Annotated in this window: 37 protein-coding genes, 2 tRNA genes and 1 pseudogene; 19 read left to right on the forward strand and 21 right to left on the reverse strand. The window is 61.8% G+C overall.

The annotated features are described in order from the left end of the window. Positions 1 to 137: 137 nt before the first annotated feature. The 3 genes from AC07FD_RS22195 to AC07FD_RS22205 all read right to left on the reverse strand — a co-directional run bounded on the left by AC07FD_RS22195 (position 138) and on the right by AC07FD_RS22205 (position 3935). Positions 138 to 1055, reverse strand: coding sequence for a carbohydrate ABC transporter permease (locus AC07FD_RS22195; protein ID WP_478351554.1), 918 nt, complete (start codon positions 1053 to 1055; stop codon positions 138 to 140). A gap of 5 nt (positions 1056 to 1060) precedes the next feature. Beyond that, on the reverse strand, positions 1061 to 2182 hold the full coding sequence (locus tag AC07FD_RS22200; RefSeq protein WP_478351555.1) for a carbohydrate ABC transporter permease: 1122 nt from the start codon (positions 2180 to 2182) through the stop codon (positions 1061 to 1063). Between the two features lie 88 nt (positions 2183 to 2270). Continuing rightward, positions 2271 to 3935, reverse strand: coding sequence for a type 2 periplasmic-binding domain-containing protein (locus AC07FD_RS22205; RefSeq protein WP_478351556.1), 1665 nt, complete (start codon positions 3933 to 3935; stop codon positions 2271 to 2273). Positions 3936 to 4222: 287 nt separating this feature from the next. Here AC07FD_RS22205 and AC07FD_RS22210 point away from each other — a divergent pair, with 287 nt between their 5' ends. From AC07FD_RS22210 to rbsK, 3 genes are read left to right on the forward strand one after another with little or no spacing between them, the layout of a single operon-like run. After that, positions 4223 to 5281, forward strand: coding sequence for an ABC transporter ATP-binding protein (locus tag AC07FD_RS22210; RefSeq protein WP_478351557.1), 1059 nt, complete (start codon positions 4223 to 4225; stop codon positions 5279 to 5281). Between the two features lie 27 nt (positions 5282 to 5308). After that, complete coding sequence (locus tag AC07FD_RS22215) at positions 5309 to 5761, forward strand: RbsD/FucU family protein (RefSeq protein WP_457154674.1); 453 nt, start codon at positions 5309 to 5311, stop codon at positions 5759 to 5761. A gap of 4 nt (positions 5762 to 5765) precedes the next feature. After that, positions 5766 to 6698, forward strand: a complete 933-nt coding sequence (gene rbsK / locus AC07FD_RS22220; RefSeq protein WP_478351558.1) for a ribokinase — start codon at positions 5766 to 5768, stop codon at positions 6696 to 6698. Between the two features lie 98 nt (positions 6699 to 6796). Here rbsK and AC07FD_RS22225 read toward each other — a convergent pair whose 3' ends face one another. Beyond that, complete coding sequence (locus AC07FD_RS22225) at positions 6797 to 9895, reverse strand: beta strand repeat-containing protein (protein WP_478351559.1); 3099 nt, start codon at positions 9893 to 9895, stop codon at positions 6797 to 6799. A gap of 358 nt (positions 9896 to 10253) precedes the next feature. Here AC07FD_RS22225 and AC07FD_RS22230 point away from each other — a divergent pair, with 358 nt between their 5' ends. Beyond that, complete coding sequence (locus tag AC07FD_RS22230) at positions 10254 to 11414, forward strand: helix-turn-helix transcriptional regulator (RefSeq protein WP_478351560.1); 1161 nt, start codon at positions 10254 to 10256, stop codon at positions 11412 to 11414. A gap of 139 nt (positions 11415 to 11553) precedes the next feature. Here AC07FD_RS22230 and AC07FD_RS22235 read toward each other — a convergent pair whose 3' ends face one another. The 3 genes from AC07FD_RS22235 to AC07FD_RS22245 all read right to left on the reverse strand — a co-directional run bounded on the left by AC07FD_RS22235 (position 11554) and on the right by AC07FD_RS22245 (position 13850). Then, positions 11554 to 12780: a glycosyltransferase gene (locus AC07FD_RS22235; RefSeq protein WP_478351561.1), complete on the reverse strand. Its 1227-nt coding sequence runs from the start codon at positions 12778 to 12780 to the stop codon at positions 11554 to 11556. After that, positions 12774 to 13340, reverse strand: coding sequence for a polysaccharide biosynthesis C-terminal domain-containing protein (locus tag AC07FD_RS22240; protein WP_095081292.1), 567 nt, complete (start codon positions 13338 to 13340; stop codon positions 12774 to 12776). The genes AC07FD_RS22235 and AC07FD_RS22240 overlap by 7 nt, the downstream gene beginning before the upstream one ends. Before the next feature lie 433 nt (positions 13341 to 13773). Beyond that, positions 13774 to 13850, reverse strand: a tRNA-Asp gene (locus tag AC07FD_RS22245). 217 nt (positions 13851 to 14067) lie between these two features. Here AC07FD_RS22245 and AC07FD_RS22250 point away from each other — a divergent pair. Then, positions 14068 to 14143 (forward strand) — tRNA-Val (locus AC07FD_RS22250). 127 nt (positions 14144 to 14270) lie between these two features. On the opposite strand, the gene AC07FD_RS22255 is transcribed toward AC07FD_RS22250, so the two are convergent. From AC07FD_RS22255 to AC07FD_RS22295, 9 genes are all read right to left on the reverse strand, one after another. Next, entirely contained in the window at positions 14271 to 16532 is a 2262-nt protein-coding gene (locus tag AC07FD_RS22255; protein WP_478351562.1) for a calcium-binding protein, read from the reverse strand. A 710-nt stretch (positions 16533 to 17242) separates the two neighbouring features. Next, a complete protein-coding gene (locus tag AC07FD_RS22260) occupies positions 17243 to 20260 on the reverse strand; it encodes a beta strand repeat-containing protein (RefSeq protein ID WP_478351563.1) in 3018 nt (1005 codons plus the stop codon). Positions 20261 to 20457: 197 nt separating this feature from the next. After that, the gene (locus tag AC07FD_RS22265; protein ID WP_478351564.1) at positions 20458 to 21228 is read right to left on the reverse strand and encodes an SDR family oxidoreductase; all 771 of its coding nucleotides are present in this window, start codon (positions 21226 to 21228) and stop codon (positions 20458 to 20460) included. A 13-nt stretch (positions 21229 to 21241) separates the two neighbouring features. Continuing rightward, on the reverse strand, positions 21242 to 22237 hold the full coding sequence (locus AC07FD_RS22270) for an ABC transporter permease (protein ID WP_477287909.1): 996 nt from the start codon (positions 22235 to 22237) through the stop codon (positions 21242 to 21244). A 121-nt stretch (positions 22238 to 22358) separates the two neighbouring features. Beyond that, entirely contained in the window at positions 22359 to 23399 is a 1041-nt protein-coding gene (locus AC07FD_RS22275; protein WP_478351565.1) for a sugar ABC transporter substrate-binding protein, read from the reverse strand. Between the two features lie 38 nt (positions 23400 to 23437). Then, positions 23438 to 24202, reverse strand: coding sequence for an ATP-binding cassette domain-containing protein (locus tag AC07FD_RS22280; RefSeq protein WP_478351566.1), 765 nt, complete (start codon positions 24200 to 24202; stop codon positions 23438 to 23440). Further along, positions 24199 to 25365: an ROK family transcriptional regulator gene (locus AC07FD_RS22285; RefSeq protein WP_478351567.1), complete on the reverse strand. Its 1167-nt coding sequence runs from the start codon at positions 25363 to 25365 to the stop codon at positions 24199 to 24201. The genes AC07FD_RS22280 and AC07FD_RS22285 overlap by 4 nt, the downstream gene beginning before the upstream one ends. A 247-nt stretch (positions 25366 to 25612) precedes the next feature. Next, positions 25613 to 26917 carry a peptidoglycan DD-metalloendopeptidase family protein gene (locus AC07FD_RS22290; RefSeq protein WP_478351568.1) on the reverse strand — a complete coding sequence of 435 codons (1305 nt, stop codon included), beginning with the start codon at positions 26915 to 26917 and terminating at the stop codon, positions 25613 to 25615. Positions 26918 to 27061: 144 nt separating this feature from the next. Further along, positions 27062 to 27529 carry a peroxiredoxin gene (locus AC07FD_RS22295; protein WP_095085361.1) on the reverse strand — a complete coding sequence of 156 codons (468 nt, stop codon included), beginning with the start codon at positions 27527 to 27529 and terminating at the stop codon, positions 27062 to 27064. Between the two features lie 95 nt (positions 27530 to 27624). On the opposite strand from AC07FD_RS22295, the gene AC07FD_RS22300 reads away from it, so the two are divergent. Next, complete coding sequence (locus tag AC07FD_RS22300; protein ID WP_478351569.1) at positions 27625 to 31020, forward strand: hypothetical protein; 3396 nt, start codon at positions 27625 to 27627, stop codon at positions 31018 to 31020. 6 nt (positions 31021 to 31026) lie between these two features. Here the strand turns inward: AC07FD_RS22300 and tyrS are convergent, their stop codons facing one another. Beyond that, positions 31027 to 32280 (reverse strand): tyrosine--tRNA ligase, encoded by a 1254-nt coding sequence (tyrS, locus tag AC07FD_RS22305; RefSeq protein WP_478351570.1) that lies wholly within the window; start codon positions 32278 to 32280, stop codon positions 31027 to 31029. A 325-nt stretch (positions 32281 to 32605) separates the two neighbouring features. On the opposite strand from tyrS, the gene AC07FD_RS22310 reads away from it, so the two are divergent. The 4 genes from AC07FD_RS22310 (at position 32606) to AC07FD_RS22325 (ending at position 36234) form a co-directional block, all read left to right on the forward strand. Beyond that, a complete protein-coding gene (locus AC07FD_RS22310) occupies positions 32606 to 33340 on the forward strand; it encodes a glycosyltransferase family 2 protein (protein WP_478351571.1) in 735 nt (244 codons plus the stop codon). Further along, complete coding sequence (locus AC07FD_RS22315) at positions 33333 to 33665, forward strand: lipid-A-disaccharide synthase N-terminal domain-containing protein (protein WP_095085369.1); 333 nt, start codon at positions 33333 to 33335, stop codon at positions 33663 to 33665. Before AC07FD_RS22310 ends, AC07FD_RS22315 begins: the two co-directional genes overlap by 8 nt. Before the next feature lie 58 nt (positions 33666 to 33723). Continuing rightward, complete coding sequence (locus tag AC07FD_RS22320) at positions 33724 to 35373, forward strand: ArnT family glycosyltransferase (protein ID WP_478351572.1); 1650 nt, start codon at positions 33724 to 33726, stop codon at positions 35371 to 35373. Positions 35374 to 35484: 111 nt separating this feature from the next. Then, complete coding sequence (locus AC07FD_RS22325; protein ID WP_478351573.1) at positions 35485 to 36234, forward strand: phosphatase PAP2 family protein; 750 nt, start codon at positions 35485 to 35487, stop codon at positions 36232 to 36234. A gap of 27 nt (positions 36235 to 36261) precedes the next feature. Here AC07FD_RS22325 and AC07FD_RS22330 read toward each other — a convergent pair whose 3' ends face one another. Both AC07FD_RS22330 and AC07FD_RS22335 read right to left on the reverse strand, forming a co-directional pair. Further along, the gene (locus AC07FD_RS22330) at positions 36262 to 36912 is read right to left on the reverse strand and encodes an FMN-binding negative transcriptional regulator (RefSeq protein WP_478351574.1); all 651 of its coding nucleotides are present in this window, start codon (positions 36910 to 36912) and stop codon (positions 36262 to 36264) included. A 34-nt stretch (positions 36913 to 36946) separates the two neighbouring features. Then, positions 36947 to 37621 carry an alpha/beta hydrolase gene (locus AC07FD_RS22335; protein WP_013532163.1) on the reverse strand — a complete coding sequence of 225 codons (675 nt, stop codon included), beginning with the start codon at positions 37619 to 37621 and terminating at the stop codon, positions 36947 to 36949. 239 nt (positions 37622 to 37860) lie between these two features. Between AC07FD_RS22335 and AC07FD_RS22340 the strand changes: the two genes are divergently transcribed. From AC07FD_RS22340 to sufA, 7 genes are all read left to right on the forward strand, one after another. Continuing rightward, a complete protein-coding gene (locus tag AC07FD_RS22340; protein ID WP_478351575.1) occupies positions 37861 to 39024 on the forward strand; it encodes a cysteine desulfurase family protein in 1164 nt (387 codons plus the stop codon). Positions 39025 to 39212: 188 nt separating this feature from the next. Continuing rightward, complete coding sequence (gene sufB, locus AC07FD_RS22345) at positions 39213 to 40730, forward strand: Fe-S cluster assembly protein SufB (RefSeq protein WP_478351576.1); 1518 nt, start codon at positions 39213 to 39215, stop codon at positions 40728 to 40730. 27 nt (positions 40731 to 40757) lie between these two features. Further along, complete coding sequence (gene sufC, locus AC07FD_RS22350) at positions 40758 to 41513, forward strand: Fe-S cluster assembly ATPase SufC (RefSeq protein WP_478351577.1); 756 nt, start codon at positions 40758 to 40760, stop codon at positions 41511 to 41513. A 19-nt stretch (positions 41514 to 41532) separates the two neighbouring features. Beyond that, entirely contained in the window at positions 41533 to 42801 is a 1269-nt protein-coding gene (gene sufD, locus AC07FD_RS22355) for a Fe-S cluster assembly protein SufD (RefSeq protein ID WP_478351578.1), read from the forward strand. A gap of 105 nt (positions 42802 to 42906) precedes the next feature. Beyond that, the gene (locus AC07FD_RS22360) at positions 42907 to 44148 is read left to right on the forward strand and encodes a cysteine desulfurase (protein WP_478351584.1); all 1242 of its coding nucleotides are present in this window, start codon (positions 42907 to 42909) and stop codon (positions 44146 to 44148) included. 21 nt (positions 44149 to 44169) lie between these two features. Further along, positions 44170 to 44562 carry an SUF system Fe-S cluster assembly protein gene (locus AC07FD_RS22365; protein WP_478351579.1) on the forward strand — a complete coding sequence of 131 codons (393 nt, stop codon included), beginning with the start codon at positions 44170 to 44172 and terminating at the stop codon, positions 44560 to 44562. 110 nt (positions 44563 to 44672) lie between these two features. Next, complete coding sequence (gene sufA, locus AC07FD_RS22370) at positions 44673 to 45053, forward strand: Fe-S cluster assembly scaffold SufA (RefSeq protein ID WP_478351580.1); 381 nt, start codon at positions 44673 to 44675, stop codon at positions 45051 to 45053. A 133-nt stretch (positions 45054 to 45186) separates the two neighbouring features. Here sufA and AC07FD_RS22375 read toward each other — a convergent pair whose 3' ends face one another. Then, on the reverse strand, positions 45187 to 45684 hold the full coding sequence (locus AC07FD_RS22375) for a GFA family protein (protein ID WP_478351581.1): 498 nt from the start codon (positions 45682 to 45684) through the stop codon (positions 45187 to 45189). Positions 45685 to 45772: 88 nt separating this feature from the next. Here AC07FD_RS22375 and AC07FD_RS22380 point away from each other — a divergent pair, with 88 nt between their 5' ends. Beyond that, a complete protein-coding gene (locus AC07FD_RS22380) occupies positions 45773 to 46096 on the forward strand; it encodes a TfoX/Sxy family protein (RefSeq protein WP_478351582.1) in 324 nt (107 codons plus the stop codon). Positions 46097 to 46370: 274 nt separating this feature from the next. Continuing rightward, positions 46371 to 47951, forward strand: a complete 1581-nt coding sequence (locus tag AC07FD_RS22385; protein WP_478351583.1) for an EAL domain-containing protein — start codon at positions 46371 to 46373, stop codon at positions 47949 to 47951. Positions 47952 to 48290: 339 nt separating this feature from the next. On the opposite strand, the pseudogene AC07FD_RS22390 reads toward AC07FD_RS22385, so the two are convergent. Further along, positions 48291 to 48501, reverse strand: a pseudogene (locus AC07FD_RS22390) (hypothetical protein); the annotation flags it as partial.

A 48501-nucleotide genomic window follows, 5' to 3' on the forward strand; every position in this document is an offset into this window, starting at 1 on the left:
CTTTCGCAGATTCGATACACACAAGGGGTGTTCCAGCTTGGCGAGAATAGTGCTCCGTCCAGCACCCCTCATCCGTCTTGACGTTACGCGCCAATCCACCTTCTCCCACAAGGGGAGAAGGAAAGACGGGAGCTGCCTTATTTTACCGCTCCCGCGGTCATGCCCATGATCAGATAGCGCTCGAGCGCTATGCCGATGACGGCCAATGGCGCAATTGCCGCAGTGGCAAGCGCGGCCATGGACCACCAGTTGATGCCTTGCGAGCCCGTCTGGCTCGCCACCATGACCGGAATTGTCTTGGCGTCGGTCGAGGTCAAAAGTGCAGCGAAGAAGTACTCGTTCCAGCACAGCACCATCGCCAGGATGAAGGCAGCGACCATGCCCGGCAGCGCGATCGGCATGACGATGCGGAAGAAGGCGCCCCAGATCGACAGCCCATCGACGAGCGCTGCTTCCTCGAGCTCGACCGGTATGGAATTGAACTGGTCGCGCATGATCCAGATGACGATCGGCAGCACCATCAGCGTGTAGAGCAGGATCAGTCCGACGCGCGTGTCGAGCAGGCCGACCTCCCGGTAGAGCACCAGGAAGGGCAAGGCCAGCACCACCGGTGGCAGGATCAGCTGCGACAGGAAGAAGAACGAGATGTCCTCGTTCTTGAACCAGGCGAAGTGGTAGCGATAGCGGGTAAGGCCGTAGGCAGCGAGGCTGCCGATGATGATGGCGAGGCTCGACGCGCCGACCGAGGTGATCACCGAGTTCATGAAGCGCTTGAAGAACTCATCGCGCACCGTCGAGGTCTGGAAGATCGAATCCGGTGAAAGGCCGAGCGAGCGCCAGCCCTTCCAGTCCGGCTGGAAGTCGACGAACGGGATGAGATGGCCCTGGGTGACGTCGACGGCTGTCTTGAACGAGGTCGTGATGGTCCAATAGATCGGGAACAGGCAGATGAACGCCCAAAAGACGAGCGCCCCATAGATGAAAACGCGGCTGGCGACGAAGCTCGCCGGCGAGCGGATCTCTGATGCAACGTATTCGGTGGTCTGGACGCTCATCTGGCTCAATTCACATTGCGGACGAAACGACTGGCAAACTTCAGCAGCCACGTGACGAATACGACGATGATGATCAGGTACACCATCGCCAGCATGGTTCCGTAGCCGACATTCGAGCGGTCGCGATATTCGCGATAGATGAAGCTGGACACGGAATCAGTGGCGCCGCCCGGGCCGCCTGACGTCACCGTGATGATGATGTCGGCGAGCTTCAGCTTGAAGATGATGCGCAGGATCACTGCCGTCACCGACACCGGCAGCATCAGCGGGAAGGTGACCTGCCAGAAGGTCTGCCACGCATTCGCGCCGTCGACCCGCGCGGCTTCCAGCACCTCGCGCGACATGGCCTGCAGGCCGGCCAGCAGCATGATCATCATGAACGGGATGAAGGTCCAGGCATCCAGCACCATGATCGAGATACGCGCCGTGATCGGATCGGAGAAGAAGGCGGGATTTTCCCAGCCGAGATGGCGTGCCAGCGTCGCGGCCGGTCCGAAGCGGTACTCCATCAGCGATTTGCCAATCATCCACGACACCGCAACCGGCGACAGCATCAGCGGCATCAGGAAGACGACGCGGAAGAATTTGCGGGCGCGGATCTGCGCGTTGAGCAGCAGTGCCAGGCCAAAGGCAATGACATATTCGACAGACACCGCCAGCACATAGAGGACCATGTTGAGCAGCGCGTTGCGGTAGTAGGGATCGCCCAGCATCTGCCAGAAATTGGCGAGCCCGTTGAACTTGCGGCCGCTGAACGAACTGAGGTTCCAGTCGGTGAGCGCGATGTAGAAACCGAACAGCGTCGGGAAGATCACCATGGCAATGGTGAACAACAGCGCCGGCAGCAGGAAAAGGGCACGCTGGCCGTCCTCGCCGCGTGTCATCACCTGGCCGATGCCGAGCGCCACGCCCCACAGCACATAGGCGTAGACGACCGGACGCCAGGTGTCGAAGCCGACAGTGTCGGCGTCGGTCTTGTACAGGATCTCCAGCGCGATCACCGCCAGCAGGCCAAGCGTCGCAACAGCCATCAGTGCCCAGCCGAGGCGTTTTCGGCCAGGCGAAATCAGATCGGAAGGGGCGGCATCTGCCGGCCACTGGTTCGCGGTCGAAGTCGGATCAGCCACAAATCTCGCCCGTTTGAAGGCTCATCAACGAGCCGGAGCCGGTCTGCTGTGGTCCGGCGGTGCCGCCGGACCACGGTTTCATAATAGCCTACATGCCGAGAGAGGCCTTGTAGAGCTTGACCTGCTTTTCGCGGCCGATCTGGTCGGTCAACTTTTCCCAGGCTGCAGCAATGGCATCTGCGCCTTCCTGCGCCTTCATCTTGCCGGCGAAGGTGTTGGCCAGAATGTCCTCGGCGGCGCTGTAGTACTGGAATATGCCGGGGATGCGTGGCTCGATGGCCGCGTTCGGATGGTTGTAGCTGTCGGCTTCCGACTTGAGATACGAGGTGATGAACGCCTCGTCGTAACCCGCCGCTACCCATTCCGGAATGTTGAAATGGCTATTGCGGTAAGGCTGGAAGCCCGACGGATACGCCGCGCACCAGAGTGACAGGTCCTTGCCGCCGAGATGGGCGGCAGCGGACCAGGCCGCCCTTTTCTTCTTTTCGTCGCTGTCGACGCGGGCCATGACATAAACGCCCCAGCCAAGATAGGCGCAGTTCGGCGAAAAGTTCGGGCCGCTGGCAAGTTTGTCCCACTTACCGGTCTTTGAATTGTAGACGTCGTCCGAGCCGGGCAGGATCGAGAAGCCGACCGTATCGCCGATGACCGAGGAATCGTTGGTCTTGGCGTTGGAGCCGATGTCGCCCCACCACGGGATCATCGAGCCGGTGCCAGCGAGGAATTGGCTGAAACCAGTCGTGTTGGGATCGGCGTTGATCTGGTCGGCGGGTTCGAACGGCAGCGCGTCGATCACATCCTGGATAGCGCGCACCCAGGCTGGATTGTTAATGCGCGGCTTCATTGTGTCGGCGTCGAACAGCCAGGCCTTGTCATCGGGATGCTTGGCATAGGCGGTGGCGCGGCTGCCGAGGAAATAGAAGCCGAAGCCTCCCCACGGCTTGGGCGCGTCGAGATAGCCAAAGACGTCCTGGCCCTTGAATTTCTGGCCCTTGAGGAACTTGGTCACCGCCTGCACCTGCTGCCAGGTGGTCGGCACGCCCCACGGTGTTGAATTGCCCGCAGCTTTCCAGGCATCGGCGAGGTCCTTGTCGGAGAAGACGTCGGTGCGGTAGTTGAAGTTGTGCGCGTCGCCGTCGACGGTCACGCGGTACTGCTTGCCATCCCAGGTGCCGACAGGTGGCTTCAGATAGTTGACGAGATCGTCCATATCGATCTGCTTCTTGACCCAGTCCGGCATCTCGGAGGCCAAACCCTTGCCGCAGACGTCGCCTTCGAACGGCGCGCCCATCTCGATGACATCAAAGTCGACGGTACCGGTGGCGATCGATTGCTGCAGGCGGGCGCCATAGTCGGCCTGTGCCAGGTCGATCCAGGTGAACTTGGCTCCTGTATAGTCTTCCCACGCTTTCAGGAAACCGCGGTACAGCACATTGTGCAGGTTCTGGTTGTTGAGACCCATGAAGGTGAGCTGGACACCGGCAAACTCGCCTTGCTTGACGCTGGCCTTGGTGGCGCCAAGGCACATCTCGCCGACCTTCTGGAAATCGGCGTCGGTTGGCTGACCCTTGCCGACGCCCGGGACCTGCAGGATTTGCGCGCGCAGATCATCGGCGGCGGATGCTGGACGCGTCAATGCGCCGAGGCCGGCGCCGGATGCCGCCGAGAGGGCGGCCATACCGGCCGCGCCCTTCAAGATGTCGCGCCTTGTGGCACCGGCACGGACCAGTTTTTCGTAAAGACCTGTTCTCATCGACTATTCCTCCCATAAATCAGTGTGAATGGATGTGGCCATTCTGTCGGACGCTGGAGCGCCAGCGATACGCCCGGCTCGGAAACGAATTAGCAGGACCCCACCCTGCGTCGATTGAAGCTCCGATTGCGGATCTGGTTCCGACTTTGGACCAGCACTCGTCACTATTCTCACAACCAAACGCCGTGTCAACGAGGGCAGGTTTTTATCTATAAGAGACTGACTTGCCCTGACCGATTGCGTTGGTTAGCTTCTGCGCCTACGGCAGTGGAGCCGATGGGGGAGATATGGCGCAAGTCGCAATCAGCAAGGTGGCCAAGGCGTTTGGAACCGTCAAGGTTTTGCACGAAGTCAGCGTCGATATCGCCGACGGACAGTTCGTGGTGCTGGTCGGTCCTTCGGGTTGCGGCAAGTCCACGCTGCTCAGGATGGTGGCCGGGCTGGAGACCGTCTCCGGGGGCACGATCGCCATCGGCGACCGCATCGTCAATCATTTGCCGCCGGCCAAGCGCGACATCGCCATGGTGTTCCAGAACTACGCGCTCTATCCGCACAAGACGGTCGAGCAGAACATGGCCTTTGCCCTCAAGCTGCGGAAAACCGATCCAGCCGTGGTCGCCGAGCGGGTCAAGCGCGCCGCCGACATCCTCGACCTCAACCCCTACCTGAAGCGCTATCCCCGGCAGCTCTCCGGCGGCCAGCGCCAGCGCGTGGCGATGGGCCGCGCCATCGTGCGCAATCCGCAGGTGTTCCTGTTTGACGAGCCGCTGTCCAACCTCGACGCCAAGCTGCGCGTTCAGATGCGCACCGAGATCAAGGAATTGCACCAGCGGCTGAAGACCACCACCATCTACGTCACCCACGACCAGATCGAGGCCATGACTATGGCCGACAAGATCGTCGTCATGCGCGACGGCCGCATCGAGCAGGTCGGCGCACCGCTGGAACTGTTTGACCGGCCGGCCAATCTTTTCGTCGCCGGCTTTATCGGCTCGCCTTCGATGAACCTTCTCAAGGGCACCATGCGCAAGGGCGGCAAGGCCGGCGTCGAGATATCAGGCTCGCTGTTCCCGATCGCATCGGACAATGCCGCGCGGGACGGGCAGGCTGTCGTCTACGGCGTGCGGCCGGAGCATCTCGAGATCCATCCCGATGGCGTGCCGGCGAGGATTTCGGTGGTCGAGCCGACCGGCTCGGAAACGCTGGTGTTCCTGCGCTTCGGCGAGGGTGAGATGGTGGCACTGTTTCGCGAACGCCACGACTTCAAGCCCGGCGACACGCTTACCTTGAAGCCGCGGCTCGACCAGATCCATCTCTTCGACGCCGAGACCGGCAGGCGTCTCTGATCTCCAACCGACTTCACGAGGAATATTATGCTCAAAGGGATCAATCCGTTGCTCAATGCCGACGTGCTGCAGGCATTGCGGGCGATGGGGCATGGCGATGATTTGATCATCGCCGACACCAATTTTCCGGCCGATTCGGTGGCGCGCCAGACGGCGCTCGGCCGCCTGCTGCGCATCGATGCGCCGGCCGCCGACGTGGCCAAGGCCGTGCTGTCGCTCTACCCGCTGGATACGTTCGTCGACGATGCCGCGGCGCGCATGGAGATCGTCGGCAAACCGGACGAGATCCCGCCCGTGCAGAAGGAAGTGCAGAAGGAAATCGACAAGGCCGAAGGCAAATCGTGGCCGATGATCGCGGTCGAGCGCTACGCTTTCTACGAGCGCGCCAAGCAGGCCTATTGCGTCATCCAGACCGGTGAGCGCCGCTTCTATGGCTGCTTCGCCTTCCGCAAGGGCGTTGTGCCGCCGGATGCGGAGTAGCGGCATGGTCTCGGGCAAGCCTGTCGTCGTCCTTGGCGTGTTCGTCGCCGATACCGCCTACCGCGCCGATCGCCAGCCACGCATGGGCGAGACGATCCTCGGCAACTCGTTCAAGCTGGGGCCGGGCGGCAAGGGCTCGAACCAGGCGGTCGCCGCTGGCAAGCTCGGCGCCGACGTCACCTTCCTCACCCGCCTCGGCGTCGACCCGTTCGCCGACATGGCGAGGCGGACCTGGGCCGGCGCGGGCGTCAAGGATGCCGTCATCGACACGCCGGAAAGCTATACCGGCGCCGCCTACATCTTCGTCGAGGAGACGACCGGCAACAACGCCATCATCGTCAGTCCCGGCGCGGCGATGCTGATTTCGCCGGCCGATATCGAAGCCAACGCCACGCTGATCAGCAGCGCCGGCGTCTTCGTCACCCAGCTCGAACAACCGATCGATGCCGCGCTGCGGGCGCTGGAGATCGCTCGCGGGGCAGGGGTGACGACCATCCTCAACCCGGCCCCGGCGGCAAGACTTCCCGACCGCATCTACACGCTGTGCGACTATCTCACGCCCAACGAGACGGAGACGGAGGAATTGACCGGGATGAAGGTCTCCTCGCTCGATGAGGCGCGCGCCGCCGCCGCAAGTCTGATTGAAAAGGGCGTCGGCACCGTCATCGTCACGCTTGGTGACAAGGGCGCGCTCTTGCACTCGAAGAGCCGCTCCGAGCATGTTCCCGCCGTCAGTGCGGGGGCGGTTGTCGAGACCACGGGGGCGGGCGACGCCTTCAACGGTGGCCTCGCCGCCGCGCTGTCGCGAGGTGTCGAGCCGCTGCAGGCGGTGCGTTTTGCCTGCGCCGTTGCCGGTATTTCCGTGACGCGACCGGGCACCGCGCCGTCCATGCCGACGCTGCAGGAGGTCGAGGCGCTGCTGGCGCAGGCGACCTGACAGCCTTGTGTAGGCGACCGTCTGTGTTCGATCCTTATCGGTGCACGATCATTCACAGCCGAGATCAGGTGGCTGTGCGAGCGGTAGAATCTATCTGGCTAAATCACCACGAAATCGGCGTTGGTCAGCGCGAGGTTTGCGGCCAGCGTGGCGAAATGGGTTGAGCCGCCAGCGGCACTGCCGTTGCTGTCATAATAGAGCCAGCCGGTGTCCGTCTCGTAGATGATGTGGTCGTTGCCGTCGCCGGCAAGGCCGGTTGTGTTCTTGACGAACTGGTCGGCGGTCAGCGTGCCGTTGCCGCCAAGCGCTACAAAGATCGCATTGTCGACGTGGATGGTGTCTTCGACCACTGAGAAGTCGGTGATGTGGTCGACATTGGTCGAGGCGTTCAGCGCCGTGGTGAAGACGAAACTGTCGTTGCCGGTGCTGCCGGAGAGCGTGTCATTGCCGAGGAGGCCGTTGATGACGTTGTTGCCGGAATTGCCGGTGATGATGTTGGCGGTCGAGTTGCCGGTGCCGTTGATGCTCGCCGAGCTACGCAGCGCCAGGTTCTCGAGTTCCTGTCCCGACAGGTTGAACGAGACGAAGGCCTGGACATTGTCAGTGCCCTGGCCGTTGAGCTCGACGACATGGTCGCCGGCATTGTCGACATAGTAGGTGTCGTTGCCGATACCGCCTTGCATGGTGTCGGCGCCCGCCTTGCCATCCAGTGTGTCGTTGCCGCCCAGGCCGGTGAGCGTGTTGACGCCCGAATTGCCGTTCATCGCGTTGGCCAGGCTGTTGCCGGTGGCGTTGATCGAGGCAGCACCGAGCAGTGCGACGTTCTCGATATTGCCGGTGAAGTGATTGCCGTCGCTAAGGCTGATCGAGATGTAGCTGTTGACGGTGTCGGTGCCGTTGGCGCCGGCGGTGCTTTCACTGACGATATCGCCGGCATTGTCGACATAATAGGTATCGTCGCCCTGCGCTCCGCTCATCGTGTCGGCGCCGCCTTTGCCGTCCAGCAAATTGTCGCCGGAATTGCCGGTCAGCACGTTGGCCAGGCTGTTGCCGGTGGCGTCGATGGAGGCCGCGCTGCGCAGTGCGACGTTCTCGATGTTGCCCGTGAAGTGGTTGCCATCGCCGAGGTTGATCGAGATATAGCCGTTGACGGTGTCGGTGCCGTCGGCACCGGCGGTGCTCTCACTGACGATGTCGCTGGCATTATCGACGTAGTATGAGTCGCTGCCCTGTGCGCCGGTCATGGTATCGGCACCGATGCCGCCATCCAGAATATTGGCAACATCGTTGCCGTAGAGCTGGTCCGCATGGCTCGATCCGGTCAGGTTTTCGATGAGGGTATAGCTGTCGCCGTTGGCGTCGCCGGTATTGACCTTGTGATTTGAGAGGTTCGCAATGACGCCTGCGGCAGCGCTTGCATAAGAGGCCGTATCCGAACCGTCGCCACCATTCAGATTGTCCTCGCCGCCTCCGCCGATCAGCACGTCGTTGCCGAGGTCGCCACTAATGGTATCGGCGTGGGACGACCCGGTAATCGTATTGGCAAGGCCATTGCCAACGATGGCGATTTGGTCAGTAAAATCTGCCCAGTTGGTGAAAGTTGCGGTCGAAAGGCTGAAATTCGACGCTGTCGCATCGAGGTCTATGTGAAGACCATCGGTGAAGCCCGACCCTATATATGTGCCTCCCAGGGCGGCTGACTGATCGAGCAGATGCAACGTCGTTCCGCCGAAGCTGACGGTGCCGGCATTCGCCAATGCCTGTACCGACGCGCTGTTTCCCGACAGCCCGCCGAGAGCGAAAGTGGCCCCTGCGGAAATGGCCAGTCCGGATGAATCGGCAATCGAACCCGACCCGGACAGCACCAATGTTCCCGCCGCTATTGTAGTCTGGCCCGTGTAGGTGTTCAGGCCCGACAGAACCTGCGTTCCGGCGCCGCTTTTTATCAGGTTGAGCTCGCCAAATACCGCCGAGCCGTTCGAGATCACGCCTGCAAACTCCCTCACGTCGTCAAGGCTTATACTCGTCGTCAAGGTGGCCGTGGTAACAGTATCGGCCCGGACTTGGCCGCTGCCGGTCAGTCCGGCGATGGTTTGGTCGAAAGTGCTAATATTGAGCGTCGCGCCAGCTTTTACGTCGACGACACTAGTGGCGCTGAAGGCGTGGTCGGCTCCCGCCCGTAATGTTCCGATCGCGACAGTGGTCGTGCCGGAGTAAGTATTGGCGCCTGACAATGTCAGGGTCCCGGTGCCGCTCTTGTTGAACCCTGTATGGCTCAAGCTATTCGCGAAAACGCCCGAGAAGATGGAGCTGCCGACCTCATAGACGTTAGCGACAACATCGGAAAGGCCGTTGTTGGTGATCAAGCCCGCCCCGGTCAGATGGTTCAGTTCCAGATAGAAGCCATTGGCGTCGAGAACCGCTCCGGCCGCGATATTGGTGTTGGCCAGCCCGTTGGTGAAGGACGCGAACGCCTTGCCCGCTCTCAGCGTGCCGCCGTCAATGGCAAGCGAGCCCGCATCATTGGCGGTGATGCTGCTTGAGCCAAAGTAAATCGTTCCCTTATCCGTCGCGCTGCCAAAATGCACGGTGGTCCCGGCGCCGCCGAGCGCCGCGAAGGTACCGGTCAACGAAAGTGACGTGCCCGTCTGTGCCCTGATTGATGTTGAAACGCCGGCGAGTTCGATCAGATCGTTGGCAAGCGTCGCGCCGCCTGTAGACCGGAACACGCTGTCGCCGGCGAACGTGATGTCTCCCGTTCCAAACGCAGCGGCGCCAAACGAAACTGTGCCTTGATTGATCTGCGTTCCGCCCGACCAGTTGTTGGTCGCATCAGACAGCTTCAGGGTGCCGAGGCCGGATTTGGTTAGGAGTCCCGTTCCAGTAATCTGCCCCTGAACGTCGAGGGTCGTGTTGCCTCCGGTCGTCGCGATCAACGTTGCCGCATTGAGCTGCAGCGTCAGCGACGACGCCAGCACGCTTGCCTGTAGATTGGAGGTCGACGTTACGCTGATGATCGCACCGCCCGCCTTGTTCATGATGAGCGAGCCGTGTTCGAGACTGTAATTCTCGATGGCGGAACTCGCCAGATTCAAGGTGCCGACAGTGAACGGACCCTGAACCGCCAGGTCGATGTGATGCGTGAGGCTGACACCTAGATTGCTGAAATCCGCTGTAGCACCGATTGCGTCAGGCACGCCGCCAGTCCAAAATGAAGCGTTGGACCACGCGCCACCTGCAAGACCATTCCAAACCGACATGCTGACCCCCGTCAAAGCTGATTCTCAATTGAAGCAGACGTTTTCCTGAGTCCTTGCGCCTGGACGCAGTCTTGGAATCCGACGCTACTCAGTGCCAGGGCGCCTTGAATTGACGCGCTCTGGAACTGCCTTGTGCGGCCCACTAGGCCTGGCGTGTTGCAATGTCGTCACCCGAAAGAATGAGGTCTCAGAAATCCTTCGGCTTGCGTTGAGCTTTTCAGGGCCATGCTGGTATAGGCAGGGCGTGCGGTATCCCTGACTGACAAAAAGGGAAGGCTCTGTTGGGCAGGGGCAAATGTACAGGCTGAGCAACGAGTTGCTTTCGTCGATCATCGGCGACATCTACGATAGCGCACTCAATTCGGAGTTCTGGACCGTCGTCATGGTCCGGCTCACGGAGGCCGTGGACGCCGCCTATTCAACCATCGCGCTGGCTGATCCCGGCGATCAGTATGGCCGTTTCGCGGCCCAATCGCCCTGGGATGCGGAGCAAATGGGGGTTCTGCAGCAGGACTACGGCTTCGAGGACATTCCAGGTCTGAAGGCCGTGGTCGTCGGCGACATCGACACACCGTTATCGACATTGTCGAGCATGACTGAAGCCGAACTTCAGCAGTCACCTTTCTACCGGAACTGGGCAGGCCCGCAGGGATTGCGCGAGGGCTGCATAACCAAATTCGTGCACACCTCGGATCGGATCGGCCTCGTGAGCTTCACGACACGCGCGAGCAGGGGTGCCGTCACTGCGGAGGAGCAGCGCTTTATGGCGTTGCTTTCTCCTCATTTGCGCCGCGCTTCCCTGATCGGCGACCTGCTCGATCAGGCGCGCGTGACCGCCAGTCTCTATCGCGCGACGCTCGACAATCTTGCAACCGCCGTCGTTCTTACCAGCGCGGATGGCGCGATCCTTTATGCGAACGGCCGTGCCGAGGCGATGCTCTCGACGCAGCAGCCCATCTTTTCCAGAAACGGCATCCTCCAGGCACAAAATCCGATAACGGGCCGCGCCCTGCTGGAAGCGATATCGGGAGCCGCTCATGCCGATGCCTCGCTTGGCGCGCGCGGCATCGGCTTGCCCTTATCCGCGGCCAGCCAGCCCCCAGCGGTTGCCTATGTGTTGCCACTGACCGAGGGGACCGCGCGCGCGGCTTTCCGTCCCGCATGCGCCGCCGTCTTCATCTCGACGACAACCTCGGCCGCGCCGCCCTCAGAGGCGGTGCTGACGACACTATTCGATCTCACACCGGCGGAAGTCCGGGTTTTGCTGGCCGTGGGTGGCGGACTGACCACGCAGAAGAGTGCCCTGTCGCTCGGAGTCGGTGAGAACACAATCAAGACCCACCTTGGCCGCATCTATGCCAAGACCAACACGACGCGGCAGGCGGACCTCGTCAAGCTAGTCTCCGATATTGGTGTGCCGCTCAGTCCGGGTGCCGTCCCATTGAACATCGCATGACGGTTGGCGATAACGCGCCCGCCGCTGCCTCGGGGGCGGGCGCCGCCTTCATCGGTGCTCTGCTGGCCAAGGGGTAATGATCACCTTGGCGGCCGGATCGCCGATGCCGCCAACCAAGCTGAGTTCAAGACTTTGAGCCCTATGATTTTTTCGAAAGCAAGCTTGTGGAGATCCTGCGTAAGGGGCTGGTGATGCGCCAGCTTGTGGACTGATACAAAGCCGCGATTTGCATTCGGCATGCTTGCAGCGCCTGTTCGATCTCGTCCTTCTCGTTTCTTGTATCCGAAGCGGCGCTCTGTAGCTCGGCGTTGCCTTGGTGAGCCAGATCGAGCTCGGTGCGCAGCCTCGCGATTTCCGGCTGCAACGCAGCTTCCTTGTCGAACGCGTCCGAAGCGGCCCTCTGTAGCTCGGCATTGCCTTGCTGAGCCGCCTGCAGCTCATTGTGCAGCCGCGAGATTTCAGACTGCAGCGTCGCCTTCTCGGCCTCGGCGCTTGCCAGCATCGGGCGGGTCGTTTGGACGTCTTCCCAGGCAAGCCGTGCCACTAGGTCGCCGACCGCACGGCGCATCTGCGCGCTCCAGGCCGCGGGGTCGACGCGCATCAGGCGCGCATACTCATACTGTTCGTTGCTGGCGTTCGGTATCCAGACGCGCAAGGCTGAAGGCCACCAGCCTGCTCCATCCGCGATATCGAGAAAAATAGCCAGTTGCCCCGCCTGTGAGTGACGCGAATTTTTCCATTTGGCGCTGAAATGCAGGACGGTTGGGACGCGGCAATAGGTGAGGGGATTGCGCGGGTTCTCGCGCATGATTCGCCGCCACAATTGCCAATCCCCGCCCGATGCGACGTCTTCCGGCCAGACATCGCGCGACGGCAGGCAATCAGCCCGATACAGGAAGCAGCTGGCGGGTATCGTGTTGCCGACCTCGGTGAACACCCTGAACTCGTCGGCCAGCTCCAGATTGGTCAGGAAGGGTGCTGCAACGCCATCGGTGGAAACCCACAGCGCCTGACTGTACGCAATAGCAGCCCCACCTTTGAGGCCATCCGCGAGGATCTCAAGATGATCCGGAAACAGGAGGTCGTCGTCGGCCGCAAAGCCAATCAGGTCACCACGAGCCTCGCGCAGCGCGATATTGCGGTTCGCGTAGCCAAAGTTCGGCGCCTTGGGCAAATCGAAGAAGCGGATGCGGGCGTCCTGAAAGGCTTCGACCACCTCGGCCGTGCCGGGCGCGCAGCCGTCGCCGACGACCAGGAGCTCAAAGTCCTCGACGGTTTGATCCAGCACCGACTGGATGGCCAAGCCGATGACGTCCACGCGCGAATGGGTCGGCATCAGGATGGAAAAGCGGGGCTTGCTCACCATCCCTTCGCGCTGCCGAAATCATAGGGAATGAGATCGGTGTCGATGGGCAGTCGATACTTGTCGGGATTTGAGTGATCGTACTGTATTGTTGGAAAATTGATGACCACCACTTCGGACGTTCCGATGTTTCGGTCGGCATGCCAGACAAACTTCGGAATATTGACCAGGCGTGGACGATTGCCGGAGAGGTAAACCTTCGAAATCTTGCCATATGTACTGGATTCGGGACGAGGGTCATAAAGGACCAGTTCCAACTCGCCGCTGATCACAAAATAGCGGTCCTCATGCAGCTTGTGCAGGCCCCAGCCCTTCACCAGCCCGGGCCGAATTGTGAAGATGTAGGAGAAGACCAGCGGGTCGGCGTGCCAGCCCCAGCGCGGATCGTAGACCTCCGTGACGCTGCCGCGGTCATCATTGTGCCGGATGCTGTCGAAAAACGACATTCCGTCTACCAGAGGCGCAATGCCCTGCCGCTGCTCGTCGAGGGTCCGTTGATCCCGCTGAGCCGCGGCCAGTGTGGATTCGAGAATATTTGCGCGGATCCCGGAATGATCGCTCATGAACAAAGCCCCCGTTATTTTGATCGAGTCGGATCGGACTAACTCCCACAATTTTAGCTGGATGTCCTGACCGGACCACCAGCTTGCGCATCGCGACGACGACTTTTTTCGGGCGCAGTGCAAAGTTCTGGGCGCGTGGGCCGGCCAGACTTGCGGTCTGCAAGTGTGTCAGTGGATCGGAATCCGGATCGGGTGTCGTCTGCGCCGGTATTTCGAATATCCGGCCAAGCCAGTGCCGTCGGGACGGGTTGCAAGAAACAGGGGATGCCGCCCGTGAAGGCATGCAAGATCCGTGATGAGGCAGCCTGCAAGCCGAGGCGCCACCTTAAAAACTCAGACCGGAAAACAATCCGGCCTGCTCTTTCGAGAAAGCATTTTGACGATCAATGTCGACATTTCTCCGAGGCCAAGGGCTTGATACCCTTAGGAGAAATGGCGCGAGTGACGGGGCTCGAACCCGCGACCTCCGGCGTGACAGGCCGGCACTCTAACCAACTGAGCTACACCCGCGCATTGACGAGCACGTGTCAGCCGTGTTCGTCGTTGGGGCGCTGGATAAGGGGTTCGCCACCGGGTGTCAAGCGCGGCAGGACAGCATAACAGCAAACAGGAGAAGGTTTTTTGACAGCCAGCGTTTTGTTGGCAAAACCAGCCCCCAACCAGGGCATCCCCAGCTCATTTGGCCTTGCGAAGCCGACCTTGACCGCTTAAAGGTCCGGCCCGGAGCGGGCGATTAGCTCAGTTGGTAGAGCGCTTCGTTTACACCGAAGATGTCGGCGGTTCGAGCCCGTCATCGCCCACCAGATTTCTTCAATCAAAAGGCCCTGTGGCGCCAGCACTCCCCTGGAGCCAGCAACCGCATAGCCGTCGCTGGCGCCGGGAGCCCGACACACAGTCCTGATGTGGCGAGCCCCATGTGGCGTTGCCTGCTTACACCACGACGAAATCGGCGTTGGTGAGCGCGAGGTTGGCGGCGAGTGTGGCGAAATGGATTGAGCCGCCAGCCGCACTGCCGTTGCTGTCATAGGTGAGCCAGCCAGTGTCCGTCTCGTAGATGATGTGATCATTGCCGTCACCGGCAAGGCCAGTTGTGTTCTTGACGAACTGGTCGGCGGTCAACGTGCCGTTGCCGCCAAGCACTGCGAAGATCGCATTGTCGACCTGGATGGTATCCTCGACCACCGAGAAGTCGGTAATGCGGTCGACATTGGTCGAGGCGTTCAGTGCCGTGGTGAAGACAAAGGTGTCGTTGCCAGTGCTGCCGCTCAGCGTGTCGTTGCCACCGAGACCGTTGATGACATTCGCTCCCGAATTGCCGGTAATGACATTGGCAATGGAATTGCCGGTGCCGTTGATCGAGGCGCCGGTCCGGAGGGCCAGGTTCTCGAGTTCCTGTCCCGACAGGTTGAAGGAGACATAGGCCTGGACATTGTCGGTGCCCTGGCCGTTGAGCTCGACGACATGGTCTCCGGCATTGTCGACAAAATACGTGTCATTGCCGATGCCGCCTTGCATGGTGTCGGCGCCTTCCTTGCCGTCCAGCGTATCGTTGCCGCCAAGGCCGATCAGGATGTTGACGCCCGAATTGCCAGTGATGACGTTGGCAATGGAATTGCCGGTGCCGTTGATCGAGGCGCCGGTCCGCAGCGCCAGGTTCTCCAGTTCCTGGCCGGAAAGGTTGAAGGAGATGGTGCTCTGCACATTGTCGATACCCTGGCCATTCAGCTCGATCAAATGATCGCCGGCATTGTCGACCCAGTAGGTGTCGTTGCCGGTGCCGCCGCTCATCAGATCGGCGCCGGCGCCACCGTTGAGCGTGTCGGTATCGGCTCCGCCAAACAGTTTGTCACTGCCGTCGCCACCGTTGAGGATGTCGTTGCCGGCATCGCCGCCGATCGTATCGTTACCGCCCAGACCCGACAGCGTGTCGGCGCTGGCGCCGCCGTTGATGTGGTCCGCGAAGACATTGCTGCCCTGCCAGATGTCTTCGGCGACCGTGCCGACGAAGATGGTCGGGTCGAAAATCTCTGCACGGATGCAGCCGCCGCTGCCGTCGCCGGGGTCATAGGACTCCCAGGTGGCCACGAAGCGGCCATCGGCCAGCGCCGTGATTGCCGGGTTGGCCTGATCGCTAGCTGCCGTCGAATTGACGATGAAGTCGCTGCCGGCCGCTGAACCGTCGGCGTTGTAGACGCGGGCGCGGATGCAATGGCTGCTGCCGTCGCCGGTATCGCTGGACTGCCAGGTGGTCACGAAGCGGCCATCGGCCAGCACTGTGATCGCGGGGTAAGACTGAGAGCCCGTCGCCGTCGAATTGACGATGAAGTCGCTGCCGGCCGCTGAACCGTTGGCGTTGTAGATGCGGGCACGGAGGCAGGTGCCGTCGCCGTCGCCAGGGTCACTGGACCGCCAGGTGGTCACGAAGCGGCCATCGGCCAGCGCCGTGATCGCGGGGTCAGACTGATCGCCCGTTGTCGTCGAATTGACGACGAAGTCGCTCCCGGCCGCTGATCCGTTGGTATTGTAGACGCGGGCGCGGATGCAAGTGCCGCTGCCGTCACCGGTATCAGCGGACTGCCAGGTGGCCACGAAACGGCCATCGGCCAGCGCCGTGATCGCGGCGCTGACCTGATCGCCCGCTGCCGTTGAATTGACGATGAAGTCGCTACCGGACGCTGAGCCGTCGGCGTTGTAGATGTGGGCACGGATGCAGCTGCCGTAGCCGTCGCCGGGGTCATTGGACCGCCAGGTGGCCACGAAACGGCCATCGGCCAGCGCAGTGATCGCAGGATTATACTGATCGCTTGTTGCCGTCGAACTGACGATGAAGTCGCCGCCGGACGCTGAACCGTCGGCGTTGTAGACGCGGGCGCGGATGCAAGTGCCGTCGCCGTCGCCCGGATCATTGGACTGCCAGGTGGTCACGAAACGGCCATCGGCCAGCGCCGTGATCGTCGGGCTAGACTGAGGGCTCGTTGCCGTCGAATTGACGATGAAGTCGCTGCCGGCCGCTGAACCATCGGCGTTGTAGACGCGGGCGCGGATGCAGCTGCCATCCCCGTCGCCGGGATCATAGGAATACCAGGTGGCCACGAAGCGGCCGTCGGCCAGCGCCGTGATCGCGGGGCTAAACTGACTGTTTGTTGCCGTCGAATTGACGATGAAGTCCTGTCCGATGCGTCCGATGGGCATGGCTCTCTCCTTTTCGTTACGGGCGTGGTGGAAAATGGCCAGCAGCCGGCATCGCGTACTGTTGGGATTGCGCACAAGCCGTGTTCAGATCACCACGAAATCGGCGTTTGTCAGCGCGAGATTTGCGGCAAGCGTGGCGAAATGGATTGAGCCGCCCGCCGCACTGCCGTTGCTGTCATAGGTGAGCCAGCCAGTGTCCGTCTCGTAGATGATGTGATCGTTGCCGTCACCCGCGAGGCCGGTGGTGTTCTTGACGAACTGCGCGGCCGTCAGCGTGCCGTTGCCGCCAAGCGCTGCGAAGATCGCATTGTCGACCTGGATGCAGTAATGTTGACCAGATCGTCTGGGGCGTAATCATGTGTTGTGGCAACGTTGAGGACAGACATATGTTCTCCAAAGCACTGGCGTGGCATCCATGATCGGTGCCACTTTAGAATTTCTTTTGGTGGCTAGAGCGATGCGGTCTATGTGCGCTCTGTATCTGGCCGATGTCGCCGAAATTTTTCTCGCAATATTTTCTTGCCGGCAAGGGGTCCTGCCGTCCGTCCGTATCGAACCTTCTTCGCTCTGCTGATCGGCTGGCCTGAACGCCGGGAATAGCCCGCCATTCTCGCAACGATCAAACGCAACGACGATGATTGCGCTTCAAGTTTTTCTGCTGGGACAATCCATCGCCGCCCCGGCTCACGCCGAGGCGGCTTTTGTTTTACTCACACCACGACGAAATCGGCGTTGGTCAGCGCGAGGTTGGCGGCCAGCGTGGCGAAGTGGATGGCACCACCCGCCGCACTGCCGTTGCTATCATAGGTGAGCCAGCCGGTGTCGGTCTCGTAGATAATGTGGTCGTTGCCGTCACCGGCAAGGCCGGTGGTGTTCTTGACGAACTGGTCGGCCGTCAGCGTGCCGTTGCCGCCAAGCGCTGCGAAGATCGCGTTGTCGACCTGGATGGTGTCGTCGACCACCGAGAAGTCGGTGATGCGGTCGACATTGGTCGAGGCGTCGAGCGCTGTATGGAAAACGAAAATGTCGCTGCCAGTTCCGCCGATCAGTGTATCGTTGCCCAGGTGGCCGTCGAGGATGTCGTTGCCCGCGCCGGCAGTCAGGATGTTGTCATGCCCGCCGCCAAATATCTGATCCGCAAACTGCGTACCGATGACATTGGGGATATTGGTTACGCTATCCATATTCCCAAACGAATCCGTTGCGGTATCGGCTGCCACCCCCAGTTGCGAGCCGCCTGCCCAGAGATTGACGACGATACCATGTGCGGCACCGCTGCTGACGTCGGTACTGTAGTCGACCGTATCAACGCCGGAATTGCCATTCATCGTGTCATTTCCACGTCCGCCAATCAGCCTGTCGTTGCCTGAATTGCCGTTGATGATATCGTTCCCGTCTCCCCCAACGAGCGTGTCGTTCCCGTCACCGCCGTTTATCGTATCGTTGCCGCCTCCACCGATGAGAACGTTGGCGAGGCCATCGCCGTTCAATGTGTCGCCACCACTGCCGCCGGTGACATTCTCGATGTTGCGAATTGTATCTTCCGCGATCCCGCCGATCGTGACTTGAGCGTCAACGAACTTGGTTAGACTTACAGCAACAGCAGAGATTTGGTTGCTGTAGTCGGCCGTGTCGAGACCATCTCCTCCATCCATGATATCAAGACCGAGGCCTCCTCTGAAGGTGTCGTTGCCGCCGAGGCCCATAAGTGTATTTGCACCATTGTTGCCAGTGATGATGTTGGCAATGGAATTGCCGGTGCCGTTGATATCAGCCGATCCAGTCAGCGTCAGGTTTTCCAGTTCCTGGCCTGAGAGATTGAAGGAGATCGCGCTGTTGACCGTGTCAGTGCCCTGACCACTGGCCTCGATCACGTGATCGCCGGCATTGTCGACATAGTAGGTGTCGTTGCCGGTGCTGCCACTCATCGTATCGGCGCCGCCCATTCCGTTGATGATGTTGTTGCCACTGTTGCCGGTGATGATGTTTGCCAGGCTATTGCCTGTGGCGTTGATCGAGGCAGCACTGCGCAGCGCGACGTTCTCGATATTGCCCTTGAAGTGGTTGCCATCGCCAAGGTTGATCGAGACATAGCCATTGACGACATCGGTGCCGTTGGCGCCGGCGGTGCTCTCGTCGACGAGATCGCCGGCATTGTCGACATAGTAGGTGTCGTTGCCGATGCCGCCCTGCATCGTGTCGGCACCACCCTTGCCATCCAGTGTGTCGTTGCCTTCAAGGCCGATCAGCGTATTGACGCCAGCGTTGCCATTGAGAACGTTGGCGAGGGAATTGCCAGTTCCGTTGATGTTTGCCGCGGCGATCAGTGTCAGGTTTTCCAGTTCCTGGCCTGAGAGATCGAAGGAAATCGTGCTGTTGACTGTGTCGGTGCCCTGGCCGCTAGCCTCGATCACATGATCACTAGCATTGTCGACGAAGTACGAGTCGTTGCCTTGCGCGCCGCTCATGGTATCGGCGCCGCCCATTCCGTTGATGATGTTGTTGCCACTGTTGCCGGTGATGATGTTTGCCAGGCTATTGCCTGTGGCGTTGATCGAGGCCGCACTGAGCAGCGCGACGTTCTCGATATTGCCCTTGAAGTGGTTGCCATCGCCAAGGTTGATCGAGACATAGCCATTGACGACATCGGTGCCGTTGGCGCCGGCGGTGCTCTCGTCGACGAGATCGCCGGCATTGTCGACATAGTAGGTGTCGTTGCCGATGCCGCCCTGCATCGTGTCGGCACCTTCCTTGCCGTCCAGCGTGTCATTGCCGCCAAGGCCGATCAGGATGTTGACACCCGAATTGCCGGTCAGCGCGTTGGCCAGGCTGTTGCCGGTGGCGTTGATTGAAGCCGCACTGCGCAGTGCGACGTTCTCGATGCTGCCCGTGAAGTGGTTGCCATCGCTAAGGCTGATCGAGATGTAGCTGTTGACGATATCGTTGCCGTCGGCGCCGGCCGTGCTTTCACTGACGATATCGCCGGCATTGTCGACGAAGTAGGTGTCGTTGCCGGCCCCGCCCTGCATGGTGTCGGCACCTTCCTTGCCATCCAGCGTATCGTTGCCGCCAAGGCCGATCAGCGTGTCGTTGCCCTCGTCGCCGGCAAGATAGTTGCTGCCGCTTGTGCCGGTGATGATGTCGGCGAACTGGGTGCCTTCAGCATTCTCGATGCTGGTCAGGGTATCCGTGAAGCCCCAGCCGTCAATTACAACGCCGGTCGTCAAATTGATCGTGGCACCATGTGTGATGATGCCGCCGCCATCGACGTCATTTCCATAGTCAAAACCGTCGTCCCTGTAGGAGACCAAATCGTTGCCGGCGCCGCCAATGATGGTGTCGGTGCCGCTTCCCGGCAGTATCATACCGCCGTTTGATCCCAGATGGATGATGTCGTTGCCCGCCCGGGCATACGCCCAAAAGCCGTCATTTCGCATCGTGATGTTGTCTGCGAAGTAGCTGGCGTTCACCGCCTCGACACTGTTGAGCGTATCGGTGTTGCCCAAGCCGTCGGTGACGACACCAGTCTGCATGTTGATGGTCAGGCCATTTGTGTAAGCCTCGTAGACAATGTCATCCTCGCCGTCCCCTCCATTCACCTGGTCATTGCCGCCAATCGCCATGAAAATTAAGTCGTCACCGGCCAATGCGTTGATTGTGTCGTTGCCGACCAGGTCCTGAACGCCGGGATTGATGTCGTTGCCGTTGGTTCCGTTGATGACAGCCATTTGGTCCTCCCGTTGTTGGCATTGCCCCAACGGCAACCGTATCCTACGGTTGCATTAGAGTCATCTGATATAAAGGCGTAGGGTCAACTTGTTCGGCGCCAGCGAAGTGCCTCGGAATTCGAGTTCAACAGTATTGTTGGCAGCCGGAAGTTTTCCGAGGAAGCATTATGGCTTCGGAGCGCCGCAGGGCGCAGCGATCAAGGCGGCAGGAGCCGGAAGTCGTTGCCCTCTGGCAGCAATTGCCCGCCATCGACAACAATGGTCGTGCCGGTGATGTAGCTGGCATCGTCGGAGGCGAGGAACAGGAAGGCATTGGCGACGTCGCGCGGGCTGCCAAGCCGGCCGAGTGGGATGGAGTCTTCCATGTTCTTGATGTAGGCCGCGCCGCGATGCAGCTCGATCGCCTCGGTGAGGATGTTGCCCGGCTCGACGCCGTTGACGGTGATGCCATAGCCGGAGAATTCGAGTGCCGCGGCGCGGATGAAGCCGTTGATGCCGGCCTTGCTGGCCGAATAGTGGCCGTGGCCCGGGCTGGTCACGTGCGGGCCGGTGATGGAGGATGTGTAGAGCATGCGCCCGTGGTGCTGCGCCTTCATCGGCACCAGGGCGGCGCGGGTGGCATTGAAGGTGCCGCGCAGATTGACCGCCATGACGCGGTCCCAGTCCTCCGCGCTGGTGTTCTCGATCAACTGCCAGGGATAGATGCCGGCATTCTGCACGACGATGTCGAGGCGGCCATGCTGTTCGAGCGCCAGCGCCACCGCGGCCTCGGCCTCGTTCATCAGCGAGATGTCGGTGCGGATGAAGGGAACGCCCAGTCCGGCCGCCGTCGCTTGCCCGGCTTCGACCTCAGTGTCGGCGAGCACCAGCTTTGCGCCTTCTTCGGCAAAGCGCAGCGCGATGCCCTTGCCGATGCCGCGGGCGCTGCCGACAATCAGCGCCACCTTGCCTTCTAGTCGTGCGGTCATGCGAGCTGTCCTGTCATGCGAGTCTCTGGCGAATGGTTTGTTTGAAAGCGTCGAGCAGCACGGCGGCCAGCACCAGCAGGCCATGGATCACCTGGGTGTAATTGGCCGGCAGGCCCATCAGGTTGATCGCCGTGTTGATGGCCGAGAGCAGCAGCACGCCGGCATAGACGCCGGGCAGGGTGCCGACACCGCCCTTCAGGCTGACGCCCCCGATGACGACCGCGGCAAAGGCGTTGAACAGCAGGCCGACGCCGAGATTGGCGGTGGCGCCTGAGGTGCGGATCGCCAGCAACCAGCCGGCGAGGCCGGCAATGGCGCCGGCCAGCACGAAAGCAATGATCAGATTGCGGTTCACCCGGATGCCGGCGCGGAAGGTCGCGGTCTCGTTGCCGCCGATCATCACGAGATGCCGACCGAACGGCGTCTTGGCCATGATCAGCGAGAAGACGACGAAACAGGCAATCGCGATCCAGGCGGTGAGCGGCAGGCCGATGAGGCGCTGGATGCCGAACCAGCGGATGGCCGGCGCAAGGTCCTGCGCCGAGCGGCCACCTGAAATGACCAGCACCAGGCCGCGCACCCAGATGTAGGACGCCAGCGTGATGATGAAGGCGCTCATCTTCACCCGCACCACCAGATAGCCGTTGAAGGCGCCGATGAGACCACCGACCGCAACCGCCAGCAGCAGCGAAACCGGAACCATCAGCCATTCCGGATGCAGTTGCACGCCAAGGCCGATGCCCGACGAGCAGAACAGGATGCCGACTGCCATGGCGCTGAGCGCTGCGACGGATTCGACCGACAGGTCCATGTGGCCGGCGATGATGACCAGCGCCAGGCCGATCGACATGACGCCGAGCACGCTCGACGCCTCGATGATGTTGGCGAAGATGCCGAGCTGGAAATAGTTCGGGATGAAGATGGAAAACACCACCAGCACGAACAGCAGCATGAACCAGACGAGGTTGTCGAGGACGAACTCCAGGGCATGGCGCGTGCGGGGGTTCATGGGCTGATCCGGCTGGCGCATGACCCCGAAATCAGGTCGATTTTCGGTAGGGATGATGCGCGGTTGGAATTGCAGAGGGGGGCTCCGGACCGAGACGGCCCGGAGCGTTTATGCGGCGTGCCTATTCGACGGACTTGACGGTGTCCGTCGGCGGCTTCTGGTTGCCCCAGAAGGCCGGGTTGTCGACGTTTTCCTTGGTGATGGCGGCACCGGGGATCTTGATGTTCGGGCCCCAGGCTTCCTTGGTCACGGTCGATTTCAAGCCGAGCACGTCATATTCGCCGGGCTTGATCTCTTGCTTCTTGACGACCTTGTCCATGAACATGGCTACGGCCGCGGCCTGCGCGTAGAGCGGCTGCTCGACTTCGACATTGAGCCAGCCTTTGCGGATAAGGTCGAGGCCGACCGGAGCGCCGTTCGAGCTCATCAGCATGACGTCGCCCGGCTTCTTGCCGGCAGCCTCGAGCGAGGCGACGGCAGCCACCGACAGGTGCGCGGCATGGCTGAAGATCAGGTCGATGTCGGGGTTTGCGAGTATCTGGTCGTTGACGATGGTCCCGGCTGCGTCCGCCGCCCATTGCATGGCCGGAAGCGAGATTATCTTGACGTCCGGAAACGCTTTCATCTTCTCCTCAAAGCCTTTCTGGATGTCGAGCGTGTAGGGGTCGCCGGGGTCGCCAAGCACCTGCAGGACCTTGCCCTTCACCGAGCCGTTCTTGGCTTTCAGCAGCTTCTCCGCCTGGTCCGCGGCGACGTAGCCGATCTCGACCGTTCCGGCGACCGAGGTGAAGTCGGAGGGCGTCGAGGTGATCTGGCGGTCGAACTCGACCACCGGGATGCCGGCCGCCCGCGCCGCCTCGATGGACGGTTTCAGCGCATTGAAATCGACGGCGGCGAGGATGATCGCCGCCGGCTTCAGCGCGATGACGTCGTTCATCTGCGATTGCTGCGCGTCGGTCTTGTTGTCGGCGTTCAGCGTCTTCACCTCGTAGCCGACCTGCTTTAGGAACAGCTCCAGCGCGCTCACCGAGCCGGTCTGGAACTCGTCGAGCAATGTCGGCACCATGTAGTAGACAGTACCTTTGGACTGGGCGAATGCCGGCATAAGCGTGGCAAAGGCCAGTGCCAGGATACCGAAGACAGCAAGAAGTATTCGCTTCATGTCGTTCGCTCCTGTTAAGCCGGACCCCTCTTTGTCCCTCAGCCCGCCCGTCCGGCACCGGCAAGCGTCTCCCCGGTGATCATGTTGATCACCGCATCGGGACTTGTCTTGTTGCGTGCGACATCGCCCGCCACGACGCCCTGGCGGATCACCACGATCCGGTCGGCGACCTGGAAGGCCTGCTGCATGATATGGGTGATGATGACGACGCCGATGCCCTGGCTCGCCACCTGGCGGATCATGTCGAGACCGCGCCGCGTCTGCTCGACGCCGAGGGCGGCGAACGGTTCATCGAGCAGCACCAGCTTGCCGCCCCAATGCACGAACCGGTTGAGCTCGATGGCCTGCCGCTGGCCGCCTGAGAGATGCTCGACATTGGTGCGCAGCGAAGGAATGCGCGTGCCGGCGCTGGCCAGTGCCTTCTCGACGACGGCCTCCATGGCGCGCTCATCGAGCACGGGGATGCCTAGAACCTTCCTGGTGATCTCGCGGCCCATGAAAAAATTGGCGACCACGTCGACATTGGTGCACAGCGACAGGTCCTGGTAGACGGTTTCGATGCCCGCCGCCTTGGCCTCTGCCGGCGACCTGGCAAGAAACTCCTTGCCCTCGAACAGCATGCGCCCCGAGGTCGGCTCCAGCCCGCCGGCGATGATCTTGACCAGTGTCGATTTGCCGGCGCCATTGTCGCCCAGCAGCGCCACGACCTCGCCCTTGCCGATCGAGAAGCTGATCCCCTTCAGCGCTTCGATCGCGCCATAGTTCTTGGTGACGTTATCGAGCACCAGCAGAGGTTCGCTCATGCCGCAATTCCTCCGGTTTTCAGAAGATCGCGCCCGCGTTCGCGTTCAGCCGTGAAGATCTGGCCGAAGCGCGGCGACAGCACTCCGGAAACCGCAAGGGCGGCTGCGCCGCGCAACACCGAATGCTGCCCGCCCCGCGCGACCATGATTCGAGGCGTCGTGCGGTCCTTTCGCGCCGAGACGGAGTTGTGCAGGCCTTCGGTTGAACCGGCCAGCCGTTCGAGCAGGTCGGTGGAGGCCAGCCCGCCGAGGATGATCGTTTCAGGGTCGAACAGGTTCTCGATGATGGCAACGGCATTGCGAAAGATCGGGGCGACTTGCGCCACCCAATCAGCCTCGCTGCCATTCCAGCGCCGGAACGCCTCGAGCGACAGGTACCTTTCGAGGCAACCGCTGTTGCCGCAGGGGCAAGCCTCGCCACCTGGAATGACGGGAATGTGTCCGACCTCGCCGGCATTTCCCCAGGCGCCGCGCAACACGCTGCCGTCATGAACCATGACGCCGCCAAGGCCGACGCCGAAATAAAGGTAATAGTATTCGGAAAATTGCGCGCCGAGGCCGTAGAGGCGTTCACCCATGGCCGCCGCCGCCATGTCGGTTTCAAAGAAGGCCGGCAGTCCGGTCGAAGTCGCCAACCGCTCGCGCAGCGCCACATCCTTCCAGCCGGTCATGGTGGTCGGGCCGACAAAGCTCATGGACTCGACGCCGAACGGGCCGGGCAGGGCGAGGCCGACCCCGAGGACCCGCCCCCCAGCCCGCAATCTGGTCAATTCAACCACCATTGCTCCGATCAGGTCGAAGGCGTGGTCGGGCGTCGCGTTCGGGGCTTCGCGGTACGTGCTCTCGATCACGTCGCCGCTCAGATTGATCAAGGCGGCACTGATGCCGAACGGGGTGATGTGGATACCGACGGCATAGCCGCCCTCGGGATTGATGCGCAGGGTCGCCGGGGGCAGGCCGCGACCCTTCGGCTCTTCGCGCAGCGAAAGGATGTAGCCCTGCTCTTCGAGCTCGCGAACGATGGTCGACACGGTCTGGACGGTGAGCCCGACGCGCCTGGCGATCTCGCCGCGGGCGATTGGTCCCTGCAGGCGGATGGACTCAAGCACGATGCGCCGGTTGTACGGCCGCCCGAACTCCTGATTGGTCCCCCGCAGTGCCATGACGTGCGCCCCTTAGGAGAGCTCAGCTTCGCACCGCTTATTTATTCAGTCAAATGGAATTCAAAAATAATTCGTGCATCCGGTCCTTCGGGACGAGCTTGACCAGTGGATGATTTCAGGGGCTTGAAACCATCGTCCGGCAGTCAGGCGGCATGGATGGCGTCGCCTCGGCCCGCCGGGTTGCTCGCGAAGCGGGGCAGATAGGAGTTCGGAGGTATTGGGCCAATCAGCTCAGGGCCTGCGCGGCTCAGAGATACTGGGCGACCTTCTTGCCGATCGTGAGGAAGCGCAGCGGATCGATGGCTTCGCCGTTGTGGCGGACTTCGTAATGCAGATGCGGGCCGGTCGAGCGGCCGCTGCTGCCGGTCTTGCCGATGACAGCGCCGGCATCCAGTTTCTCGCCCACCGTCACGTCGATTTCGCTGAGATGCCCATAGCGCGTCGCAAAACCATTGCCGTGGTCGACTTCCACCATGCGGCCATAGCCGCCGTTCCAGCCTGCCTTGGTGACGACGCCGGGCGCGGTGACCTTTGCGGCCATGCCGATCGGCGCCCTGAAATCCATTCCGGAATGCAGCGCCGCGGTGCCGAGGATCGGGTCGGTGCGCACGCCGAACGGGCTTGTGACGGAATGACCCGGAGCCGGGTTGGTCAGCGGCAGCTGGCGCGCTTCCTTCTTGAGATGGTCGAGCGTGTCCAGCGCCTCGTCCAGTTCCTTGACCTTGCTGTCGAACATCATCGAATTGTCGAGCGGGATCAGCGGTCCTCCGACGTCGCTCTCGTTCTTGCCGAAATCGCTGTCTACCGGCAGGCCCGCCGCTTCAAGTGCCTGGGTGATCGCGTCGGCGCTCTTGTAGGCGTTGTCGGCGAGCGTGCTGATGCGGGTCAGTTGATCGCTCTCGATGGATTTCAGCGACTGGTTGATCGACACGAACAGTCGGTCGGCACGATCGGCAGCTGAATCGTTGGGCAGCGGATCGGAGCGGGTCGACCACAACGAGAATGGCCGGGTGTCGCCGGCGCCGAGATCGGCGCCCAGGCTGGCGACCGCGTAGGTCTGCGCCGGCGGCTTGATGCTGCCGGTCACCTCGGCGCGTTTGTCCGGCTTGCCGGCCGCCACCGGATCCTCGGCAGGCGCCGCTCCGACTTCGGTCTCGGCGCGTTCGAGCAGCGGGCCGAGGCGGCCATGACGCTGGCTGAGCTGGCTCTGGCGTTCAAGCAGTTCGCTGACCTTGGTTTCCATCAGCTGCTGGTCGAGCAATTGGCGGCTGGTGATGCGGTCGACCTGGGCGCGAAGCGCCGAAATGCGATCTTCATAGGCCTGCTGCATGCGTGCCTGCCGCGCCGTGGTGGCGCCGATCAGGTCGTCGCGCAGCACAAGATAGGAGGTTGCCAGCAGGTAGCCAATGGCGATGGCCGCCAGCGCCGAGCCGACAAAGGCCGCGAGCCAGGGGCGGATCGTGAAGTGCCTGATCTCATTGCCCCGGGCGATGATGATCGTGTGGGGCTCTTTGCGCCTGCCGAAGACTGCTGACTGACCGGTTGCCTTCACGGGACCAAGCTTTCGTTTACGACACCACGACAGCTTGACTACACATTATTAAGGTTAACAAAGCTTTGCGCTGCGGACTTTTCAGTAACGATTGCCCGTCAGGCGGGCATGGGGTTGCGGCAATCGGCTGAGCCGGCGAAGATCTCAAAGCGCGCGGACAGCCGCGAGCACCTCTTCGGCATGACCCTTGACCCGGACCTTGCGCCAGATCCTGGCAATCCGCCCGTCGCGGCCGATCAGGAACGTTGCCCGCTCGACACCCATGTATTTGCGGCCATACATCGATTTTTCAACCCACAGATGGTAGGCCTCGATCACCTTGCGCTCCTCGTCGGCGGCGAGGTCGATGGTGAGGCTGTATTTCGATTTGAACTTGTCGTGCTTTTTGACGTTATCAGGCGACAGGCCGATCACCACCGCGCCGGCCTTCTCGAATTCCGGCTTCAGTTGCGAAAAGCTGATTGCCTCTTGCGTGCAGCTTGTTGTGTCGTCCTGCGGATAGAAATAGAGCACAATGGGCTTGCCGGAGGACGCGGCAAGGCTGAGCGATCCGCCGCCGTCCCGCGGCAGGTCGAATTGCGGCGCGATATCGCCTACGTCTAGGTCAGCCATACCGATGCCCTTGTTTGTGGTTACGCGCCAAGCCACACCGATATAGTGTCGAGCGGGGATTCGTCCACGATCGAGTTCGTACAACGGAAAATTGCGTGGATCAGGAGCAACCGCAGCACGAGAAGATCCGGTTCAGGCGGGATGAGATCACCGACCTGGGGGCCTTTCCCTCCGCGTGCCGCGTGCCGCCGCTGGGTCAGGCGCGGATCGGACGCGGCTTTCGCATCCTGGCAAGGGTGTTCGCCGGTTTCGCCTGCCTCGTCTTGTTGGCGGCAGTCGCTGTCTATCTGGTCGGCGCGTCCGGCGTTGGCTCCGAGCGGCTTCGCGCGGAAGCGGAAACCGCCATCGAGAAGCTGGCCGGCGTCGATGTCGATGTTTCGGTGGGGCCGGCGCGCATCACCCTTGACGGATCGAGCTTCATTGCGTTGCAGGTCAGCGACGTCAGCCTGAAGACCGCCGACGGCAAGCCGATGGCCGATGCGGGCCGCGTGCGCTTCGGCGTGCGCCTGCTACCGCTGCTGCGCGGGGAAGTGCGGCTGACCAGCGCCAGGATATCCGATTCGCACATCGTCGTGGCGGCGATGCCGTCCGGCGGTGACTGGGCAGCAAGCCTGCGCAATCAGGATGGCCTCGTCGATCCGGAGAAACTGACGGCTGCGGTGTTCGCCAACGTTCACAGCGCGCTCGACGCCGTGCGCGAAGATTCGATGCGCCAGATCGATCTTCGCAACGTCGAATTCGTACTGCCCGAAACTGGAACGATAAAGCGGGTCAAAGTCACCGACGCCGCCGTCGTGCAGTCGGGACCGGGCGGTATGCAGTTTTCGTCGCAGGCCGATGTCGACGGCAGGGCGGTTACCATCGCCGCTTCCGCCACCCGCGATATCGCGGCACACCGCGTGACGGCGCTGGACGCGAGCATCGAACTGGCGGATGCCAGTGTTGTCACGAGGGCTGACACCACAGCCGCTGCCGGAAAGCTGGGTGCGGTGGCGCTGAAGCTGACGGGATCGGAAGGGTCCGGCACGAATGCATCGCGGCTGACGGCCGCTCTCTCATCGACTGGTTCCATCCTCGATCTCGGCACACGCGGGCTGCTGCCGGCGGACGTCGACGTCAACGCCACGCTGGTTGCGGGCAGCAACAAGGTCCAGGTGGACAGATTGCTGCTGAAGACCGGCCGGTCGACATTCGATTTCGCCGGTTCGATCGGGCCGAAGCCGGCAACCGGAGCGGCCGGCGAGGAACCGGCCTATCGCTATGACCTGACCAGCGACGGTTCCTCGCTGGCGCCTTCGGACTCGCCCGAGCCAGCGCTCACCTTCCTCGCCCGGATTGCCGGTGTCTACAACACGGTGAGCCACAGGCTGGTCGCCGAGCAGATCGCGCTTCGCTCCGCCTCCTCCGGCGAGGTGCTCGGCACCGCCGCCGTGGAGTTCGTCGACGGCAAGGCGCCGGGGATCAATCTGGCGTTCAACATCCACAACATGCAGGTCTCTCACGTCAAGCAGCTTTGGCCATGGTTTTCGGCACGCAACGCCCGGCTGTGGGTGCTGGCCAATCTGTTTGGCGGCCGCGTCGTCGACGCCAACCTCCAGTTCCACGTCGTCCCGAACCGTCTCGGCAATGGCGTGCCGCTGTCCGCCGACGAGGTGTTCGGCCGCTTCCAGATCGAGGGATCGCGTTTTGACACGGCCGGCCGCATTCCGCCGATACGCGACGCTGTCGGCGTTGTTGGTTTCCATGGCAATGATGTCGACGTCTCCCTGTCCTCGGGCACAGTCTACATGCCGAGCGGCCGCACCGTCGCGGCCAGCAACGGCACGCTGACGGTCAAGGCCGCCAACCACCCGCCAGTGATCGGCGCGCTCGACATCGATGTCGAGGGCGACGCCTCCGCCGTTGCCGAACTCGCCTCCTACGAGCCGATCAACGCCATGCGCCATGTCGGCCTTTTGCCGGAAGATCTGTCGGGCAGCGTCACCGGCCATGTCAGGGCTGACATTCCGTTGCAGTCCGGCGTCGACTCCTCGAAGCTCGATTGGCTGGTGTCGCTCGACTACAGCGGCATGTCATTGGCCAAGCCGTTCGAGGGGCAGACCGTTACGGATGCCGACGGTTCGATCACCGTCGACCCTGAAAAGGCGGTGATTTCGGCCAAGGCATCGCTGAACGGCATTCCGGCCGAACTCGACCTGATCGAGCCGCTCCGGGATGACGGGCCGCCGCCCAGCCGCAATGTAGCCCTGGTGCTCGACGACAAGATCCGTGCCGCCGCAATGCCCGGCTTGACGCCGCTGCTTGGCGGCACGGTGAAGGTCGCGATCGACAAGAGCGGTAGCGGCGACCAGAACGTCTCGGCCGATCTGACCAACGCCAGGCTGGACATTCCCTGGGCCGGCTGGAGCAAGGGGGCGGGGGTTCCCGCCAAAGTCACATTCGTCATGACCAAGTCCGGCGACACCACGACGCTGTCCGACTTCGATCTCGACGGGAAAACCTTCTCCATCGAAGGCGACATCGTGCTGGTCAATGGCGCCCTGTCTTCCGCGAAGTTCAGCAAGGTGACCTTGAACCGGGGCGACGATGTCGCGGTGTCGGTTAAACGGTCCGGCAAGGGCTATGCGGTCGACATATCAGGCAACGCGCTGGATGCCCGCTCGCTGATCAAGCAGTTCACCTCGGACGTCGACACGGCAACCAAGATCACCGGCTCCGATGCCATTTCCGTCAGCGCCGACGTCGATCAGCTGACCGGGTTCCACGATGAGCAATTGTCCAACCTGAAGCTCGACTACAGCGCCGCCGGCTCGCGGGTGAACGGCCTGAAGGTCAGCGCCACGGCAAGTTCGGGCGCCGCGATAACCGTCAGCAACACCACAGGTGCTGGCCGGCGCACACTCAACATGCAGTCCGCGGACGCCGGCGCCATCCTTCGGTTCCTCAACATCTATGAGCATATGGAAGGCGGAGCGATTACCCTGGCACTGGCGGGGCCGAGCGACGGATCGCTGAGGGGCAAGGTCGATACCAGCAACTTCTTCGTGGTCAATGAGCCGAAACTAGCTTCCATCGTCTCGACCACGCCGGCCGGCGATAGCCGCAGCCTCAACCAGGCGGTCAAGGGCAACCTGGACACCTCGAGGGTCAAGTTCGAACGCGGCTACGCCGAGATCGACAAGGGCAGCGGCTATCTGAAACTGGCCAATGGCGTGCTGCGCGGCCCCCGCATCGGCACGACGTTCCAGGGCACCCTCTACGACCAGGACAACAACATGGACATGACCGGCACGTTCATGCCGGTCTATGGCCTCAATCGCATCTTCGGCGAATTGCCCATCGTTGGCGCGCTTCTCGGCAATGGCCGGGACCGCGGCCTGATTGGGGTCACCTATCGCCTCAAGGGCAATGCCAACAAGCCGGTGCTGGATATCAACCCGCTGTCGGTGATCGCCCCCGGTATCTTCAGGTCGATCTTCGAATACCGGTGACCGATCTTAGACTGGCCGCACCAGAATGTGTTTTTTCCTGCCGAGTGAAAGCTTTACGATGTTTTCCGGACTCAAATCCTGAAGCGTCACCAGCCGGCGCTCGTCGCTGACGGGCTGGTCGTTCAACCGCACCGCGCCGCCCTGCACATGCCGCCGCGCCTCGCCGTTCGACGCCGCCAGTCCGGCTGTCACCAGCAGCGACAGGACACCGACACCGGCTCCAAGCGCTGCCTTGTCCACCTCGACGCTCGGCAGCGATTCGGCGATCGCGCCTTCTTCGAACGTCTTGCGCGCTGTTTCGCCGGCTTGTTCTGCGGCCCCGCGACCATGCAGCAAGGCCGTGATCTCGGTGGCAAGGACCTTCTTGGCCTCATTGATCTCGGATCCGCCGAGCTGCTCAAGCCGCCCGACCTCGTCCAGCGGCAACGTCGTGTAGAGTTTCAGGAAGCGGCCGACGTCGGCATCCTCGGTGTTGCGCCAGTACTGCCAGAACTCGTAGGGGCTCAGCATCTCCGCATCGAGCCAGACCGCGCCCGACGCCGACTTGCCCATCTTGGCGCCCGATGAGGTGGTGAGCAGCGGCGTGGTCAGCGCATAGAGCTGCGCGTCCTCCATGCGGCGGCCGAGATCGATACCGTTGATGATGTTGCCCCACTGGTCGGAGCCGCCCATCTGCAGGCGGCAGCCGAGGCGCTTGTAGAGCTCGACGAAATCATAGGCCTGCAGGATCATGTAGTTGAATTCGAGGAACGACAGCGACTGCTCGCGATCGAGCCGCAGCTTGACGGAATCGAAGGCGAGCATGCGGTTGACCGAAAAGTGACGGCCGACGTCGCGCAGGAAATTGACGTAGTTGATCTCCATCAGCCAGTCGGCGTTGTTGATCATGACCGCGTCGTTCGGCCCGCTGCCGAATTTGAGGTACGGCATGAAGTTGCGGCGGATGCCGGCGAGGTTGTCGTCGATGTCCTGCGGGGTCAGCAGCTTGCGCGCCTCGTCCTTGAAGGACGGGTCGCCGATCATCGAGGTGCCGCCGCCCATCAGGGCGATCGGCCGGTGACCGGTCTGCTGCAGCCAGTGCAGCATCATGATCTGGATCAGCGAACCGGCATGCAGGCTTTTGGCGGTCGCGTCGAAGCCGATATAGGCCGTCACCGGCTCCGTGGCGAAGAGATTGTCGAGGCCGGCATCATCCGAAGTCTGGTGGATGAAACCGCGCTCGCTCATCGTGCGCAGGAAATCGGATTTGAGGGCAGGCATTTTGTGTTTCCCGAAAGCGTCCGGCCAATCTGGCCCGGGCGTGGCGTGCATGAACGGGCGCGTTTAGCACCCAAGCGCGATCAGCAAAAGTGGAATCCGGTTTTGCGTTCGATCGCGCGCCAGGCGGGGTTCGCGATCAGCAAAAGTGGAATCCGGTTTTGCGGTCCGCGCGGATGAAGTCTGAGACCAACGGCCCAATGCTTGCTTCATCGTTTCGGCTGGCGTAATGAGGCGCCGCGCCAAAGGTTCTTGCAGTCCACGACCTCGAGCGGCACCGCACGGCATCCACAAAATGCCATATCCGACGACAGAGCCCCGACGCGACATGCCGGACGCATTGATATCCATCGTCATTCCTTGCAGGAACGAGGCGGCAAATCTGCCGCTGTTGATCGACGAGATCGAGGCCACCATGGCCGGGCGCGACTTCGAGCTGATCATCGTCAACGACGGCTCGACCGACGACACCACTTCGGTGCTCGCAGCGCAAGCTGCACTTCGCCCGTTTCCAGTACGGGAATTGCGGCACCGGAAATCCGCTGGCCAGAGCCTTTCAGTGCGCTCGGGCGCCTGGGCGGCGCGTGGCAGCATCGTCGCCACGATCGACGGCGACGGCCAGAACGATCCTCAATACATTCCGGTGCTGATCGATGCGCTTCGGCAGGCCGGCCCCGATTTCGGCGCCGCACAGGGGCAGCGTCTCAGGCGCCGTGACAGCAAGGTCAAGCAACTGGCGTCACGTTTCGCCAACTGGCTGAGAAATGCCATCCTGCATGACGAGACGCGCGACACCGGCTGCGGCCTGAAGGCGGTCCATACCGATATCCTGCGCAAATTGCCGTTCTTCGACGGCACCCATCGCTTTGTTCCGGCCCTGGTCATCCAGGAGGGCTATCGCGTCGTGCATTGCGATGTCATCGATCGCTCGCGCCGGCACGGCAAGTCGAATTACGGCATTTTCGATCGCGGCCTGCAGGGGGTTCTCGATCTCGCCGGTGTCTGGTGGCTGCGCCGCCGGCGCCGCAGAATGCCTAAAGTAGAGGAAATCAGCCGTGGTTAACGTGCTTCAGGAATTGGTGACCTGGCTTCACCAGGTTTTCATCAAGCAGTTCGATGCGTGGATCCTGCTCGGCTTCGTTGCGCAGTTCTTCTTCACCATGCGCTTCGTCGTGCAGTGGCTGGCATCGGAAAAAGCCAAGCGCAGCGTGGTGCCGGTCGCGTTCTGGTTCTTTTCCCTGTTCGGCGGCGGCCTGCTTCTGATCTATGCCATCCAGCGTCAGGATCCGGTGTTCATCGCCGGCCAGTCCATGGGCCTGTTCATCTACATCCGCAATCTCTGGCTGATCGCCAACGAGCGCAAGACCGCGATGAGCAAGGTCGATTGAACAGCGATCGATTGAGCAGCGTGGCATATCAATCAAAATTCGTCACAGAGGCCGGGACATGGCGGTGAACAGGAATTACATCCTTCTCTTCCTGTTCAGCCTGGTGATGACGGTTTCGGGGCTGGCGTCGATGCCGCCGATCGATCGCGACGAGTCGCGCTTCGTCCAGGCCACCAAGCAGATGGCCGAGACCGGCGACTATGTCGACATCCGCTTTCAGGATGCCTCGCGCTACCAGAAGCCGATCGGCATCTACTGGCTGCAATCGGCGGCCGTGGCGCTGAGCGGGGAGGGCGCTGCCGCTCCGATCTGGGTTTATCGCACGGTTTCGGCGCTTGGCATTGCCATTGCTGTCCTGGCGATCGCCTGGACCGGCACCAATCTGTTCGGGGCCAATGCCGGCATCGCCGCCGGCCTGGTCATGGCGGCGATCTTCGCCACCGCTTTCGAAGGCCGCGACGCCAAGACCGACGCGATGCTGCTGGCCTGTTGCGTGGCGGCGCAAGGCGCGCTGGCTCAGATCTATCTGGCGTCGCGCCGGAACCAACCTGTGGCCGGCCATCTCTGGTGGATCTTCTGGATTGCGCAGGGCGCGGCGATCCTCATCAAGGGCCCGATTGCGCCGCTGCTGTCGGCACTCACCATCGCCGTGCTGTTCGCCTTCGAGCGTGACGGGCGCTGGCTGTCGAAGCTCAAGGTGGGGCGCGGCCTGGCGCTCGTCGTGCTGATCGTGCTGCCCTGGCTCGCGCTGATCACCTGGAAGAGCGGCGGCGCCTTCCTGCAGCAGGCCGTCGGCAAGGACATGATCGGCAAGGTCGCGTCGGGCGAGGAATCGCATGGCCTGCCACCCGGCTTCTACATGCTGACCTATTCGCTGTTCATGTGGCCTTTCGGCCTGATCGCGGTCGGCGCCGGGCTCCAGGCACTGAACCGTTTGCGCGACGATCCGAGGCTGCGTTTCTGCCTCGCCTGGTACATTCCGTTCTGGCTGGTGTTCGAGCTGATCCCGACCAAGCTGCCGCATTATGTCCTGCCGGCCTATCCCGGCATGGCATTGCTGATCGGCTGGCTTTTGACGCTGTCGCCGCAGGAGGCGAATGCGCCGCTCAGGCGCTGGCAGGACTGGTTGTGGTGGTCGACGGCGTTTGGTCTCGCCGTGGTCAGTCTCGGCCTGGCCGCGGTCTGCGTCGGCGCGCCGATCTACCTCACAGGTACGTTCTCATGGTGGAGCATTCCGGCCGCCGCGGCGGCACTGGGCGCCGGCTACTTCGCCTTTTCGCGGCAGTTGCAAGTGCCGCTCCGCCGCATCGGTGCCATCGCCGTTTGCGCAGGCATTACCTATGCGCTGCTGTTCGGCGTCATAGCGCCGTCGCTGAAGCCGATCTGGCTGAGCCCGGCCATCGAGGCGGCGGTGCGCGCCAACAAGCCCTGCGACACCACCGTGCTGGCCTCGTCGCGATTTCAGGAACCGAGCCTGGTGTTCCTGGTCGGCACGAAAACGGTGCTGACCAATGTCGAGGGCGTCGCCAGGCATCTGTTTACCGATCCGGCCTGCGCGCTGGCACTGGCATCGGTCGAGGACGAGCAGAAACTGACTGGCCTGCTGGCGGCACAAGGCAAGTCGGTCAACCGCGTTGCCCTGATCGACGGCCTCAACTATTCGTCGGGAGACAAACTGTCGCTCGGTCTCTATCGTGTGGCGCCATGACGGCTCGTCGATGACAGGCTCGAATTTCCTATGCTGGTGAAATCGCGCCCTTCCGTTTCCGGTATGCTCCTTGGGGTGGGGCGCCGATCCCTCGACAATTTTCGCGACACGATGCAGATCGCAAGAAAGCGCTTTGCCGCTCGTCCCGCCAGATACCCGAACATAGTGTGGCCGGTTTGGGGCCTGGTCTGGGTCTTGCTGACGGCGGCGGCGTTTGTTCGCCTCGACACCCCGGCAGGAATGCTTCATGGCCAGTGGTCGCCAGAGTTCTTCCACCTGGCCGATTTTTTCACGCAGTTCGGCCTGGGTGGCTGGTATCTCATTCCATCGGCGCTTTTGCTGGTCGCCGCGAACCTGACGGACTGGCGAAGCCTTTCAAGGCGCTCGCTGATGCTGGTCTACAACTGGACCTGCCTGGCTTTTCTGGTGCTGAGCGCTGCCGGCCTGTCCGGCCTGGCCGTCAATGTGCTGAAATATGCAATCGGTCGGGCTCGCCCGCTCTATTTCGACGATTTTGGCGTGCTGGCCTTGCATCCGTTTGCCTTCGATGCGCGCTTCGCCGGCTTCCCGTCCGGCCATGCCACGACCATGGGCGCCGTGTTCGGGGTCGCTCTGCTGTTGTTTCCCCGGCGTTGGTATATCGCCTTGGCGATCACCGCCTGCATTGCCTCGACGCGCGTCTTCGTCGGCGCGCACTATCCCAGCGACACCGTCGCCGGCTTCGGCCTCGGTTGCGCCTTCGCGCTGGCGTGCGGGCTTGTCTTTGCCCGGCTCGGCTTCATCTTTCGCCCGATGCCGTCGGGGTTGCCGGTCCGCAAGAAGACGTTTTGGCTGATCGGCCCGACAAGCAAGGCTGGCTGAGCACCAGGGTTTGGGCCGAAGCTGAGCTTAGGCGCCGTCCAGCCCGCCATAAGACCTTACCAGGCGGGCCATGTCGGGTGACTTGTGGTCTTCGCTTTCGAGCCCTTGCGCAACGCCGACACGATCGGCGACCGGCCGGTTCTGACTGACCTTCCACTTGCCGTGGATTTCTGCGATCTCGATTTCCAGCCCGATGATGCCCTTGATCTGCGACTGGATGAAGGGCGCCGGCGCGTCGGTCACCGCCCAGGGTGCGGCGCGGGTGCCTTCCTGGGACGCGGTCAGGTCGGCGATCTGCTGCGCCAGCCAGGCCTGGTCATCCATCACCTTGACGGTGCCGCGCACCTGCACGATGGCATAATTCCAGGTCGGCACCACCTTGCCGGTCTCACGCTTGGTCTCGTACCAGGACGGCGTGACATAGGCATCGGTGCCCTGGAAAACGATCAGCACCGGCGACGCCGGATTGTCGGCCAACAGCTGCCATTGCGGATTGGCCTTCGCCAGATGAGCGCGCAACCTGCCGTTCGGCGGCACGTCTGCGTCGAGCAGGAACGGGATGGCGTTGGCGACCGGCCCCTCGGTTCCGTTGCAAATCAACAGGCCGAGCGGATGCGCCCGGATCAGCCCGTGCAGGATTTCCGGCCGCGTTTCCCTGAAATGAGGAGGCTCGTACATCGCTGCCCGCTTCCTTTGCCTATCTCAGCCGCGCCTATCTCAGCCGCTTCGGCCGCGGATCCGACAATTCGCCGGCCAGCCGGCGATCGAGATAGTCGGCACATTCCTCGAGCAACAGGTCGGCATCGTTGGAGAAGAAATGGTTGGCGCCGGGCAAGGTCTTCTGCGTGATGGTGATGCCCTTCTGCGTGTGCAGCTTGTCGACCAGGCCTTGCACATCCTTCGGCGGCGCCACCTTGTCGGCATCGCCATGGATGATCAGCCCCGATGACGGGCAGGGCGCCAGGAACGAGAAATCATAGGTGTTGGGCTGCGGCGCGATCGAGATGAAGCCTTCGATCTCCGGCCGGCGCATCAGCAACTGCATGCCGATCCAGGAGCCGAAGGAGTAACCGGCGACCCAGCAGCTCTTGGAATCCGGATGCAACGACTGCACCCAGTCGAGTGCCGCCGCGGCATCCGACAACTCGCCGGTGCCATGGTCGAACTCGCCCTGGCTGCGGCCGATGCCGCGGAAATTGAAGCGAAGCGTGGTGAAATCCCGCTTCTGGAACATGTAGAAGAGGTCGTAGACGATCTTGTTGTTCATCGTGCCGCCGAATTGCGGGTGAGGGTGCAGAACGATGGCAATCGGCGCGCTCTTTTCCTTGGAAGGCTGGTAGCGTCCCTCCAGGCGGCCGGCAGGACCGGTAAAAATGACCTCAGGCATGAAATACTCCACTTGGTATACGAATGCGCGGCGCCCGGAACGTGTCTTCCTCTGGCCTTGACGCAGGGCGAGCGTCTTCTTAGAAGCTAGTTTAGAATTGTTCAAAACTGAGTGGCCAGACGTCGAGCCGGGCTACCCGCGCCGCAAGCCGCGTAAATAGGACGGCTCGCCTTGGAATTTCAAGGAAATAACGCGATACGACATCGGAATGGCTTCTGACGGGAACCAAACGGACGAAAATGGCCGGAATGCGCGCCTATCTCGACTATAATGCCAGTGCTCCGCTGCTTGCCGCGGCGCGGGAGGCTATGGTCGCCGCACTTGATGTCGCCGCCAACCCGTCGTCGGTCCACACCGAAGGGCGCGCCGCACGGCGCCTGATCGAGACCGCAAGGCGAGATGTCGCAGCACTGGTCAACGCCAAGGCCGAGCATGTCGTGTTCACCTCCGGCGCGACGGAAGCCGCCTCGACACTGCTGACATCAGACTGGCAGATGGGGCGCGGTAGCGTGCGCATGAGCCGTCTTTACGTGTCCGAGGCCGATCATCCCTGCCTGTTGAATGGCGGGCGCTTCCCGGCAGCGCAGGTGACGCGGATCGGCGTCGATGCCAACGGCATCGCCGATCTCGACGCGTTGGCAGCCGCACTCGCCCGTCATGACAAGGCCGAGGGCCTGCCGCTGGTCGCCATCCATGCCGCCAACAACGAGACCGGCGTCATCCAGCCGATCGATCGTATCGCCCCGGTCGTCAAGCCTGCGGGCGGTGTCCTCGTCGTCGATGCCGTCCAGGCAGCGGGACGCGTTTCGATCGATCTATCATCGGGTTGCGCCGATTATCTGATCCTGTCTTCGCACAAGATCGGCGGCCCCAAGGGCGTCGGCGCCGTCGTCGCCGCCTCCGATCTGATGATGCCGAAACCGCTGATCAATGGCGGTGGCCAGGAAAAAGGCCATCGCGCCGGCACCGAAAACGTTGCCGCCATCGCCGGCTTTGGCGCCGCGGCACGCGAGGCGCTCGAAGGGCTGCGGGCGATGGACACGGTGCGGCAGCGCCGCGACGAGATCGAGGTCATCGTGAAAATGCTGGTGCCGGATGCGGAAATCTTTGGAACCGGCGCACCAAGGCTTGCCAACACGACATTCTTCGCTATTGCGGGCATCAAAGCCGAAACCGCGCAGATCGCCTTCGATCTGGCCGGTGTGGCGCTGTCGGCCGGCTCCGCCTGTTCGTCGGGCAAGGTCGGGCCGAGCCATGTGTTGAAAGCCATGGGACACAGTGACGGTCTTGGCGCCTTGCGCGTGTCGATTGGGGCCGCGACCGGCGCTGAGGACATCGAACTGTTTCGCACCGCGCTGGCGGCAATCGCCGCGCGTCGGGCGAACAGGGAAAAGGCCGCATGAGCAGCGGCCGGATAAAGACAGGCCTTCGGCCTGGTAGAGCCGTGCGTTTTATGCTGGCCGGGTGAATTTCCGGTCGGAACGCACTATATGGGACTTACGCTGCCGCGAATGCCTCTTCGGCGTTCATTTGGCGGTGCCATAGTTTGAAAACTGTCGGGCCTTGACCCCGGCGTGGATGGAGAACGCATATGCCTGCTGTGCAGGACACGATCGATCGGGTCCGAAAGATCGACGTCGACCAATATAAATACGGATTCCAGACTGAAATCGCGATGGACAAGGCCCCCAAGGGCCTTAGCGAAGACATCATCCGTTTCATTTCGGCCAAGAAGGACGAACCGTCCTGGATGCTGGAATGGCGTCTAGAAGCCTATCGGCGCTGGCTGACGCTCGACGAGCCGACCTGGGCGCGCGTTCACTACCCGAAGATCGATTTCCAGGACATCTACTTCTACGCGGCACCGACGAGCACGCCCGGTCCGACGTCGCTCAGCGATGTCGATCCCGAACTGCTGAAAGTTTATGAAAAACTCGGCATTCCGCTGCGGGAGCAGGAAATTCTCGCCGGCGTGCAGAAGACCGACGCCTCGGAACTCGAGGAAGTCAGCGACAACGTCTACAAGTCGGGCCGCGTCGCTGTCGACGCCGTGTTCGATTCCGTCTCGGTCGTCACCACCTTCAAGAAGGAGCTGGCGCAGGCCGGCGTCATCTTCTGCTCGATCTCGGAGGCCATCCGCGAGCATCCGGAGCTGGTGAAGAAATATCTTGGCTCGGTCGTGCCGACCTCCGACAACTACTACGCCACGCTGAATTCGGCCGTGTTCACCGACGGCTCCTTCGTCTTCGTGCCCAAGGGCGTGCGTTGCCCGATGGAGCTGTCGACCTATTTCCGCATGAACGAGAAGAACACCGGCCAGTTCGAGCGCACGCTGATCATCGCCGAGGAGGGGGCTTACGTCTCCTATCTCGAAGGCTGCACGGCGCCGCAGCGCGACGAGAACCAGCTTCACGCCGCGGTCGTCGAACTGGTGGCGCTCGACGATGCCGAGATCAAGTATTCGACGGTGCAGAACTGGTACCCCGGCGACGCCGAGGGCAAGGGCGGCATCTACAATTTCGTCACCAAGCGCGGCGACTGCCGGGGCGACCGCTCGAAGATTTCGTGGACGCAGGTCGAGACCGGTTCGGCCATCACCTGGAAGTACCCGAGCTGCATCCTGCGCGGCGACGATTCCAGCGGCGAGTTCTATTCGATCGCCGTATCGAACGGCTACCAGCAGGTCGACAGCGGCACCAAGATGATCCATCTCGGCAAGAACACGTCGAGCCGCATCATCTCCAAGGGCATCGCCGCCGGCTTCTCGCAGAACACCTATCGTGGCCAGGTCTCGGCGCACCGCAAGGCGACCAACGCCCGCAACTTCACCAATTGCGACTCGCTCTTGATCGGCGACCAGTGCGGCGCGCACACCGTACCCTACATGGAAGCCAAGAATTCGACGGCGCAGTTCGAGCACGAAGCGACGACCTCGAAGATTTCCGAGGACCAGAAATTCTACGTCATGCAGCGCGGCATTCCCGAAGAGGAAGCGATCGCGCTGATCGTCAACGGCTTCGTCAAGGACGTCATCCAGCAACTGCCGATGGAGTTCGCGGTCGAAGCGCAGAAGCTGATCGGCATCTCGCTTGAGGGCTCGGTCGGCTGACCGGACAAAATATTCAGGAAACAAAGAATGCTTGAAATCAGAAACCTGCACGCCCGCATCGTCGATGACGGCACCGAAATCATCCGCGGCCTGAACCTGACGGTGAAAGCCGGCGAGGTCGCCGCCATCATGGGGCCGAACGGCTCGGGCAAATCGACGCTGTCCTACATCCTCGCCGGGCGCGAGGACTATGAGGTCACTGAGGGCGACATCCTCTACAACGGCCAGTCGATCCTCGAAATGGATCCGGCCGAGCGCGCCACGTCGGGCATCTTCCTCGCCTTCCAGTATCCGATGGAGATACCGGGCGTCGCGACCATGGAATTCCTGAAAGTGGCCATAAACGAGCAGCGTAAGGCGCGCGGCGAAGAGCCACTGAAGATCCCGGAATTCCTGAAGCGGGTGAAGGAAGCAGCCGCCTCGCTGAGCATGGACATGGCGATGCTGAAGCGGCCGCTCAATGTCGGCTTCTCCGGCGGCGAGAAGAAGCGCGCCGAAATCCTGCAGATGAAGCTCCTGGAGCCAAAACTCTGCGTGCTCGACGAAACCGATTCCGGCCTCGACATCGATGCGCTGAAGATCGTTTCGGACGGCGTCAACGCATTGCGTTCGCCCGACCGCGCCATCGTCGTCATCACCCACTACCAGCGCCTGCTCGAACACATCGTGCCGGACAGCGTGCACGTGCTTTACAAGGGCCAGGTCATCAAGTCCGGCGACAAATCGCTGGCGCTCGACCTCGAAGCCAATGGCTATGCAGGCGTGATCGGCGAAGCCGCGTGAGATGCCAGAGGCGAAACTGATGAACATGCACACACAACCCCAGCGGACACCGGCCGAAACAGCGTTGATCGATGCGTTCGGCGACCGGCTGTCGCTGCTGCCGGGCGACGGCGCGGTGATGCTGAAGCGCGACGACGCCATAGAAGCGATCAAGCACGGCCTGCCGACGCGGCGCATCGAATCCTGGCACTACACCGATCTGCGCCGGCTGTTGAATGCGGTGCCGGACTTCGATCCGGCCGCGATGGCCAAGGCTGTTGCACCGATCGTGGAAGGTTCCGCCGTGCTGGCGACCCTGAACGGCAAGTCCGACGCGAAGATACCGGCTGTCGAGGGCGTCACCGTGCAGCGCCTGTCGGAAAAGCTGACCGACGGCAGCATCGCGCCGGGGCTCGATCCCTATGGCAGCGATGACGCCATCGGCGCGCTGAACACCGCCTTCGTCGCCGACGGTTACTTTGTCGATATCGCCGATGGCGCCGAGCTGGAAAAGCCGGTCGAACTGCAGAACTTGCAGGCCGGTGGCCAGACGCATGTGCGCCTGATGACGCGCGTCGGCGCTGGCGCCAGGGCAGTCATCGTCGAGCGTCAGGCCGGCGAGGGCGCTGCTCTGGTCAGCTCGGTCAGCCAGCTTGTGCTCGGCGAGGGCGCCGAGGTGACGTGGCTGATCGTCCAGGAGCAGCCGGAGACGGCAACGCATCTGGCGCAGTTCAAGGCCCATATCGGCAAGAATGCCAAGCTGACGCTGTTCGTCATGAACGCCGGCGGCAAGCTTGTGCGCCAGGAGATCATGGTCAGGACGACCGGCGAAGGCGCGGACTTCAAACTGCGCGGCATCAACCTCCTGGCCGGCGATACCCATACCGACGTAACCATGGTGCTCGACCACACCGTGCCGCACACGGCCTCGACGGAAGTGATCCGCAACGTGGTGACGGGCAAGGCGCGCGGCGTTTTCCAGGGCCGCATCAACGTCCACCAATATGCGCAGAAGACCAACGCCAAGATGGCCTGCAACACGCTGCTGTTGTCGGATGATGGCGAGTTCTCGACCAAGCCGGAGCTTGAAATCTTCGCCGATGACGTCGTCTGCGGCCATGGCGCGACGGTCACCGAGATCGACCACGACCATCTGTTCTACCTGATGGCGCGCGGCGTCGACGAGAAGACCGCTCGCGGCCTTCTGGTCAAAGCCTTCGTCGCCGAGGTGATCGAGGAACTGGACGACGAGACGATCGTCGAGGCGCTTGAAGCGAAACTCGACGATTGGTTTGTGACGCATGGGTAGCACCTGACCTTCTCCCTTTGTGGGAGAAGGTGGATTGGCGCGAAGCGCCAAGACGGATGAGGGGTGCTGGACGAAACGCTGCCCTGGAGCGGCAAGGACTTCGAAATGGACCAGAAAGTCGAAAGCACCCCCTATGACGTCGAGGCGATCCGCCGCGACTTCCCGATCCTGTCGCGCGAGGTCTACGGCAAACCGCTGGTCTATCTCGACAATGGCGCCTCGGCACAGAAGCCGCAGGTGGTGCTCGACACCATCCAGCATGCCTATTCCCAGGAATACGCCAACGTCCATCGCGGCCTGCATTTCCTGTCCAATGCGGCGACCGATGCTTACGAGAAGGCGCGCGAGACGGTGCGCCGTTTCCTCAATGCTCCGAGCACCGACAACATCGTCTTCACCTCGAACACGACCTCGGCCATCAACACGGTCGCCTATGGCTATGGCATGCCCAACATCGGCGAGGGCGACGAGATCGTGCTGTCGATCATGGAGCATCATTCCAACATCGTGCCGTGGCATTTCATCCGCGAGCGGCAGGGCGCCAAACTGGTCTGGGTGCCGGTCGACGACCTCGGCGTCTTCCACATCGAGGAGTTCGAGAAGCGGCTGACCGACCGCACCAGGCTGGTCGCCATCACCCAGATGTCGAATGCGCTGGGTACGGTGACGCCGATCAAGGAGATCGTGCGCATTGCGCATGCGCGTGGAATTCCGGTGCTGGTCGACGGTAGCCAGAGCGCCGTGCATATGCCTGTCGACGTGCAGGACCTCGACTGCGACTTCTTCGTCTTCACCGGCCACAAGGTCTACGGTCCGTCGGGCATCGGCGTGCTCTATGGCAAGAAGGACATCCTTTCTGGCATGCGGCCGTTCATGGGCGGCGGCGAGATGATCGAGGAGGTGACGGAGGACATCGTCACCTACAACGAGCCGCCGCACCGCTTCGAGGCCGGCACGCCGCCGATCGTGCAGGCGATCGGGCTTGGCGCGGCACTCGACTATATGGAAAAAATCGGCCGTGAGCGCGTTGCAGCGCATGAGGAAGACCTCAAGACCTATGCGCATGAGCGGCTGCGCGCCATCAACTCGCTGCGCATCTTTGGCGACGCGCCTGGCAAGGGCGCCATCATCTCCTTCGAACTGCAAGGCATTCACGCCCATGACGTGTCGATGGTGATCGATCGGCAGGGCGTGGCCGTCCGCGCGGGCACGCATTGCGCCCAGCCGCTGTTGAAACGCTTCGGCGTAACCTCCACATGCAGGGCATCGTTCGGCATGTATAATACCAGGGCCGAAGTCGACGCTTTGGCCGAGGCGCTTGAAAAAGCGCGCAAATTCTTCGGGTGAAGATTTTTTTGGGTGACGACCATGGATGATGTGAGCATCGCTGCCGAAACCACGCCGGAAACCGCCGCCAGCAGCGTCGTCTCCGCCTCGACCATTCCCGCCGACGAACTGGCGCGGCTGACCGACGACATCGTCTCGGCGCTGAAGACGGTCTACGACCCGGAAATCCCGGCCGACATCTATGAACTTGGCCTCGTCTACAAGATCGACATCGAGGACGACCGCTCGGTCAAGATCGACATGACGCTGACCGCCCCGGGCTGCCCGGTCGCCGGCGAAATGCCCGGTTGGGTGGAAAATGCCGTCGGCGCCGTTGAAGGCGTGTCTGGGGTCGAGGTCAACATGACCTTCGACCCGCCATGGTCGCCCGACCGCATGTCGGAAGAGGCGCAGGTCGCGGTGGGCTGGTACTAGCGTCGACGCTGACAAGGGTTGGCGCACTTGCGCCAGGGGTAAAACTTCACCATTTTAGGTGAGGAATCGTTCGGCAGGCCTTGAACCTGCACGGAATGGAGAAAGAACAGATGGGACGCTTTGCCGTCATCACGATGACCGAAAAGGCCGCCGACCGGGTGCGCGAGATCGTCGCCACGCGCGACAACGCGCATGGCATTCGCCTCGGCATCAAGAAGGGCGGCTGCGCCGGCATGGAATACACGGTCGATCTGGTGACCGAACCCAACACCAAGGACGATCATATCGAGCGCGATGGCGCCCATGTCTATGTGGCGCCAGAGGCAGCGCTATTCCTGTTCGGCACCGAGATGGATTTCGAGCAGACGACGCTGCGCACCGGCTTCACCTTCCACAACCCGAACCAGAGTTCGGCCTGCGGCTGCGGCGAATCCGTCGAGCTGAAGCCGGCGGACCTGAAGGCTCTCGCGGAAGCGCGCGCCTCGACCTGAGATTTCCTTCGCCCCGTTTACGGGGAGAAGGTGGCCTGAAGGGCCGGATGAGGGGCAGAGCCGGCCTCTCTGAAGTTCGCGCCGCCCCTCATCGCCTGCCGGCATCTTCTCGCTGTAAACGGGGCGAAGAGGCTCACTCCACCCACATGCCCGTTCGCTTGTGCCAGTCGGCGATGGATTCCTCCGGATAGACGTCGAACGTCCTGTCGCCCTTGCCGATCACGGGTTCGACCCAGTTGGCCTTGTACTTCAGCATCAGATGCACTCGGCTTGGCGGCTCCGGCAGGTCGGTGTCGATCGCCGAGGCGAAGGGATGCACCAACTCCGGCCAGGTTGGGTCGTAGAGCCACAATGCCGACCCGCATTTGCGGCAGAAATTGCGCTCGCCTGTCGAGATTTCGCACCGCGGATGTTCATCGTCCTCGATCTCGGCCCGGTAGACGCCGAGGTTCCTTTTGCCCTTGATGTTCAAGGTCTCGCTGTCAGCGCCGAGATTGATGGCGAAGCCGCCACCGCCTTGCTGTTTGCGGCAGATCGAGCAGTAGCACAGCATGAATGGTACTGGCGTGTGGCTCTCCACCTCGAAACGAACGGCATTGCAGCGGCAGGACCCCTTGAGCAGAAGCGGCATGATGGGAAAACTCCGATGTCTTTCAGCCTGTAAACAGCATTTTGGTTGCGGTCATGACAAGTCCCGGAAGCGGTGACATGATCGCGGCATGGACAATGATCGCATCGCCGAACTGTTCGAGGGCCTTGGTCCGGTCAGCGTCCGCAAACTGTTCGGCGGCAAGGGCATCTATTTCGACGGTGTCATCGTTGCCATCGTGCTGCGCGGTGAATTGATGCTGAAGGCCGACGAGCAAAGCGCGCCGGACTTCGTGGCCGCCGGATGCCGGCAATGGACTTATACCGGCTCCCGCCACGGCAAGCTTGTGTCCATGCCCTACTGGAGCATTCCCGACAGCGCTTTTGATGATCCCGACGAGATGACGGTGTGGGCACGGCGAGCCTATGAGGCGGGGCGGCGGGCGGGGAAGTAGCGCGGCTAGTGGTGAAAACCTGACACTTGGTACCCGCAGTTAACGGCGGCTTCTGACCCACTGCGGTCGTTACCGGATTGGCTGTTGAATGTCGGGGGCCGCCGCGCCGCAACCGCGGAGCAGATCTTAGAGGCTCGAATCCGCGCCAGAAAGGTGGCAGCCCATCATTTCTTCCGGAGTGCCCTAAGAAGGCAACCCAGTGCTAGAATTTTAACGATAGACTTTCTTCGACGTTAAGGAGGCCGGCGTAATTTCCTTCCAAAGGCCGGCATCAATGGACTCGAGACGCGTCGTTTTTGTCGCAGTTGCGCTTGGACTCCTCGGAACCACGATTCCGATGGCGGGTGCTGTCTATTTTTCTTGGAAGGCAGCTGTAGCAGATGGCGAGGAACAGTTAGGCCAACTCGCCGACCAGGCAATCGACAGAACAACTTTCATGTTCAATCAGGCGACTGACGTGCTGCGTTCGATCAACGCTGCCGGCTATCAGCCATGTTCCTCCGACCACATTGCCGAAATGCGCCGGCTTACCATGAATACGCGCGCCGTTGACGAGATAGGATATTTCGAAGCGGGTAAGCTTCGCTGCACCTCCTGGGGGCCAACGGCGATCGACGTCGCGTTGGAGCCAGGGAACTTCAAAACCGAGGCTGGTGTCGAAATCACACTGGATATGAATCCACGTGTCAGCCATGGCAAGAAGGTAATGGCAATGCGGTTGGGCGATTACAATGTGCTTGTCGATCCGATGCGAATGTTTGATGTCATCGGTGATCCTTCAGTTAGGCTGGCAGTGGCCCATGAAAGCGGCAAGCTCGTTGTCGCAGGGAACGAAGCGAGCAGAGTCCTGTTCGGTGAGGTGGGCCAACAAGCATCAATAGATGGTGACTTTATCGTTGCTCGCCGTAAGCACGGCGAATGGCAAGCTGCAGCGGCACTGCCAAGCTCTGTCGTACTTCAACACCTCTGGCGGCAGCTTCTGCTAATGCTGCCGATCGGCGCAGCAATGGCTGCGATCATTGTGGCCTTGGTCGTCTATTTCTCCCGGAAGCGCCTTTCGCCAGAGGGCGAGCTTGCCCTAGCCGTGCGCAATCACGAGTTCGTAGTTCATTATCAACCGATCCTCGAGCTAAAGACCGGCGTCTGCATTGGCGCCGAGGCGTTGGTTCGGTGGCGACGTCCAGATGGGTCGATGGTACGACCGGATCTCTTCATCCCGCTTGCCGAAGAGACCGGCCTCATTCTGCCGATTACTGATCAGGTTATCGACAACGTCATTGCCGATCTCGGCGCCGCATTGGTGCATGATCGTGAACTGCACGTCGCCATCAATTTTGCCGCCGTAGATATGAAGACGAGTCGGATCATCGACGTGTTGCAGGCTGCATTGGCCGGCACCGGAATTAAAGCGTCTCAGATTTGGCTTGAAGCGACCGAGCGAGGGTATATGGACTCAGAGGCTGCGGTGGCCACGATCACACGCGCCAGAGCGCTCGGCCATGCGGTTGCTATCGACGATTTCGGAACGGGCTATTCCAGCCTCCAGTACCTCACCAAGCTTCCTCTTGACGCCCTCAAGATCGATAAATCTTTTGTTGACACAATCGGGAGGGCCACAGCGACCAGCTTGGTTACGCTCCATATCATCGAGATGGCGAAAGAGCTTAATCTCAAGATCGTGGCCGAAGGCATCGAAACAAAGCAACAGCTCGACTATCTCGTCGAGCATGACGTTGACTTTGGACAGGGCTGGCTTTTTTCCAAGCCAGTTTCCGCGACCTATTTTCTGGATTTTTACAACGAGAGAAAGCTACGCCCGCGTGCTACTCCCATCTTGGTCCACTCAGCGGCGTAGGATTGTTGCTAACCACCCGAGTTCAATAGGTGCAAAGCCGAGGGCCAAATCGATTGGCTGATTGGCAGCGTCAATCGGTCCGCTCATGGCGCAACCGTGAACCGCTAAGTGCGATCGCGGTGATGTCCGCTCCAGGCAGTGGCAAGCTAACTTTAATGACCGATATGAGGCGCAAAGCAGTCATGCGCGCCTTCGCCTGTGACAGCCTGCTACGGGGTCAGATCACGTCATACAATGCCCGCGACTGAACGACCTTGAAGGGTCGAAAGCGGTAATACGCTTCAGGTACCGAGTGTCAGGTTTTCACCACTAGCTACCTGGAAACGTCCGCGCCGCCCCTCATCTGGCTGCCGCCATCTTCTCCCCGCGCAGTGACTGTATAGTGACGGGGAGAAGCCCGCTGGCCGCAATGTCGGCTCGATTTTCCAAACGTCTCTGATTGGCGAAACCATCGATGACGGCGTCCTTCTCCCCGTCACTATACGGGGAGAAGTGCCAGGTGTCCGAACCTGATAGATAGGTAACAGAATGGACCGATAGCATAGGTGAC

Source organism: Mesorhizobium waitakense, assembly GCF_056431085.1.

Excerpts from the sequence above, each read along its gene's own strand:
- AC07FD_RS22195 (WP_478351554.1), bottom strand. The coding sequence starts at position 1,055 with ATGAGCGTCCAGACCACCGAATACGTTGCATCAGAGATCCGCTCGCCG.
- AC07FD_RS22205 (WP_478351556.1), bottom strand. The coding sequence starts at position 3,935 with ATGAGAACAGGTCTTTACGAAAAACTGGTCCGTGCCGGTGCCACAAGG.
- AC07FD_RS22210 (WP_478351557.1), top strand. The coding sequence starts at position 4,223 with ATGGCGCAAGTCGCAATCAGCAAGGTGGCCAAGGCGTTTGGAACCGTC.
- AC07FD_RS22215 (WP_457154674.1), top strand. The coding sequence starts at position 5,309 with ATGCTCAAAGGGATCAATCCGTTGCTCAATGCCGACGTGCTGCAGGCA.
- rbsK (WP_478351558.1), top strand. The coding sequence starts at position 5,766 with ATGGTCTCGGGCAAGCCTGTCGTCGTCCTTGGCGTGTTCGTCGCCGAT.
- AC07FD_RS22230 (WP_478351560.1), top strand. The coding sequence starts at position 10,254 with ATGTACAGGCTGAGCAACGAGTTGCTTTCGTCGATCATCGGCGACATC.
- AC07FD_RS22235 (WP_478351561.1), bottom strand. The coding sequence starts at position 12,780 with ATGGTGAGCAAGCCCCGCTTTTCCATCCTGATGCCGACCCATTCGCGC.
- AC07FD_RS22240 (WP_095081292.1), bottom strand. The coding sequence starts at position 13,340 with ATGAGCGATCATTCCGGGATCCGCGCAAATATTCTCGAATCCACACTG.
- AC07FD_RS22255 (WP_478351562.1), bottom strand. The coding sequence starts at position 16,532 with ATGCCCATCGGACGCATCGGACAGGACTTCATCGTCAATTCGACGGCA.
- AC07FD_RS22260 (WP_478351563.1), bottom strand. The coding sequence starts at position 20,260 with ATGGCTGTCATCAACGGAACCAACGGCAACGACATCAATCCCGGCGTT.
- AC07FD_RS22265 (WP_478351564.1), bottom strand. The coding sequence starts at position 21,228 with ATGACCGCACGACTAGAAGGCAAGGTGGCGCTGATTGTCGGCAGCGCC.
- AC07FD_RS22270 (WP_477287909.1), bottom strand. The coding sequence starts at position 22,237 with ATGAACCCCCGCACGCGCCATGCCCTGGAGTTCGTCCTCGACAACCTC.
- AC07FD_RS22275 (WP_478351565.1), bottom strand. The coding sequence starts at position 23,399 with ATGAAGCGAATACTTCTTGCTGTCTTCGGTATCCTGGCACTGGCCTTT.
- AC07FD_RS22280 (WP_478351566.1), bottom strand. The coding sequence starts at position 24,202 with ATGAGCGAACCTCTGCTGGTGCTCGATAACGTCACCAAGAACTATGGC.
- AC07FD_RS22285 (WP_478351567.1), bottom strand. The coding sequence starts at position 25,365 with ATGGCACTGCGGGGGACCAATCAGGAGTTCGGGCGGCCGTACAACCGG.
- AC07FD_RS22295 (WP_095085361.1), bottom strand. The coding sequence starts at position 27,529 with ATGGCTGACCTAGACGTAGGCGATATCGCGCCGCAATTCGACCTGCCG.
- tyrS (WP_478351570.1), bottom strand. The coding sequence starts at position 32,280 with ATGCCTGCCCTCAAATCCGATTTCCTGCGCACGATGAGCGAGCGCGGT.
- AC07FD_RS22310 (WP_478351571.1), top strand. The coding sequence starts at position 32,606 with ATGCCGGACGCATTGATATCCATCGTCATTCCTTGCAGGAACGAGGCG.
- AC07FD_RS22320 (WP_478351572.1), top strand. The coding sequence starts at position 33,724 with ATGGCGGTGAACAGGAATTACATCCTTCTCTTCCTGTTCAGCCTGGTG.
- AC07FD_RS22325 (WP_478351573.1), top strand. The coding sequence starts at position 35,485 with ATGCAGATCGCAAGAAAGCGCTTTGCCGCTCGTCCCGCCAGATACCCG.
- AC07FD_RS22330 (WP_478351574.1), bottom strand. The coding sequence starts at position 36,912 with ATGTACGAGCCTCCTCATTTCAGGGAAACGCGGCCGGAAATCCTGCAC.
- AC07FD_RS22335 (WP_013532163.1), bottom strand. The coding sequence starts at position 37,621 with ATGCCTGAGGTCATTTTTACCGGTCCTGCCGGCCGCCTGGAGGGACGC.
- AC07FD_RS22340 (WP_478351575.1), top strand. The coding sequence starts at position 37,861 with ATGGCCGGAATGCGCGCCTATCTCGACTATAATGCCAGTGCTCCGCTG.
- sufB (WP_478351576.1), top strand. The coding sequence starts at position 39,213 with ATGCCTGCTGTGCAGGACACGATCGATCGGGTCCGAAAGATCGACGTC.
- sufC (WP_478351577.1), top strand. The coding sequence starts at position 40,758 with ATGCTTGAAATCAGAAACCTGCACGCCCGCATCGTCGATGACGGCACC.
- sufD (WP_478351578.1), top strand. The coding sequence starts at position 41,533 with ATGAACATGCACACACAACCCCAGCGGACACCGGCCGAAACAGCGTTG.
- AC07FD_RS22360 (WP_478351584.1), top strand. The coding sequence starts at position 42,907 with ATGGACCAGAAAGTCGAAAGCACCCCCTATGACGTCGAGGCGATCCGC.
- AC07FD_RS22365 (WP_478351579.1), top strand. The coding sequence starts at position 44,170 with ATGGATGATGTGAGCATCGCTGCCGAAACCACGCCGGAAACCGCCGCC.
- sufA (WP_478351580.1), top strand. The coding sequence starts at position 44,673 with ATGGGACGCTTTGCCGTCATCACGATGACCGAAAAGGCCGCCGACCGG.
- AC07FD_RS22375 (WP_478351581.1), bottom strand. The coding sequence starts at position 45,684 with ATGCCGCTTCTGCTCAAGGGGTCCTGCCGCTGCAATGCCGTTCGTTTC.
- AC07FD_RS22380 (WP_478351582.1), top strand. The coding sequence starts at position 45,773 with ATGGACAATGATCGCATCGCCGAACTGTTCGAGGGCCTTGGTCCGGTC.
- AC07FD_RS22385 (WP_478351583.1), top strand. The coding sequence starts at position 46,371 with ATGGACTCGAGACGCGTCGTTTTTGTCGCAGTTGCGCTTGGACTCCTC.